Annotated in this window: 60 protein-coding genes (2 of these 60 only partly in view); 40 read left to right on the top strand and 20 right to left on the bottom strand. The window is 65.8% G+C overall.

The annotated features are described in order from the left end of the window. Window positions 1-833 carry the 3' portion of a threonine synthase gene (locus tag C8J42_RS14530; RefSeq protein WP_133020623.1) on the top strand. 391 nt of this gene lie to the left of the window's left edge, so only the last 833 of its 1,224 coding nucleotides appear in the window; its start codon lies off the left edge, out of view; its stop codon occupies window positions 831-833. A 107-nt stretch (window positions 834-940) separates the two neighbouring features. Continuing rightward, entirely contained in the window at window positions 941-1,180 is a 240-nt protein-coding gene (locus C8J42_RS14525) for a hypothetical protein (protein WP_133020622.1), read from the top strand. 73 nt (window positions 1,181-1,253) lie between these two features. Here the strand turns inward: C8J42_RS14525 and C8J42_RS14520 are convergent, their stop codons facing one another. Both C8J42_RS14520 and C8J42_RS14515 read right to left on the bottom strand, forming a co-directional pair. Next, complete coding sequence (locus C8J42_RS14520) at window positions 1,254-1,772, bottom strand: vgr related protein (RefSeq protein WP_133020621.1); 519 nt, start codon at window positions 1,770-1,772, stop codon at window positions 1,254-1,256. Beyond that, the gene (locus tag C8J42_RS14515) at window positions 1,769-2,206 is read right to left on the bottom strand and encodes a copper chaperone PCu(A)C (protein WP_207897139.1); all 438 of its coding nucleotides are present in this window, start codon (window positions 2,204-2,206) and stop codon (window positions 1,769-1,771) included. Before C8J42_RS14515 ends, C8J42_RS14520 begins: the two co-directional genes overlap by 4 nt. Before the next feature lie 168 nt (window positions 2,207-2,374). Between C8J42_RS14515 and dnaK the strand changes: the two genes are divergently transcribed. The 4 genes from dnaK (at window position 2,375) to C8J42_RS14495 (ending at window position 6,567) form a co-directional block, all read left to right on the top strand. Continuing rightward, window positions 2,375-4,282 carry a molecular chaperone DnaK gene (dnaK, locus tag C8J42_RS14510; RefSeq protein WP_132896111.1) on the top strand — a complete coding sequence of 636 codons (1,908 nt, stop codon included), beginning with the start codon at window positions 2,375-2,377 and terminating at the stop codon, window positions 4,280-4,282. 121 nt (window positions 4,283-4,403) lie between these two features. Then, the gene (gene dnaJ / locus C8J42_RS14505) at window positions 4,404-5,537 is read left to right on the top strand and encodes a molecular chaperone DnaJ (protein ID WP_120301094.1); all 1,134 of its coding nucleotides are present in this window, start codon (window positions 4,404-4,406) and stop codon (window positions 5,535-5,537) included. A 76-nt stretch (window positions 5,538-5,613) separates the two neighbouring features. Beyond that, a complete protein-coding gene (locus tag C8J42_RS14500) occupies window positions 5,614-6,042 on the top strand; it encodes a hypothetical protein (protein ID WP_120301093.1) in 429 nt (142 codons plus the stop codon). Window positions 6,043-6,114: 72 nt separating this feature from the next. Continuing rightward, entirely contained in the window at window positions 6,115-6,567 is a 453-nt protein-coding gene (locus C8J42_RS14495; RefSeq protein WP_120301092.1) for a TM2 domain-containing protein, read from the top strand. A 430-nt stretch (window positions 6,568-6,997) separates the two neighbouring features. On the opposite strand, the gene purB is transcribed toward C8J42_RS14495, so the two are convergent. Further along, window positions 6,998-8,296: an adenylosuccinate lyase gene (gene purB / locus C8J42_RS14490; RefSeq protein ID WP_133020620.1), complete on the bottom strand. Its 1,299-nt coding sequence runs from the start codon at window positions 8,294-8,296 to the stop codon at window positions 6,998-7,000. 229 nt (window positions 8,297-8,525) lie between these two features. Here purB and C8J42_RS14485 point away from each other — a divergent pair, with 229 nt between their 5' ends. Next, window positions 8,526-8,954, top strand: a complete 429-nt coding sequence (locus C8J42_RS14485; protein ID WP_133020619.1) for an EF-hand domain-containing protein — start codon at window positions 8,526-8,528, stop codon at window positions 8,952-8,954. A gap of 75 nt (window positions 8,955-9,029) precedes the next feature. Here the strand turns inward: C8J42_RS14485 and C8J42_RS14480 are convergent, their stop codons facing one another. From C8J42_RS14480 to radC, 3 genes are all read right to left on the bottom strand, one after another. Then, window positions 9,030-9,431 (bottom strand): BLUF domain-containing protein, encoded by a 402-nt coding sequence (locus C8J42_RS14480; protein ID WP_133020618.1) that lies wholly within the window; start codon window positions 9,429-9,431, stop codon window positions 9,030-9,032. A 65-nt stretch (window positions 9,432-9,496) separates the two neighbouring features. Then, a complete protein-coding gene (locus C8J42_RS14475; protein ID WP_243644452.1) occupies window positions 9,497-9,706 on the bottom strand; it encodes a hypothetical protein in 210 nt (69 codons plus the stop codon). Between the two features lie 82 nt (window positions 9,707-9,788). Beyond that, window positions 9,789-10,493, bottom strand: coding sequence for a DNA repair protein RadC (radC, locus tag C8J42_RS14470; protein WP_133020616.1), 705 nt, complete (start codon window positions 10,491-10,493; stop codon window positions 9,789-9,791). Between the two features lie 86 nt (window positions 10,494-10,579). Between radC and C8J42_RS14465 the strand changes: the two genes are divergently transcribed. The 18 genes from C8J42_RS14465 to C8J42_RS14375 all read left to right on the top strand — a co-directional run bounded on the left by C8J42_RS14465 (window position 10,580) and on the right by C8J42_RS14375 (window position 27,274). After that, window positions 10,580-13,747 carry a YdbH domain-containing protein gene (locus C8J42_RS14465; RefSeq protein ID WP_243644450.1) on the top strand — a complete coding sequence of 1,056 codons (3,168 nt, stop codon included), beginning with the start codon at window positions 10,580-10,582 and terminating at the stop codon, window positions 13,745-13,747. Between the two features lie 47 nt (window positions 13,748-13,794). Further along, entirely contained in the window at window positions 13,795-13,971 is a 177-nt protein-coding gene (locus tag C8J42_RS14460) for a YnbE family lipoprotein (RefSeq protein WP_082444354.1), read from the top strand. A 1-nt stretch (window position 13,972) separates the two neighbouring features. Next, entirely contained in the window at window positions 13,973-14,353 is a 381-nt protein-coding gene (locus C8J42_RS14455; protein ID WP_093399745.1) for a YdbL family protein, read from the top strand. A 294-nt stretch (window positions 14,354-14,647) separates the two neighbouring features. After that, a complete protein-coding gene (locus C8J42_RS14450; protein WP_133020615.1) occupies window positions 14,648-14,974 on the top strand; it encodes an AtpZ/AtpI family protein in 327 nt (108 codons plus the stop codon). Window positions 14,975-15,044: 70 nt separating this feature from the next. Beyond that, window positions 15,045-15,803 (top strand): F0F1 ATP synthase subunit A, encoded by a 759-nt coding sequence (locus C8J42_RS14445; RefSeq protein WP_060527334.1) that lies wholly within the window; start codon window positions 15,045-15,047, stop codon window positions 15,801-15,803. A gap of 39 nt (window positions 15,804-15,842) precedes the next feature. Beyond that, window positions 15,843-16,070 carry a F0F1 ATP synthase subunit C gene (locus C8J42_RS14440; RefSeq protein WP_055873230.1) on the top strand — a complete coding sequence of 76 codons (228 nt, stop codon included), beginning with the start codon at window positions 15,843-15,845 and terminating at the stop codon, window positions 16,068-16,070. A gap of 54 nt (window positions 16,071-16,124) precedes the next feature. Beyond that, window positions 16,125-16,619, top strand: coding sequence for an ATPase (locus C8J42_RS14435; protein ID WP_056065115.1), 495 nt, complete (start codon window positions 16,125-16,127; stop codon window positions 16,617-16,619). A gap of 37 nt (window positions 16,620-16,656) precedes the next feature. Further along, window positions 16,657-17,229, top strand: coding sequence for a hypothetical protein (locus C8J42_RS14430; protein ID WP_243644477.1), 573 nt, complete (start codon window positions 16,657-16,659; stop codon window positions 17,227-17,229). Between the two features lie 156 nt (window positions 17,230-17,385). Then, on the top strand, window positions 17,386-17,706 hold the full coding sequence (locus tag C8J42_RS14425) for an SMR family transporter (protein ID WP_133020613.1): 321 nt from the start codon (window positions 17,386-17,388) through the stop codon (window positions 17,704-17,706). Between the two features lie 305 nt (window positions 17,707-18,011). Continuing rightward, window positions 18,012-19,937, top strand: a complete 1,926-nt coding sequence (uvrC, locus tag C8J42_RS14420) for an excinuclease ABC subunit UvrC (RefSeq protein ID WP_056055419.1) — start codon at window positions 18,012-18,014, stop codon at window positions 19,935-19,937. A 155-nt stretch (window positions 19,938-20,092) separates the two neighbouring features. Continuing rightward, complete coding sequence (locus C8J42_RS14415) at window positions 20,093-21,070, top strand: polysaccharide deacetylase (protein WP_133020612.1); 978 nt, start codon at window positions 20,093-20,095, stop codon at window positions 21,068-21,070. A 119-nt stretch (window positions 21,071-21,189) separates the two neighbouring features. After that, window positions 21,190-21,921, top strand: coding sequence for a DNA repair protein RecO (gene recO / locus C8J42_RS14410; RefSeq protein ID WP_133020611.1), 732 nt, complete (start codon window positions 21,190-21,192; stop codon window positions 21,919-21,921). 41 nt (window positions 21,922-21,962) lie between these two features. After that, window positions 21,963-23,009: a 3-isopropylmalate dehydrogenase gene (leuB, locus tag C8J42_RS14405; RefSeq protein ID WP_133020610.1), complete on the top strand. Its 1,047-nt coding sequence runs from the start codon at window positions 21,963-21,965 to the stop codon at window positions 23,007-23,009. Window positions 23,010-23,019: 10 nt separating this feature from the next. Further along, window positions 23,020-24,117, top strand: a complete 1,098-nt coding sequence (locus C8J42_RS14400; RefSeq protein WP_133020714.1) for a glycosyltransferase family 2 protein — start codon at window positions 23,020-23,022, stop codon at window positions 24,115-24,117. Between the two features lie 208 nt (window positions 24,118-24,325). Continuing rightward, window positions 24,326-25,531, top strand: a complete 1,206-nt coding sequence (locus C8J42_RS14390; protein WP_060527159.1) for an aminotransferase class I/II-fold pyridoxal phosphate-dependent enzyme — start codon at window positions 24,326-24,328, stop codon at window positions 25,529-25,531. Next, on the top strand, window positions 25,528-25,926 hold the full coding sequence (apaG, locus tag C8J42_RS14385) for a Co2+/Mg2+ efflux protein ApaG (protein WP_056488567.1): 399 nt from the start codon (window positions 25,528-25,530) through the stop codon (window positions 25,924-25,926). Before C8J42_RS14390 ends, apaG begins: the two co-directional genes overlap by 4 nt. Next, window positions 25,923-26,705 carry a LysR family transcriptional regulator gene (locus tag C8J42_RS14380; RefSeq protein ID WP_133020609.1) on the top strand — a complete coding sequence of 261 codons (783 nt, stop codon included), beginning with the start codon at window positions 25,923-25,925 and terminating at the stop codon, window positions 26,703-26,705. Before apaG ends, C8J42_RS14380 begins: the two co-directional genes overlap by 4 nt. Window positions 26,706-26,746: 41 nt before the next feature. Continuing rightward, complete coding sequence (locus C8J42_RS14375) at window positions 26,747-27,274, top strand: GNAT family N-acetyltransferase (RefSeq protein WP_235529861.1); 528 nt, start codon at window positions 26,747-26,749, stop codon at window positions 27,272-27,274. Between the two features lie 162 nt (window positions 27,275-27,436). Here C8J42_RS14375 and C8J42_RS14370 read toward each other — a convergent pair whose 3' ends face one another. Next, a complete protein-coding gene (locus C8J42_RS14370; protein ID WP_133020608.1) occupies window positions 27,437-28,708 on the bottom strand; it encodes a serine hydrolase in 1,272 nt (423 codons plus the stop codon). Then, window positions 28,708-29,562, bottom strand: coding sequence for an ABC transporter permease (locus C8J42_RS14365; protein WP_056065087.1), 855 nt, complete (start codon window positions 29,560-29,562; stop codon window positions 28,708-28,710). Before C8J42_RS14365 ends, C8J42_RS14370 begins: the two co-directional genes overlap by 1 nt. Window positions 29,563-29,627: 65 nt before the next feature. Between C8J42_RS14365 and C8J42_RS14360 the strand changes: the two genes are divergently transcribed. Next, a complete protein-coding gene (locus C8J42_RS14360) occupies window positions 29,628-30,386 on the top strand; it encodes a GcrA family cell cycle regulator (RefSeq protein WP_133020607.1) in 759 nt (252 codons plus the stop codon). A 505-nt stretch (window positions 30,387-30,891) separates the two neighbouring features. Here C8J42_RS14360 and C8J42_RS14355 read toward each other — a convergent pair. After that, window positions 30,892-31,746 (bottom strand): outer membrane beta-barrel protein, encoded by an 855-nt coding sequence (locus tag C8J42_RS14355; protein WP_133020606.1) that lies wholly within the window; start codon window positions 31,744-31,746, stop codon window positions 30,892-30,894. Between the two features lie 159 nt (window positions 31,747-31,905). Between C8J42_RS14355 and parE the strand changes: the two genes are divergently transcribed. Continuing rightward, window positions 31,906-33,912 (top strand): DNA topoisomerase IV subunit B, encoded by a 2,007-nt coding sequence (gene parE, locus C8J42_RS14350; RefSeq protein WP_133020605.1) that lies wholly within the window; start codon window positions 31,906-31,908, stop codon window positions 33,910-33,912. A gap of 181 nt (window positions 33,913-34,093) precedes the next feature. Here parE and C8J42_RS14345 read toward each other — a convergent pair whose 3' ends face one another. Then, window positions 34,094-34,882, bottom strand: coding sequence for a hypothetical protein (locus C8J42_RS14345; protein ID WP_133020604.1), 789 nt, complete (start codon window positions 34,880-34,882; stop codon window positions 34,094-34,096). 265 nt (window positions 34,883-35,147) lie between these two features. Between C8J42_RS14345 and C8J42_RS14340 the strand changes: the two genes are divergently transcribed. The 5 genes from C8J42_RS14340 to queE all read left to right on the top strand — a co-directional run bounded on the left by C8J42_RS14340 (window position 35,148) and on the right by queE (window position 39,993). Then, complete coding sequence (locus C8J42_RS14340) at window positions 35,148-36,338, top strand: aspartate aminotransferase family protein (protein WP_107954563.1); 1,191 nt, start codon at window positions 35,148-35,150, stop codon at window positions 36,336-36,338. A gap of 142 nt (window positions 36,339-36,480) precedes the next feature. After that, complete coding sequence (argF, locus tag C8J42_RS14335) at window positions 36,481-37,401, top strand: ornithine carbamoyltransferase (RefSeq protein WP_133020603.1); 921 nt, start codon at window positions 36,481-36,483, stop codon at window positions 37,399-37,401. A gap of 32 nt (window positions 37,402-37,433) precedes the next feature. Beyond that, the gene (locus tag C8J42_RS14330; RefSeq protein ID WP_133020602.1) at window positions 37,434-38,351 is read left to right on the top strand and encodes an Hsp33 family molecular chaperone HslO; all 918 of its coding nucleotides are present in this window, start codon (window positions 37,434-37,436) and stop codon (window positions 38,349-38,351) included. A 303-nt stretch (window positions 38,352-38,654) separates the two neighbouring features. Beyond that, window positions 38,655-39,359 carry a 7-cyano-7-deazaguanine synthase QueC gene (gene queC / locus C8J42_RS14325; RefSeq protein WP_107954448.1) on the top strand — a complete coding sequence of 235 codons (705 nt, stop codon included), beginning with the start codon at window positions 38,655-38,657 and terminating at the stop codon, window positions 39,357-39,359. Window position 39,360: 1 nt separating this feature from the next. Next, the gene (gene queE, locus C8J42_RS14320) at window positions 39,361-39,993 is read left to right on the top strand and encodes a 7-carboxy-7-deazaguanine synthase (protein WP_133020601.1); all 633 of its coding nucleotides are present in this window, start codon (window positions 39,361-39,363) and stop codon (window positions 39,991-39,993) included. A gap of 164 nt (window positions 39,994-40,157) precedes the next feature. Here the strand turns inward: queE and C8J42_RS14315 are convergent, their stop codons facing one another. The 3 genes from C8J42_RS14315 to lipB all read right to left on the bottom strand — a co-directional run bounded on the left by C8J42_RS14315 (window position 40,158) and on the right by lipB (window position 42,205). Then, window positions 40,158-40,868, bottom strand: coding sequence for a hypothetical protein (locus C8J42_RS14315; protein WP_133020600.1), 711 nt, complete (start codon window positions 40,866-40,868; stop codon window positions 40,158-40,160). 298 nt (window positions 40,869-41,166) lie between these two features. Further along, window positions 41,167-41,448 carry a hypothetical protein gene (locus tag C8J42_RS14310; protein WP_056065069.1) on the bottom strand — a complete coding sequence of 94 codons (282 nt, stop codon included), beginning with the start codon at window positions 41,446-41,448 and terminating at the stop codon, window positions 41,167-41,169. A gap of 103 nt (window positions 41,449-41,551) precedes the next feature. Further along, window positions 41,552-42,205, bottom strand: a complete 654-nt coding sequence (gene lipB, locus C8J42_RS14305) for a lipoyl(octanoyl) transferase LipB (protein ID WP_243644449.1) — start codon at window positions 42,203-42,205, stop codon at window positions 41,552-41,554. 118 nt (window positions 42,206-42,323) lie between these two features. On the opposite strand from lipB, the gene C8J42_RS14300 reads away from it, so the two are divergent. Together C8J42_RS14300 and C8J42_RS14295 are read left to right on the top strand one after the other, a co-directional pair. Next, window positions 42,324-43,184 (top strand): glycerophosphoryl diester phosphodiesterase membrane domain-containing protein, encoded by an 861-nt coding sequence (locus C8J42_RS14300; RefSeq protein WP_165895504.1) that lies wholly within the window; start codon window positions 42,324-42,326, stop codon window positions 43,182-43,184. Then, window positions 43,181-43,921: a hypothetical protein gene (locus C8J42_RS14295; protein WP_133020597.1), complete on the top strand. Its 741-nt coding sequence runs from the start codon at window positions 43,181-43,183 to the stop codon at window positions 43,919-43,921. Before C8J42_RS14300 ends, C8J42_RS14295 begins: the two co-directional genes overlap by 4 nt. Window positions 43,922-44,057: 136 nt before the next feature. On the opposite strand, the gene C8J42_RS14290 is transcribed toward C8J42_RS14295, so the two are convergent. The 3 genes from C8J42_RS14290 to C8J42_RS14280 form a co-directional block, all read right to left on the bottom strand. Then, entirely contained in the window at window positions 44,058-44,651 is a 594-nt protein-coding gene (locus C8J42_RS14290; protein ID WP_133020596.1) for a GNAT family N-acetyltransferase, read from the bottom strand. Window position 44,652: 1 nt separating this feature from the next. Continuing rightward, a complete protein-coding gene (hemF, locus tag C8J42_RS14285; protein ID WP_133020595.1) occupies window positions 44,653-45,495 on the bottom strand; it encodes an oxygen-dependent coproporphyrinogen oxidase in 843 nt (280 codons plus the stop codon). Window positions 45,496-45,715: 220 nt separating this feature from the next. Then, window positions 45,716-46,165: a tRNA (cytidine(34)-2'-O)-methyltransferase gene (locus C8J42_RS14280; RefSeq protein WP_133020594.1), complete on the bottom strand. Its 450-nt coding sequence runs from the start codon at window positions 46,163-46,165 to the stop codon at window positions 45,716-45,718. A 203-nt stretch (window positions 46,166-46,368) separates the two neighbouring features. On the opposite strand from C8J42_RS14280, the gene petA reads away from it, so the two are divergent. From petA to C8J42_RS14255, 5 genes are all read left to right on the top strand, one after another. Then, window positions 46,369-46,935 (top strand): ubiquinol-cytochrome c reductase iron-sulfur subunit, encoded by a 567-nt coding sequence (gene petA, locus C8J42_RS14275; RefSeq protein ID WP_133020713.1) that lies wholly within the window; start codon window positions 46,369-46,371, stop codon window positions 46,933-46,935. A gap of 10 nt (window positions 46,936-46,945) precedes the next feature. Then, a complete protein-coding gene (locus C8J42_RS14270) occupies window positions 46,946-48,256 on the top strand; it encodes a cytochrome b N-terminal domain-containing protein (RefSeq protein ID WP_133020593.1) in 1,311 nt (436 codons plus the stop codon). A gap of 21 nt (window positions 48,257-48,277) precedes the next feature. Next, window positions 48,278-49,120 carry a cytochrome c1 gene (locus C8J42_RS14265; RefSeq protein ID WP_133020592.1) on the top strand — a complete coding sequence of 281 codons (843 nt, stop codon included), beginning with the start codon at window positions 48,278-48,280 and terminating at the stop codon, window positions 49,118-49,120. A gap of 139 nt (window positions 49,121-49,259) precedes the next feature. Continuing rightward, a complete protein-coding gene (locus C8J42_RS14260; RefSeq protein WP_133020591.1) occupies window positions 49,260-49,808 on the top strand; it encodes an adenine phosphoribosyltransferase in 549 nt (182 codons plus the stop codon). Window positions 49,809-50,061: 253 nt separating this feature from the next. Further along, window positions 50,062-50,772 (top strand): hypothetical protein, encoded by a 711-nt coding sequence (locus C8J42_RS14255; protein WP_207897137.1) that lies wholly within the window; start codon window positions 50,062-50,064, stop codon window positions 50,770-50,772. A 273-nt stretch (window positions 50,773-51,045) separates the two neighbouring features. On the opposite strand, the gene C8J42_RS14250 is transcribed toward C8J42_RS14255, so the two are convergent. The 4 genes from C8J42_RS14250 to C8J42_RS14235 all read right to left on the bottom strand — a co-directional run bounded on the left by C8J42_RS14250 (window position 51,046) and on the right by C8J42_RS14235 (window position 55,148). Further along, window positions 51,046-51,507 (bottom strand): MaoC family dehydratase, encoded by a 462-nt coding sequence (locus tag C8J42_RS14250; RefSeq protein WP_133020590.1) that lies wholly within the window; start codon window positions 51,505-51,507, stop codon window positions 51,046-51,048. Between the two features lie 11 nt (window positions 51,508-51,518). Continuing rightward, entirely contained in the window at window positions 51,519-52,715 is a 1,197-nt protein-coding gene (locus C8J42_RS14245; RefSeq protein ID WP_243644475.1) for an ectonucleotide pyrophosphatase/phosphodiesterase, read from the bottom strand. Between the two features lie 390 nt (window positions 52,716-53,105). Continuing rightward, a complete protein-coding gene (locus tag C8J42_RS14240) occupies window positions 53,106-54,755 on the bottom strand; it encodes a hypothetical protein (RefSeq protein ID WP_243644448.1) in 1,650 nt (549 codons plus the stop codon). Between the two features lie 51 nt (window positions 54,756-54,806). After that, the gene (locus C8J42_RS14235; protein ID WP_133020588.1) at window positions 54,807-55,148 is read right to left on the bottom strand and encodes a hypothetical protein; all 342 of its coding nucleotides are present in this window, start codon (window positions 55,146-55,148) and stop codon (window positions 54,807-54,809) included. A gap of 124 nt (window positions 55,149-55,272) precedes the next feature. On the opposite strand from C8J42_RS14235, the gene C8J42_RS14230 reads away from it, so the two are divergent. Further along, window positions 55,273-55,493: the 5' portion of a hypothetical protein gene (locus C8J42_RS14230; RefSeq protein WP_132833614.1), read on the top strand. It continues 19 nt past the right edge of the window; 221 of the gene's 240 nt are visible here — the first part of the coding sequence; it begins with the start codon at window positions 55,273-55,275; its stop codon lies beyond the right edge, outside the window.

Raw genomic sequence — 55,493 nt, 5'->3', positions numbered from 1 at the left:
TCACAAAGATCGCGATGCCGACCAACGGCAATGCGGGCGCGGCGCTGGCGGCGTACGCCACGCGCTGCGGGATCGAGACGATCGTGTTCTGCCCGGACGACACGCCCGAGATCAACGTCCGCGAGATCGCGATGCAGGGTGCGCGCGTTTGGCGGGTCAACGGGCTGATCGACGATTGCGGCGCAATCGTCGGCAAGGGCGCGGCGGAAGGACGCTGGTTCGATTTCTCGACGTTGAAGGAACCCTACAGAATCGAGGGCAAGAAGACGATGGGGCTCGAACTCGCCGCGCAGTTCGGCTGGAAACTGCCCGACGCGATCTTCTACCCGACCGGCGGCGGCACCGGGCTGATCGGCATGTGGAAGGCGTTCGACGAACTCGAGACGCTCGGCTGGATCGGCTCGGAGCGCCCGAAGATGTTCGCGGTGCAGGCGAGCGGCTGCGCGCCGATCGTCCGCGCGTTCGAGGCGGGCGAGGAGCATGCCGAGCGTTGGGAAGACGCCAGCACCGTCGCCGCCGGCATCCGCGTGCCGAAGGCGGTCGGCGATTTCCTGATCCTCCGCGCGGTCCGCGAGAGCGGCGGGCAGGCGCTCGCGGTCGGCGATCCGGCGATCCTGAAGGCGGTCGATGCGGCGGCGAAGCAGGACGGTCTGCTGCTGTGCCCCGAGGGCGGCGCGACGCTCGCGGCGTATCATCAGGCGCTGAACACCGGGTTGGTCGACGAGGACGACAAGGTCGTACTTTTCAACTGCGCGACCGGACTGAAATATCCGATGCCCGAAGCGCCGCAAGCGCTTGATAGAACACGACCTATCGATTTCGACGCGCTGTAAACGGCGCATTTCTGCCGATCGGGTGGGTCTCGATCTACCAGATCGGTGGTTGAAATTGATCCATGTTGGCTGCAACGGGGCGCCCTTATTTACAAAAGGGGTCCCCAATGCAGAAAATTCTCCAGGTCGTTTGCGTCGTGCTCATCGCGGCCGCGGTGATGTTCGGCGGTCGCTGGTACATGTACGTCGCGCTTGGCTCGAGCCCGTATGACGAGGTCGGCATCGCGCTGAACGGCTATGCACCGGGGCCGATGCGCGCCTGGGGTTGCCACAAGATGCAGGCGCGGTTCCCGGGCCAGTTGCCGCCTTACGGGTGTGCCGGACCGGATGGGCGTATTTGGCTGTAACGTTAGGCCCGTCATCAAATACTCCGTCATCCTGACGTAAGTCAGGATCCAGAGCCACAGCCGTCGCGCTGAGTTACTCTGGATCCTGACTTTCGTCAGGATGACGGGCGGGTTTGAGGTTACGCGCAGGCGTAAACGGCAGCACCGTCTCGTACTGCGCGAGCGGCGGTGCCCCCGCTACCTTCGCGCCCGCACGCAGCAGGAAGGCGTGCCGCACGATTTCGCCCTGTTGTTCGATCCCGTAGCGGTGCAGCGCGACCCCCGGCCGGAACGCATAGTCGTACCGACACCAGGGATGTCGCGCCAAGGGCAGGAACACGCCGCGCTGGTGTTGCCAGATGTGCGTCATCTCGTGGACGAACAGTCCCTGCAACGTCAGATTGGCGTGGGCGAAATCGTCGCACCACAGGTCGCCCCTGGGGTGGAAGTGGATACACCCCCGTGGTGCCATCACCGTATCACGCGGCTGGAAGAACGCCCATTTGCTGCGCGACAGGCTCACTCGAGAGTAATCGATCGCGCCGCCGAACACCGATGCGGCGAGCGCCGTCTCTCCCTCGGTAAGCCCGCGCCTTGAGCCTGCTCCGGTCACTTCCCGACCGGGGTTCCCGCCGCGACCACGGTCGCGTTGTTTATGATGCGCGTCCCATCTGCAAACGCGAACGTCAGCCTCACACGATCGGCGGGCTTGATCCCGGAGTTCATGTCGAACAGCATCACGTGCCGCCCACCCGGCGCGAACGCCACATCCGTGTTCGCCGGAATCTCCACGCGTGTCAGCGGCGTCATCGTCGACATGCCGCCCTTGTCCATCGTCTCGTGCATCTCCGACCGGATTGCGACGTCGGTGGTGGCCGAGATCAGCGTCGCCGGCGTCGGCCCCCCATGCACCGTGAAATACGCCGCCGCGGGCCGTCCGGTTACCGCGCCGAGCCGAACCCAGGCCCCGTCGACGGACAGTTCCTTCGGCTGCGAGCACGACGCCAGCGCCATCGCGGCAACACCCAGTCCGAAAACGATACGCATAGGTTACTTTTCTCCGGGCCCGACCACTTGCGCATCCTATGACCGGTACAATCTTGCGGCAAGCGCGAGGCCACCTATATCGCGCCCATCATCAGAAAGGTTCCACTGCCGTAACGGGGTGGAACCGGTTTCGTATTTTCGTTTCAAGTGAGGGGCTAATCAGAACTCATGGCTAAAGTAATCGGTATCGATCTCGGCACGACCAACAGCTGCGTTTCCGTCATGGAAGGCGGCAAGCCCAAGGTCATCGAGAATTCCGAGGGCGCGCGCACCACGCCGTCGATCGTCGCATTCGCCAAGGATGGCGAGCGACTGGTCGGCCAGCCGGCCAAGCGCCAGGCAGTGACGAACGGCGACAACACCATCTTCGCAGTGAAGCGCCTGATCGGCCGTCGTTTCGACGATCCGATCACCAAGAAGGACACCGAGTTGGTCCCGTACAAGATCTCGCGCGGCCCGAACGGCGACGCCTGGGTCTCGGCCGGCGGCAAGGATTACTCGCCGTCGCAGATTTCGGCGTTCACGCTGCAGAAGATGAAGGAAACCGCCGAGTCGTATCTCGGCGAGACGGTCACGCAGGCGGTCATCACCGTGCCGGCCTACTTTAACGACGCACAGCGCCAGGCGACCAAGGACGCCGGCCAGATCGCCGGCCTCGAAGTGCTACGCATCATCAACGAGCCGACTGCGGCGGCGCTGGCCTACGGCCTCGACAAGCAGGACGGCAAGACGATCGCGGTCTACGATCTCGGCGGCGGCACGTTCGACATCTCGGTGCTCGAAATCGGCGACGGCGTGTTCGAGGTGAAGGCCACCAACGGCGACACCTTCCTCGGCGGTGAGGATTTCGACAACAAGATCGTCCAGTATCTCGCCGACGAGTTCAAGAAGGCCGAGGGCATCGACCTCGCCAAGGACAAGCTTGCGCTGCAGCGTCTGAAGGAAGCGGCAGAGAAGGCGAAGATCGAGCTCAGCTCGGCGCAGTCGACCGAGGTCAACCTGCCCTTCATCACCGCGGACCAGAATGGCCCGAAGCATCTGGTGAAGTCGATCACCCGCGCCGACCTGGAGCGGATGGTCGAGGATCTGGTCAAGCGCACGCTCGAGCCTTGCCGCAAGGCGCTCGCCGACGGCGGCCTGAAGCCCGAGGACATCTCGGAAGTCGTGCTGGTCGGCGGCATGACGCGCATGCCGCGCGTCCGTGAAGTCGTGAAGCAGTTCTTCGGCAAGGAGCCGCACACCGGCGTCAACCCGGACGAGGTCGTCGCCATGGGCGCCGCGATCCAGGCCGGCGTGCTGCAGGGCGACGTCAAGGACGTGCTGCTGCTCGACGTGACGCCGCTGTCGCTCGGCATCGAGACGCTGGGTGGCGTGTTCACCCGCATGATCGATCGCAACACGACGATCCCGACCAAGAAGTCGCAGACCTATTCGACCGCCGACGACAATCAGGGCGCGGTGACGATCCGCGTGTTCCAGGGCGAGCGCGAGATGGCGGCCGACAACAAGATGCTCGGCAATTTCGATCTCGTCGGCATCCCGCCCGCACCGCGCGGCGTGCCACAGATCGAGGTCACGTTCGACATCGATGCGAACGGCCTCGTCAGCGTTTCGGCCAAGGACAAGGGCACCGGCAAGGAGCAGCAGATCCGCATCCAGGCGTCGGGTGGCCTTTCGGACAACGACATCGACCAGATGGTCCGCGACGCTGAGACCTTCGCCGAGGAGGACAAGAAGCGTCGTGCGGGCGCCGAGGCGAAGAACAACGCCGAGTCGCTGGTCCACACCACCGAGCGTCAGCTTGCTGACAATGGTGATAAGGTCGACGAGTCGCTGAAGACGGAGATCCAGGCTGCGATCGACGCGACCAAGGCTGCGGTCGAGAGCGGCGATGCGGACGCGATGACCGAGAAGAGCACTGCGCTCGCCCAGGTCGCGATGAAGCTCGGCCAGGCGATCTACGAGAAGCAGGCTCAGGCGGACGCGTCGCCGTCGGCTGACGGTGACGGCGCGAAGAAGGACGACGACGTCGTCGACGCCGAGTTCTCGGAAGTCGACGACAACCCGAAGGCGTAACCGAAACTCCCTCTCCCCCTTGGGGAGAGGGCCGGGTTGAGGGGCAGTTCCGCGCGCTGCCGTGTGGAATGGCCCCTCACCCAACCCTCTCCCCGGAGGGGAGAGGGCTAAGAGGGCCGCTATGAGTACCCAGACAGATTATTACGAACTGCTCGAATGCGAGCGGACCGCGGATGCGGGGACGATCAAGTCGTCCTACCGCAAGCTCGCGATGAAGTATCACCCGGACAAGAACGCCGGCTGCAAGGATTCCGAAGCGCAGTTCAAGGCGGTCAGCGAGGCGTACGAATGCCTCAAGGACCCGCAGAAGCGCGCGGCATACGATCGCTTCGGCCACGCCGCGTTCCAGAACGGCGGCGGTGGCGGTCACGGCGGCGGCGCACAGGATTTCGGCGGCTTCAGCGATATCTTCGAAAGCGTCTTCGGCGAATTCATGGGCGGCGCGCAGCGCGGCGGCGGTCGCTCGGCGGCACGACGCGGCGCTGACCTGCGCTACGACATGGAAGTCAGCCTGGAGGAAGCCTTCCACGGCAAGACGACCGAGATCACGATCGACGTCTCCGCGCTCTGCGACACCTGCGATGGCTCGGGCGCGAAGGCCGGTACGCGCGCGAAGACCTGCCAGCATTGCGGCGGTCACGGTAAAGTCCGCGCGCAGCAGGGCTTCTTCGTGGTCGAGCGCGCTTGCCCGGTCTGCAACGGCGCGGGCGAAGTCATCGCCGACCCGTGCCCAGATTGCCGTGGCGAAGGTCGTGTCGAGAAGACCAAGACGCTCTCGATCAACGTCCCCCCCGGTGTCGACGAAGGCACGCGGATCCGCATGTCGGGCGAAGGCGAGGCGGGCGCCCGCGGCGCGCCGTCCGGCGACCTCTACATCTTCCTCCACGTGACCAAGCACAATCTGTTCGAGCGCGAAGGCACGACATTGTTCGCACGCGCACCGATCAGCTTCACGGTCGCGTCACTCGGAGGGGCGCTGTCGATCCCCGGCCTCGACGGTCGTACGCACGAAGTGAAGATCCCCGCGGGCATCCAGTCGGGCAAGCAACTCCGCCAGCGCGGCGCCGGCATGCCCGTCCTGCAGGGCCGCGGCCACGGCGACCTCGTCGTCCAGATCGACGTCGAAACCCCCACGCGTCTCAGCAACCGCCAGAAGGAACTGCTCGAGATGTTCCGCGAGACGGAAACGGGTGACGAGTGCCCCGCGAGCCAGGGGTTTTTCGCCAAGCTCAAGGGCGTGTTCGCCGGGGAATAAACCCGTCTACCATATAGAACCAAAGGGGGGCGCAATGCTGGCATGTCTTTTCACCGCGATAGCGTGTTGGCTGGTCATGGCCACCGCCCCCCAGACGCCGATCGGCAAGGCATTGCGCCGAGTGCTGATCGACAAGCCTGCGGCGCGGTTGGCACGGTTCACGCGGGGCGATGCCGCGGTCATGGTCCTGCTGATGCTAACGGCCGCGATGGTCACGCTCGTCGGCGAAGGCGACGGCATTCGACTACTCACTCTGGCCGCCCCGGATGTCGCGATCTGGATCACGACGTTCGAGATTTCGGCCTATCTCGACATTCTCATGGCGCTGGCCGCTGCGGCATCCAGCCTGCGCGTTCGGGGTTTCATGACGCGCTGGCTCGGGGTCTTTACTTGCCGTCCGGGTGCAAAGGCGCACAAGCGTGCAGTCCGCTCGCGGAAAACGCGATCGACGAATGCAGACAACGACGACGACAGACATTGGCGTCAAACCGCGCTTGCCGCCTGACACCGGGAGTAAGTTCGAGCTTGCCTGATTCGCATCATCCGCCAGAATGCCGAACTAACACCGAGGAATGATATGCGCGGACAGGTTTTAGGCGTCGATCCCCGTACGGGCGAAGGTCTCGTCGCCGGGCAAGACGGACAGCGTTACCGGTTCGCCCGCGAAGACTGGGCGCACCGCGGCGAGCCCGCGATCGGCCTGGAAGTCGATTTCGAGGCCGCCAACGATCGCGCGCTCAGCGTCTTCCCGATGCCCACCGCGCCGGGCCCACGGCGTGCCGTGCCGCCCGAGGCTCTCCCGACCAACGACCGCAACAAATACGTCGCCGCGGTCATGGCGTTCGTGATCGGCACGCTCGGCATCCACCGCTTCTACCTCGGCCGGACCGGCTCGGGAATCGTCATGCTGGTGCTCACGCTCACGGTCGTCGGCTTGGTCATCAGCGCGCCGTGGGCGTTGATCGACATGATCCGCTATCTGGTGATGTCCGACGAGGAATTCGCGGCGCGCTATCCACGCAAGCAGTGATTATTCGCGCGTCTTGAAACTGCCGGCCTAGCCGCGCCCCCTCGGGAGGGGGCGGGCGGGCCGATGGATCAGAAGGCGGTGATGACCACCCCGACCACCAGCGCTTGAGCCGCGATCGCCAGCATGGTGCTGGTCACGGTTTCGAACATGCGCATGGGTAGGTCTCCAATGCCGGAACAATATCCGGCAAGCCGGATATGGGCTTAGTTGCGCGTTGTCGCAATTTTGTAACACGTAATCGCAATTGCGTTACGTGCATTTGGGTCGTTTCGGACGTTACACCGCCGATCCGCAACGGTCTCCCCTCCCTGAAAGGGAGGGGCAGGGGGTGGGTTGGCATCCGCAAGCGCCAGACGGGTGTGGCTCGAGCCAGCCGACCCACCCCCAACCCCTCCCTTTCAGGGAGGGGAGTAACCTTTGCCTTTAGTCCTCAGGCCGCGCCGAAGACCCGTGCAAAAATCGTGTCGACGTGCTTCAAATGATAGCCGAGGTCGAACTTGTCTTCGAGTTCGGCATCCGACAGCGTCACTTCCGGGTCCGCCTTCAGCAATTCGAGCAGCGACAGCGCGCCGTCCGAATCCCACACCTTCATCGCGTTGCGCTGGACCAGCCGATACGCGTCCTCGCGGCTCACCCCCGCCTGCGTCAGCGCCAGCAGCACCCGCTGCGAATGGACCAGGCCACCCATCTTGTTGAGGTTCTTCAACATCCGCTCGGGGTACACGACCAGCTTGTCCATCACCCCGGTCAGTCGCGCGAGCGCGAAGTCGAGCGTGATCGTCGCGTCTGGTCCGATGTACCGCTCGACCGATGAGTGCGAGATGTCGCGCTCATGCCACAACGCGACGTTCTCCATCGCCGGCGTGACGTAGCCGCGGACCATCCGCGCGAGGCCGGTGAGGTTCTCGGTCAGCACCGGATTGCGCTTGTGCGGCATCGCCGACGAACCCTTCTGGCCGGGCGAGAAGAATTCCTCCGCCTCGAGCACTTCGGTCCGCTGCAGGTGACGTACTTCGGTCGCGAGTCGCTCGATCGAGCTGGCGATCACGCCCAAAGTCGCAAAGAACATAGCATGGCGATCGCGCGGGATCACCTGCGTCGAGACGGGTTCGACCGACAGACCCAGCTTGCCCGCGACATACTCTTCGACGAACGGATCGATGTTCGCGAACGTGCCCACCGCGCCCGAGATTGCGCAGGTCGCGACGTCCTCGCGCGCCGCCACCAGCCGCGCGCGGTTGCGCGCGAACTCGGCGTGCGCCTGCGCGAGCTTCAGCCCGAACGTCACCGGCTCCGCATGGATGCCGTGGCTGCGGCCGATCGTCGGCGTCATCTTGTGTTCGCGCGCGCGGCGTTCGAGCACCACCAGCAGTGCGTCGAGATCGGCGATCAGGATATCGCTCGCCTTCGCCAGCTGCACGGCAAGGCACGTGTCGAGCACGTCCGACGAGGTCATCCCCTGGTGCATGAAGCGCGCTTCGGGGCCTACATGCTCGGCGACGTTGGTCAGGAAGGCGATGACGTCGTGCTTGGTCTCGCGCTCGATCTCGTCGATCCGGTTGACTTCGAACGCGCCCTTTTCCCAGATCGCGGCGGCGGCTTCCTTGGGGACTACGCCGAGTTCGGCGAGCGCGTCGGTGGCGTGCGCCTCGATCTCGAACCAGATCTTGAAGCGCGCTTCGGGCGTCCAGATCGCGACCATGTCGGGGCGGGAATAGCGGGGGACCATCGGGTTTCCTCGGGAGCGTGAAGGGTAGGGCGTCGCAAGCCATCTGGCCCGCGGTTGCTCGCGAAACGCGGTAGCAGGACGCAGGAGAAGGTTCAAACACCCGTCGCATGGTATAAATCTGGCAATGTGGCGCGTATAGAGTGGGCAAGCGGTTCGCGATGCCGAGTAAATATCAGGCATGGTCGCAACGCTGCTTAGTAGACGCGTAGAACACCACCGGAGAGATGCAATGTTGAAATATGCTATGCTGGCCGGCGCGGCACTGGTTGCTGCACCCGTATTGGCGCAGACGACCACGACATCCCCGCAGACTTCGACGCCGGGCGGTGCTGCTGTCGGGCAGGCCGCCCCATCTGGTACGCCAACCGATGCGGTGCCGATGCAACCCGCTGCGCGCGAGCAGCCCGCGACCGGCAGCCAGGTCGCACAGGTCGTCGACACCGAGTTCCCGACCTACGACAAGAACGGCGACGGCAAGCTCAGCGCGACAGAATTCGGTGGCTGGATGGTCGCGCTGAAGAGCAAGACCGATCCGTCGACCAAGCCCGACGCCCCCGAGACCAAGAAATGGGTCTCCGCCGCCTTCGCGCAGGCCGATACCGACAAGAGCAAGTCGCTGACCAAGACCGAGGTCACCAGCTTCCTGTCGCAGGGCTGATGGCAACCGCGTGTTCGTGAAGTCCTATTACACTAATAAAGGTCGTCGGGTTCGCGCCCGGCGGCCTTCGTTACGTCAGCCGTCCAGCGAACCCGTCGCCATCAGCGCGAGGAACGGATCGCGCACCCGCTGCGACGCGCCGTTGAGCAGGCGTCGCATCCGCGCATCATACGCATCGACGGGATCGTCCGCGCGCCGGTGCGCCATCGTCCAGGCGCCGAACTGTCGTTCGTGGATTGGGATATTGTGCTGGAGCGACAGATCGTAATGACGATCGTCCTGTGTAATACGGCCGAAGGTCGCCTCGACGAATGCGGTCGGTCCCTCGATCACCTGTAAAAAATGCGTGCCGTCCGACCACAACAGCCCAGTTATGTCATGCAGCGCGTTATTGTGCCGGGACTGCTGCAATATGCCCACGAGATCGGCCTTGTCGCCGGCTATGGTGCTCGAACTCATGTAGAGGATCTGGCGCATCGCGTCTCCGGTCGATAGTCGCGCATATCGCTACTATAGATCGGAGAGCTACGACTTGCGGTAGATCAGTCGGCCTTGCGCACCCGATCTTTCGCCACACGGGTTTCAGCCAGGATCTGCCCCTGCGCCTCGACGGCGGCATTGAGCAGCCGATCGGAAGTTTCGGCCGCGGCGTCGGGCGTCAATGATACGGCGACGCCGTCCGGCCCATCGACCATGACCTGACCGTGCTCGGCGGCTACCTCCGAGGCTTCGTCGTGCAACTTGTTATCCACATGCAATTCCTTTGCCGTGACAACGAAGATACGGATGAAAAGGCACGAGGAGTTTCGGATGTTTCTCCTTTATCTGATTGCGTCAGATCAACCCTTGCGCACGCAGGCTGACATGGCCGCCGGTACCCATCACGATATGGTCGTGGACGGTAATGCCGAGCCGCTTGCCCGCCTCAGCGATCGTCCGCGTGATGTCGATATCGGCACGGCTGGGGGAGGGGTCGCCGCTCGGGTGATTGTGCACGAGGATGATCGACGCGGAGCCCAGGTCGATCGCGCGGCGGATGACTTCGCGGACATACACCGCGGCTTGGTCGATCGAGCCCTTGCTCATCACCTCGTCGCGAATCAGCATGTTCTTGGTGTTGAGGTGCAGCACGCGAAAGCGTTCGATCGCGTGATGCGCCATGTCCGCGCGGAGATAGTCGAGCAGCGCCTGCCAGTTGGCGAGCACCGGGCGGTCGCTGACGTGCGACTGGAGCAGGCGGATCGCGGCGGCGTGTGCGATCTTGATCGCGGCGGTCGAGATCTCGCCCATGCCCTTCACCCGGCCGAGCGCCTCGGCATCCGCGGTCAGCACCCCACCGATCCCGCCGAACTCGCGCATCAGTGCCTTGGCGAGTGCCTTGGTGTCGCCGCGCGGGATCGCGATCGCGAGCAGATATTCGATGAGTTCGTGATCGAGCAGCGCGTCGCTACCGCCTTCGAACAGGCGTTTGCGAAGGCGACCGCGATGGCCTTTCAGATCGTCCCCCCGGACGTCAGCGTCTTCGTCCGGATCGGTCATTTTGCGATGCTAGCACATCCCTGGGCAATTGCATGACGCCCTCGCTCCCGCCTATGCAGGCCTTGAAAGCGTGGCGGAGTGAGTTGGTGACCGAGACGAGCGAGACGGGGGCCGACCCCGGGGCCGATCCTCGCCGTCCTGCGACTGCCCGCCGCATTGCGCTGGGGATCGCGCTGCTCCTGATCGCCGCGCTGGTCGTGCTGTGGCTGGTGCGGAAGCCGGTCGCCGAGGGATTCATCGACCGTGAACTTGCCAAGGTTGGCGTGCCCGTGCGGTACGACATTACCGACCTCGCACTGGGTTGGCAGCGACTGAGCAACGTCGTGATCGGCGATCCGGCGCATCCCGATCTCGTGGCGGACTGGGTCGAGACGCGGACCGGCGTCGGGTTGTCGGGGCCGTATCTGGAGGGCGTGCGCGCGGGGAAGGTCCGGCTGCGCGGGCGGCTGGTGGACGGGAAAGTCTCGCTCGGCGCGATCGACAAGCTGCTGCCGGCGCCGTCGGGGAAGCCGTTCGCGTTGCCCGCGCTCGACGTATCGGTCGCCGATGGGCGCATGCGGCTGGAGACGCCGCAAGGGATCGTCGGACTGAAGCTCGCCGGTTCCGGCAAGCTCGACGACGGGTTCCGCGGTACGCTGGCAGCGATCAGCGAGCGGCTCGATGTCGGCGGGTGCGTGATCGATCGGCTCGCGGCAACGGTGAAGCTACGGATCGACGCGGCGAAACCGACGATCACGGGGCCGGTGCGCGTGTCGCGGCTCGCCTGCGGGACGACGCAGGCGGAGCGGATCGTGGCGGATCTGGACGTCGGCCTCTCCGCCGCGCTCGATCGCTGGCAGGGTAAGGCGACGCTCAAGACAGGCGCGGCCCGGACGCCGGGTGCGACTTTGGCGGGTGTCGGGGGCACGATCGACTTCACCGGAAGCGCGGCGACGACCGGCGGCAAGGCGAACATCGCCGCCGATACCGTTCGCACGATCGAGGGCGGCGCGCGGCGGGTTTCGTTCGCGGGCACCTACCGGATCGGGCAGCAGATCGCGTTCGACGGGCGCGTCCAGGCGAGCGGGGCGGCAGTGGCGCAGAAGCGACTCGCGGGACTGACGGGCATCGGTGATGCGGGCGCCGGGACGCCCGTCGCGCCGTTGGCTAAAGCGGTAACGCAGGCGGTCCAGAAGGCCGGCCGCGGATTTGCCGCTGACGCCGACCTTCGCGTGCGGGTCAACGGTGGGCGCGGCCAGGCCGTGCTGTCGCGTCTGGCGCTCGCGTCCGCCAGCGGTGCGCGAGTGGCGCTCGGCGGCGGAACCGGGGTCGCGTTCGGTTGGCCGAACGGCGGCGTCCGGCTCGACACGGTACTAGCGATGCGCGGCGGCGGCTTGCCCGAGGCGCGCGTGTCGCTGGCGCAGGCGAAACCGGGCGCGGCGATCCGCGGCGTGGCCACCATCGCGCCTTATGCGGCGGGTAGCGCGCGACTGGCGCTGACGCCCGTCACCTTTAGCGCCACGCCGGGCGGGGCAACCTCGATCGCGACGCGTGTCACGCTCGGGGGATCGATCGGTGCGGGCGGTCCCGGCAACCGGGTCGATGGCCTGTCGATGCCGGTTGGGGCGCTGTGGAACGGTCGCGGGCGGCTGGTCGTCAACACCGGTTGCACGCCGCTTGCCGTGCAGCGTCTCGCGATATCCGGGCTTGTGCTTGATCCCTCGCGGCTGACCTTGTGCCCGCTCGATGGCGCGCTGGTGCAGGTCAACGGCGCACGGGTTAGCGGCGGCGCGAAGATCGCCGCGGCCAAGCTGGGTGGGCGACTCGGCACTACCCCGATCACGCTTGCCACCGCGGGAGCGACCGTGCGGCTGGCGGATCGCGGCTTTGCCATCGATGGCGTGCAGACTCGAATCGGCGCGCCCGAACGCATCACGAAACTCGATTTCGCCACCGTCACGGGCCGCATGACCGGGCAGGGCGTGGCAGGCGCGTTCACGGGCGGCTCGGGTCAGATCGCCAACGTGCCGCTGTTGCTCGGCGATGCGGCAGGCGACTGGACGCTCGTCAATGGCGCGCTGAACCTCGCCGGCGCGATGGGGGTGTCCGATGCCTCGCCGACGCCTAGGTTCAAGCCGCTCGCCGCGCGTACTGTGACTCTCGCGCTGGTCAACGGCACGATCACCGCGGCGGGCACGCTGTTCGAGCCGACCACCAACACCAAGGTCGCCGACGTCACCCTGACCCACGCACTCGGCGCCGGCGCCGGCAAGGCCGACCTGAATGTCCCCGCGATCGCGTTCGCCAAGGACAAGCTGCAACCCGACGCGCTAACCCCGCTGACCTTCGGCGTGATCGCCGATGTCAACGGAACGGTCAGCGGTGAGGGGCATATCGCCTGGAGCCCCGACGGCGTGACGAGCACCGGCGTGTTCCGCACCGCCGGCACCGATCTCGCCGCCGCATTTGGTCCCGTCACGGGAATCGCCACCGAGATCCGCTTCACCGACCTGCTCAACCTCCAGAGTGCACCGGGGCAGGTAGCGACGATCCGCACGCTCAACCCCGGCATCCCGGTCAGCGACGGCACGATCCGCTACCAGACGCTGCCCGGCGCGCGCGTGCAGGTCGAGGGCGGGCGGTGGCCGTTCGCGGGTGGATCGCTGACGCTCGATCCTACGCTGCTCGATTTCTCCGCCCAGTCCGAGCGGCGGATGACGTTCCACGTCGCCAACATGGCGGCCGACCAGTTCTTGCAACAGTTCGATTTCAAGAATCTCGATGCGACCGGCATCTTCGATGGCGTGCTGCCGATGATCTTCGACGAGACCGGCGGCCGGATCGAGGGCGGCGACCTGCGCGTCCGGCCGGGCGGCGGCACGCTCGCCTATGTCGGCGATCTCAGCCAGAAGGATCTCGGCGTCTGGGCGAACATCGCGTTCCAGGCGCTGAAGTCGCTCCGCTACCAGTCGTTGCGAGTCGGCATGAACGGGCCGCTCGCGGGCGAGATGGTCACCGACGTGCGGTTCGCCGGGATCAGCCAGGGCGAGGGGGCAAAGGCGAACTTCATCGTCCGTCGCCTGCAGAAACTGCCGTTCATCTTCAATATCCGGATCAAGGCGCCGTTCCGCGGGCTGCTCGATTCGGCGCAGAGCTTCTACGATCCGAAGCGGCTGATCCAGCGCAACCTGCCGGCTTTGCTCCAGCAGCAAGCCGCGCCGCCGGCTCCTAAACCCCCGACCATTCAGCCTCCCGCAAGCAGGATCGTGCCATGACCGAAACAGGATTGAAGAAGCTGGAGCAAAGGCCGATCTTGCGCAGGATGACGAGGACGATCGCGATTATCGGGCTGACGGCGGCCTTGCCGGGCTGCATCAACGTGTCGGCGCCCGACAAGCCGATCGAGATCAACCTCAACATCAACGTCACGCAGGAAGTGGTCTATCGTCTCGATGGCGAGGCGAAATCGTTGATCCAGCAGAATCCGGGGATATTCTAAGATGAAGACCAAGGTCCTTATGATGGTTGCCGCAGCGGCGGCTCTCGGTGGCCTGTCTGTCGCGGCAACCGCGCAGCGCGATCCGGCCTACGCCGCGGCGCGTGCCGGGGGCGAGGTCGGCGAACAGCCCGACGGCTATCTCGGCCTGGTCGGTGCCGCGAGCGGCGACCTGCGTGCGCTCGTCAACAACATCAATATCCAGCGCAAATCGGCGTACACGGCAAAGGCGCAGGCGAGCGGCGCGACGGTCGAGCAACTCGCCTTCACCAGTGGTTGCAACCTGATCATGCAGACCAACCCCGGCGAGAAGTACAAGACTCCGAACGGCGTCTGGAAGACCCGCACCGCCGGCGCGCCCGAACGCGATTCGCGCTGCGTTTGACCTAACCTGCTCCCCTCCCTGACAAGGGAGGGGTTGGGGGTAGGTCGGATGCTTGGGGACCGTGACGCCAGCCAACTGGCCGACCCACCCCCGGCCCCTCCCTTCCTGGGAGGGGAGAAGAAGTCGCCTTCCTCATATTCAGTGCCGTCGCGCCAATCCCATCCGCCGCCTCGATTAATGACACCCCTGTCACACCGGTTGACTTGCCCCCCCCCCTTTTCTAAACGGACCGCGCCTTGGCGGGATCGCTCGTCGCTGCTTGCTTCCTCCCCCGATGCGAAATCAGGTGGAGGAATGTGCGTGGCGGAGATCGAACCCGGACAGGACCCCCAGGGTGTTGAAGATCCGCGACTTTCCGCGCTCGATGAGCGATTGCGAGAGGCGCAGCATCGGGAAACGCTGACAAAGGGGCAGAAGGGGGCGGATGCCGAGCGGGGGTACTCGCAAGGCAATCGCGTCATTTCCGCTCTCATCGGGAGTCTTGTCGGCAGTGCGCTGATCGGGTGGTTGATTGACCATTGGTTCGGCACTGGCCCTTGGGGACTGATCGTGCTGCTGTTCCTCGGGATAGCGGTCGCGTTCAGGCAGATCATTCGAATTTCAGGCGAACGCCCGGAGTAACCGGGCGTTTGTCGTATCAAGACGGCAGGGATTCCACGTGGCGGCAGAACAGGGCGGCAAGATCGATCCGATGCACCAGTTCCTGATCGAGCCGGCGTTCGGCTCGCACTGGATCGTTGGTGGCTATGACCTGTCGTTCACCAATTCCGCATTGTGGATGGTGGTGACGCTGGTCGCGCTTTGGGCGTTTATGATCGGCGGTATGAAGCGTGAGCTCGTCCCCGGTCGCTGGCAGATGGCGGTCGAGGGATTCACCGGCTTCATCTCGGGCATGCTCGAGCAGAATGTCGGCCCCGGCGGCAAGCGCTTCGTGCCGTATGTCTTCTCGCTGTTCATGTTCATCCTGTTCGCGAACATCATCGGGCTCCTGCCGTTCGGCATCGTCCCCGGCGTGCATCCGTTCACCGTGACCAGCCACATGACCGTCACCGGCGTGCTGGCGCTGATCAGCTTCGCGATCGTGCTGCTCGTCGGCTTCGGTAAGCACGGCTTCCACTTCTTCTCGCTGTTCGTGCCGAGCGGCACACCCGCACTGATGATCCCGCTGATCTTCGTGGTCGAGCTGATGTCGTTCCTGGTGCGTCCGTTCTCGCTCGGTCTGCGACTGTTCGTGGCGATGACCGCAGGCCATATCCTGCTCAAGGTGCTGGCCGCGTTCGTGATCAACGGCCTGAACCTCGGTGGGATGTACATCGGCCTGGTGACCGCGCCGAGCATGCTGCTGATGATCGGCATCACGCTGCTCGAGCTGCTGGTCGCCGCGATCCAGGCATACGTGTTCGCGTTGCTGACGTCGGTCTATCTGAACGACGCGGTTAACCTTCACTAAGTTTTCTATTTACCAACTGATTTTCAAAGGGAATTTACCATGGACGCACAAGCAGCAAAGATGATCGGTGCCGGCCTCGCAGCGATCGGCATGGGCCTCGCGGCACTCGGCGTGGGCAACGTGTTCGCCCAGTTCCTCGCCGGCGCTCTCCGCAACCCGGGCGCAGCCGACAGCCAGCAGGGCCGTCTGTTCATCGGTTTCGCAGCAGCCGAGCTTCTCGGTCTGCTCGCCTTCGTCACGATGATCATCCTCGTGTTCGTCGCCTAACAACTCGCTGAATTGGCCGGGCGACCGCGCCCGGCCGTTTCACGAAGGACCGACATGCCCCAGATTTCCCAGATAGCCGCTACCTACGCCTCGCAGATCTTCTGGCTGCTCCTCACCTTCGGCATCCTGTATTTCGGGATCGGCAAGGGAATGGTGCCGAAGATCGTGTCCAACGTGGACTCGCGCGAAGGCCGAATCGCGGGCGATCTGGCGGCAGCGGTCGCTGCTCGTACGCAGGCCGATACGGTCCAGGCGAACTGGCAGGCCGAAATGGACGCGGCCCGCGTCGCGGCGCAGGCCGAGACGGCTGCCGCTGCGAAGCGTGCGGCGACCGCATTCGAGCAGCAGGTCCATGCGGCCGACGCCGAACTCGCCGAGCGTCTGGGTCATCACGATCTGGCGGTCGCGAACGCTAAGGCCGAGGCGCTCTCGAACTTGCAGGGTGTCGCCGCCGAAGCAGCACAGCAATTGGCCGCCAAGGTAGCCGGCCTCCAGGTCAGCCTGGACGCGGCGACCGACGCGGTACGCAGGACGACGGCGCATGGCTAATCCAGATTCGGCCGCAAAGGTCATCCACGGCGAGGGCATGGCGCCCGAGGGTGCGATCGACAATCAGGGCCTCCAGGGTCACACGGCCGCACCCGGCGGCGTCGAGCATGTGCCCGATCCGACCGCGCTCGGCCTGACCTCGACCGGCTGGGTCGCGGTGGCGATGATCGTCGTCATCCTGCTGATGATCTGGAAGAAGGTTCCAGGGATGATCGGCAAGATGCTCGACACGCGCATCGCCGGCATCCGTACGCAGCTCGACGAAGCCAAGGCGCTCCGTGCCGAAGCCGAAGCGATCCGCACCGAGTATGAGGCAAAGGCCAAGACCGCGCACGTCGAAGCCGAAGCCATGAAGGCCCATGCCCACACCGAAGCCGCGGCGATCATTGCCAAGGCGAAGGCTGGTGCCGAAGACCTGATGACCCGCCGCGCGAAGATGGCCGAGGACAAAATCGCCGCTGCCGAGCGCGCCGCAATCGCCGAAGTCCGCGCGCGGGCGGCTGATGCTGCGGCGAAGGCTGCCGGCATCCTCATCGCCGAGCATCACGACGCTGCCGCCGACCGCATGATGGTCGACCGCTCGATCTCCGGCCTCAGCCGCCTGAACTAATTCTATTCCTCTCCCCTCGGGGGAGAGGAAGGGGCCCGCTGCGAAGCAGTGGGAAGGTGAGGGCACGCCCCTCCCACGACCCATCATTATCGACGGCCGTCTCTTCTCGGGTTTCCGGCGGCCGAGTCTCCAATCTGAGCCCGTTGGAGATCATTCATGTCCTGGCTCATCCTCGCCGTCGCGGTCGTCACCGAAATCTGCTGGGCGCTCAGCCTCAAATGGGCCGCCACGCTCGCCACCTGGCAGGCTTCCAGCGTTCCGATCGTCCTCAGCTTCGTCAACATGGGCCTGCTCGCGCTCGCGATGCGCGGCCTCCCAGCGGGCACCGCCTACGCGATCTGGACCGGCGCAGGCGCGATCGGCGTGATCATCGGCGGCGTCATCCTGTTCGACGACAAGGTCAGCGGCATCCAGGCCTGCTTCATGGCCGTGACCGTTGTCGGCATCGTCGGCACCAAGGTCTTCGCCCAAACCTGACCTTCTGCCTTCGCCCGTAGGGCGCGTAAGATTGATTCACGCTAAGGCGCGAAGGCGCGAAGAAAAGGTGGGTTCACGCGGAGACGCGGAGCCGCGGAGGTGTTGCGGCTCGGGATGATGTACCGAGCAGCCACGAGCGGATGTAAGCCTTCGGCAGCGTGAGAGCGAACGCCGGGCGCTCGAACCTTCTCTCCGCGGCTCCGCGGCTCCGCGTGAACCAACTCCTCCCTTCTCTTCGCGCCTTCGCGTGAACATCACTGTCTTAAGCTGGCATAACCCCCTCGCACTCCCTAGATTCCTCAGCGATGTCCTCCCCCAATTCCCCCGACCGGTTCAACGAAGACAAGTCCACATTCGCGGTCCGCGGTGGTGGTGAAGCGCCAGATCTCGCGGCCGGCGTGGCGGCCATCCGCAACGTGCTCGATACGCTGCCGATCCGCCCCGGCGTCTACCGGATGCAGGACGCGCGCGGCGACGTGCTCTACGTCGGCAAGGCGCGTGCGCTGCGGAACCGCGTCGCGAACTATGTCCAGGTCGAGCGGCTGACCAAGCGCCTCCAGCGGATGGTGTCGCAGACCCGGTCGATGACGATCGTCACCACCAACAACGAAGCCGAGGCGCTGCTGCTCGAATCGCAGCTCATCAAGCGCTATCGCCCCGCCTACAACGTGCTGTTGCGCGACGATAAGAGCTTCCCGTTCATCCTCTTGCGCGACGACCACGCCTTCCCGCGCGTCCAGAAGCACCGCGGCGCGCGTCGGGCGAAGGGCAATTACTATGGTCCGTTCGCCAGCGCCGGGTCGGTCAACAACACGCTCAACGCGCTCCAGAAGCTGTTCCTCCTGCGCAGCTGCACCGACAGCTTCTTCAAGACCCGCGACCGCCCATGCTTGCTCTATCAAATCAAGCGCTGCTCGGCGCCGTGCGTCGGCCGGATCGACGAGGCCGCGTACCGGGAACTGACCGAGGATGCGAAGGCGTTCCTCGGCGGCAAGTCGACCGGCGTGCAGGCCAAGCTCGGCGCGCAGATGCAGGCCGCCGCGGAGAACATGGACTTCGAACTCGCGGCGCTGCTCCGCGATCGGCTCCGTGCGCTCACCTTCATCCAGGGCACGCAGGCGATCAACGCGGAAGGGGTGGGCGACGCCGACATCTTCGCGATGGCGTGCAAGGACGGGCTGATCGGCATCCAGGCGTTCTTCATCCGCGGTGGCCAGAACTGGGGGCATCGCAGCTTCTTCCCGCAACATACCAACGACGTCCCCGAGGACGAGGTGCTGACCAGCTTCCTCGGCCAATTCTACGAGGAGGTCCCGCCGCCCAAGCAGATCCTGCTCGACCGCGAACTGACGGAAGGCGCGCTGCTTGCAGAAGCACTAGGCGAACGCGCCGGCTACAAGATCGCTTTGCAGGTCCCGCAGCGTGGCGATCGCCGCCGCCTGATGGACCAGGCCAAGCGCAACGCGATCGAGGCGATCGAACGCAGGCAAGCCGAATCGACCACGCAGGCCAAGCTGCTTCGCGAAGTCGCCGACCTGTTCGACCTCGCGGAGCCACCCGAGCGCATCGAGATCTACGACAACAGCCACATCCAGGGCACCGCCGCGACCGGCGCGATGGTCGTCGCGGGGCCCGAAGGCTTCCGCAAGGGTCAGTATCGAAAGTTCAATATCAAGAACAAGGATACCGCGCCGGGCGACGATTTTGCGATGATGCGCGAAGTGTTCACGCGGCGGTTCTCGCGCGCGCAGGCCGAGGACCCCGATCGTGATTCGGGCGATTGGCCGGACCTGGTGCTAATCGACGGCGGCAAGGGCCAGCTCAACACAGTGAAGGCCGCGCTCGAGGAGATCGGCGTCGAGGACGTGTGCCTCGTCGGGATCGCCAAGGGCCCGGAGCATGGCCGCGATGGGCGAGAGGTGTTCCACATGCTCGACGGTCGCGAGTTCCAGCTCCCCGTCAACGCCCCGGTGCTGTTCTACCTCCAGCGCCTGCGCGACGAGGTCCACCGCTTCGCGATCGGCGTCCACCGCGACAAGCGCAGCAAGGCGATCGGCGCCAGCCCGCTCGACGAAGTCCCCGGCATCGGCCCCGCGCGCAAAAAGGCGTTGCTGATGCACTTCGGCACCGGCCGTGCGGTCCGCAACGCGAGCTTGCAGGATCTTCAGCAGGCACCCGGCGTATCGGCAGGCGTCGCCCAGCAGGTCTACGACTTCTATCATTCACGGTAGCCGCATGGACTTGGCCGTCGATCGAGAACACACAGATGGTCGTGCGGACCTAAAGACGATGACGTCCCGGATCGGGAAAAAATTATAACCCAAATCAAGTTGATTTGTATAAAATCGCGACGCCATTTTCACTACTGATTGTTACATACTAATCCGTGACTACGCCTGTCTTCCTGACCATCGATACCGAGTTCGCGTGGCGCCACCATGCCGCCGGTCTGGATTGCGACGCGATCTACGCGCGTTCGCTGGAGCCGGCGGGGGTCGGTCTGGGGTATCAACTTGCGGAACTCGCCCGGCACAATCTGAAGGCGTGTTTCTTCGTCGATCCGATGCCCGCGATCACGTTTGGGCCTGCCCCCATCCGCCGCATGATCGAGACGATCCTGGACGCCGGCCAGGAGGTCCAGCTCCACCTCCACCCCAACTGGACCAGCGCGCGGGCGGGCGATCGCGGCGTCGCGCACGACCGGTTCCAACTGTACACGTACAGCCTTGCCGAGCAGACCGACCTGCTCGTTCGCGCGACGGAATTGCTGGTCGAAGCCGGCGCGCCGCACCCGATCGCGTTTCGCGCAGGGAGCTATGCCGCGAACGACGACACGCTGACCGCGCTCGAAGGCCTGGGCTTTGCCTATGACAGCAGCCACAACGGGTCGGAGGCGCCGCACACCAGCCGTATCTCGCTTCCCGCCCGCCAGATCGCCCCGGTCCGCCGCACGAACGGCACCGGCATCGTCGAAGTCCCGGTGACGGTGATCGAGGACCTCCGCGGCAGGATCCGCACCTTCCAGCTCTGCGCCTTGTCCGCGGGCGAAAGCTACGACGCGCTCGAACATGCGGCGGTGTCGCACCATGCCGCGGTGACGATCGTCAGCCACGGCTTCGAACTCGCCAACCGCCGCGGCACACGCGCGAACGCGGTCCATGTCCGCCGCTTCCAGGCGTTGTGCACCATGCTCGCAGAGATGCGTGACGTGCTGCCGACCACGCATTTCACTGATCGCCCGGTGCTCGAACTCGACCGGCGCGACGTCCCGCTCGGCCCCGACCCGGTGCGCACGCGCTGGCGACAAGCCGAACAGCTGTGGTCGAACTGGATCTCGGAACGCCCCCGGTCGCGGCGCACCTGACACGCGTCGGTCGTGGCACAGAGGGTTCGGTTCGGCTTGCGAACGCTCGGCGTGACGGCGGAGCCTATCCGCGGCTAAATCTCTCTTCTCCTTCGAGCGAGAGCGGTACAGGGTAACCCATGCACCTCCGCGCCTCCGCCATCGTCGTCGCCGTTCGCCAGCATGGCGAGCATGGCGCGATCGTGCGCGCGCTGACCCGGAACGATGGCGTGCAGCCTGGCTACGTCCGCGGCGGGCGGTCGCGCGCGATGCGGCCGGTGCTGTTGCAGGCGAACGTCATCCAAGGCGAGTGGCGTGCGCGGACCGGCGAGCAACTGGCCTCGCTGACCGCCGAGCTGATCCACAGCCGCGCGACGCTGCACGGCGAGCCGCTCGCAGCCGGTGCGCTCGAATGGGCGACTGCGCTGGCCGCCTCCGCTCTCCCCGAAGCACAGCCCTATCCGCAGATCCACGACGCGCTCGACGGCGTGCTGGGTGCGATCGAGAGCGCGCCATCCGCCCGCGGCTGGGCGGCGGCGCTGGTCCGGTACGAATTACTGGTGCTGGCTGAACTGGGGTTCGGACTCGATCTCGACCGCTGCGTCGCGACCGGGGCAGACGACGATCTCGGCTTCGTATCGCCAAAAAGCGGCGCGGCCGTCTCGCGCGGGGCGGCGTTCGGGTATGAAAGCAAGCTCCTGCGATTGCCGCAGTTTCTGATGATCGGCGGTGAAGCCGACTGGCCCGACATCTTTGACGGCCTGCGCCTCACCGGTCACTTCCTCGCTCGTGACATCCTCGTCGACCGTCGCGCCGATCCGTTGGCGGCGCGCGACCGGCTGGTCGATCGCCTGAAAAGGGCGGTTGCGTGAGCGCGCACCGCCCGGCAAGGGGCCGCGCAGGAGAAACGCACATGCCCTTGATCGCGATACTGGCCGGCGACGGCATCGGACCCGAAGTCACGGCGGAGGCGCGTCGTGTGCTCGATACGCTCGGCCTCGACCTGACCTATGAGGAAGGCCTAGTCGGCGGTGCCGCGTACAAGGTGGTCGGCCATCCGCTGCCGCCCGAGACGCTCGATCTCGCCCGCCGCGCCGATGCGATCCTGTTCGGTGCGGTCGGCGATCCCGACTGCGACGCGCTCGAACGCCAGTTCCGCCCCGAACAAGCCATTCTCGGCCTGCGCAAGGACCTCGGCCTGTTCGCGAACCTGCGTCCCGCCAAGCTGTTCGCCGGGCTGGAGGACGCTTCCGCACTCCGCCCCGAGATCGCGCGGTCGATCGACATGGTCATCGTCCGCGAACTGACCGGCGACGTGTATTTCGGCGCGAAGGGCATCCGCACGACCGCCGACGGCCTGCGCGAAGGCCATGACGAGATGCGCTACGACGAGACCGAGATCGCCCGCATCGCTCGCGTCGGCTTCGAGACCGCACGCACCCGCAAGGGCAAGCTGCTCTCGGTCGACAAGGCCAACGTCCTGGAGACTTCGCAACTGTGGCGGGACGTCGTCATCGAGGTGTCTGCCGACTATACCGACGTCGAACTCAGTCACATGTACGTCGACAACGCGGCGATGCAGATGGTGCGCAATCCCGGCCAGTTCGACGTGATCGTCACCGGCAACCTCTTCGGCGACATCCTCTCGGACGAAGCGTCGATGTGCGCCGGCTCGATCGGCATGCTCCCGTCCGCCGCGCTGAACGGATCGAACAAGGGCATGTACGAACCGATCCACGGCAGTGCGCCCGACATCGCAGGGCAGGGCAAGGCCAACCCCTGCGCGGCGATCCTGTCCGCGGCGATGATGCTGCGTCATTCGCTCGACCTCCCCGACGCCGCCGACCGGATCGAGGCAGCGGTCGCGGCCGCGATCCTCGGCGGCGCGCGCACGCCCGATCTCGGCGGCACGCTGTCGACCCGCGACATGGGCGATGCAGTGCTGGCTAACCTCGTTTGACCGCCCAGTGATCGGTGACCTGCTGCAACTCGCGGTCGTCATCCCGACGTTCAACGAGAAGGCCAATGTCGCGACGCTTATCGCCAAGCTCGACCAGGCACTGGTCGGGCTGAACTGGGAGGCGATCTTCGTTGACGACGACAGTCCCGACGGCACCGCCGACGCCGCGCGCGAGATTGCCCGGCTCGACAAGCGGGTCCGCGTGATTCAGCGGATCGGCCGGCGGGGGCTGTCGTCGGCGTGCATCGAGGGGATGTGCGCGACCGCCGCGCCGGTCGTTGCGGTGATCGACGGCGATCTCCAGCATGACGAGACGCTATTGCCGGCGATGCTCGACCTTTTGAAGGACGGCGAGACCGACGTGGCGATCGGCTCGCGCTTCGTCAGCGGTGGCTGCACCGGCGAGTGGGACAGCGACCGCGTCGCCAAGTCGGCGCTCGCCACCAAACTGTCGCGCCGCGTGCTGAAGTGCGATCTCAACGATCCGATGAGCGGTTTCTTCATGATCCGCACCGACATCGTCCGCCACCTCTCGCCGTCGCTGTCGGCGATCGGCTTCAAGATCCTACTCGACCTTCTCACGGCCTCGCCGACGCCGCTGCGCTTCGTCGAGGTGCCCTACACCTTCCGCTGTCGCACCGAGGGCGAGAGCAAGCTAGATCACGTCGTCGCGATGGAATATCTGATCGCGATCTACGACCGGATGTTCGGGCGGGTCGTGCCGGTGCGGTTCGCGATGTTCTCGGCGATCGGCGTGCTCGGCGTCGGCATCCACATGGCGGTGCTGACCGCGTTGTTCGTCGGGTTCGGCGCGCACTTCCTGGTTGGCGAGATCGTCGCGACGCTGGCGGCGCTAACCTTCAACTTCTTCCTCAACAACGCGCTGACGTACCGTGACCGGCGGTTGAAGGGGTGGCGACAGCTGGTCGACGGCTGGGTGTCGTTCGCGGTGATCTGCTCGGTCGGCGCGGTAGCCAACGTCGGCATCGCCGCATTCCTGTACGAGATGCGCGACGGCGCGTGGGCAGCATCGGCACTGATCGGCGTGCTGGTCGGCGCGGTGTGGAACTACGCGCTGTCCTCGAAATTCACCTGGGGCCGCTACTAGTCGGAACTTGCCCCCCTCCCTGAAAGGGAGGGGCTGGGGGTGGGTAGGCCAGCTTGTGTCGCGACCGTTCCACGATCCGGAACCCGACCCACCCCCAACCCCTCCCTTCCAGGGAGGGGAGAATGACGCCCCCCGTAACAGGGGCACACACCTTCGACGCTTCTCCCCGGGCTTGTCATCGCGGCTCCCCCCCGGCAAAGCGGCGCGCATGAAGCGCAAGACCGGCCAGGATCGTTCGATCACTCAGAATTGGCGTCCCGCGACGCGCGCCATCCGCGGCGGCACCGCCCGCAGCGAATATGGCGAGACGTCGGAGGCGTTGTTCCTCACCTCGGGCTATTGCTACGACAAGGCAGGCGACGCCGCGGCGCGCTTTGCCGGCGAGCAGGAGGGGATGACCTATTCCCGCCTGCAGAACCCGACCGTGCAGATGCTCGAGGAACGGATCGCTCTGCTGGAGGGCGCCGAGGCGTGCCGGACGATGGCGACGGGCATGGCGGCGATGACCGCGTCGCTGCTGTGCCAGCTCCAGACCGGCGACCACCTCGTCGGCGGCCGCGCGGCGTTCGGCTCGTGCCGCTGGCTGACGGATACGCTGCTCCCGAAGTTCGGCATCGCCACGACGATCGTCGATGCGCGCGATCCGCAGGCGTTTCTCGACGCGGTCCGTCCCGAGACGAAGGTGTTCTTCTTCGAGACGCCCGCCAACCCGACGATGGACATCGCCGACCTCAAGGCGATCTGCGACATCGCGCGCGAACGCGGCATCACGACCGTGGTCGACAATGCGTTCGCGACGCCGGCGCTTCAGCGGCCGATGGAGTTCGGCGCGGACGTCACCGCGTACAGCGCGACCAAGATGATGGACGGGCAGGGCCGCGTGCTCGCTGGCGCGGTCTGCGGCACCGAGGATTTCATCACCAACACGCTGTTGCCGTTCACCCGCAACACCGGCCCGACGCTGTCGCCGTTCAACGCGTGGGTGGTGCTCAAGGGCCTCGAGACGCTCGACCTGCGCATCCACCGCCAGTCCGAGAACGCGATGAAGGTCGGCGAATTCCTTGAAGGCCGCGTCCCCCGCGTGCTGCATCCCTTTCTGCCGAGCCATCCCCAGCACGAACTGGCCAAGCGCCAGATGGACGCCTGCGGCCCGATCTTCGCGTTCGAGGTCGAGGGGCGCGAACAGGCGCACGCATTGCTCGACGCGCTCGAACTGGTCGATATCTCGAACAACATCGGCGACTCGCGATCGCTGATGACGCATCCCGCCTCGACCACGCACGCGAGCGTTTCGCCCGACAAGCAGATCGAGATGGGCGTGACTGAGGGACTGTTGCGGATCAACGTCGGGCTCGAGGATGCACAGGACGTGATCGACGATCTCGATCAGGCCCTGAGGCAGGCGGGCCTGTGAAAGCGCTGTTCCCCAACGCTGCGACGACCGATGGGGTGACGGTGCGCGTGTCGGTCAGCTATTTGCCCGAACAGTCCGAGCCCGAGCGTGGCCGCTGGTTCTGGGCGTATCACATCCGCCTTGAGAATGAGGGCACCGAGACCGTCCAGCTGCTTACCCGCCACTGGGTCATCACCGACGGCCGCGGCGCGCGGCATTCGGTCGAGGGCGAAGGCGTGGTCGGCGAACAGCCGGTGATCGAACCGGGCGCCAGCTTCGACTACGTCTCCGGATGCCCGCTCGCGACTCCGTCGGGCGCGATGCAGGGGAGCTACCAGATGGTCCGCGAAGACGGCGCCGTGTTCGCGGTCGAGATCCCCCGCTTCTCGCTGTTCGCCCCCGCGGTGCTGAATTGAAGCGCACGCATCTCCCGCTCAATGGCCTGCGCGTGCTCGACGCGGCGGCGCGGCATCTGTCGTTTACGCGAGCAGCCGATGAGCTGGCGGTAACGCCGGCGGCGGTTGGCCAGCAGATCCGCGCGCTGGAGGATACGCTCGGCGTCGTGCTTTTCCGCCGCACCACGCGCGGGCTCGAACTGACGCCTGAGGCGGAAGCGGGTCTCGGCGCGCTCCGTGGCGGGTTCCTCCAGTTCGAGGAAGCCGTGCGGGCGATGCAGGCGGGGCAGTCGTCGAAATCGCTGACGATTGCTGCGCCGCGCGACCTGACCGAGAAGTGGCTGATGCCGCGGCTCGCACAGATCGCCGAGGCGGATCCGGAACTCCGCTTCGTGCTGATCACCGCCGACGAGAATGTCGACTTCACCGAAGCCAATCTCGATCTCGCGATCCGCTGGGGCGATGGTCCGGGCGAGCACGAGGGCGAGGCGCTCGAGTCGGAGGGCATGGTGACGATCGCCAAGCCTGGCGCGGACAGCGAAGCCGCGATCGCGTGGTCGGGTGAGGACGGCGTCGCGCTGGTCCGCGTCACTGACGCCGGGCTCGCGATCGACGCGGCGGCGGCGGGGCTGGGGCGCGCAACGGTGCCGGAACTGCTCGCTCGCCGCGATCTGGCGCAGGCCCGCGTACGGCTTATCGGCGAGTCGCAGCCCTCGAAGGGGGGCTATTGGCTGGTTGCCCCGCTCCCGCAGTGGCGCCAGAAGAAAGTCCGCGCGCTCGTGGATGCTCTGACCGCGTGAGGCAACCCGGACGCAGACCGCGGCGCGCTGGCGTATCGCCGGTGCTGAAGACGCGTCGGCTGCGGTTGCGGCCGCTCGTCGAGGGCGATGCGACCGCGTTGCACCCGATGCTCGCCGATGCGGAGCTGATGGCCTATTCGGCGGACGGCCCCTTGGGCTCGGTCGACGACGTCCGCACCTACCTCGCCGAGGAGGCCGCACCGGGCAACCAGCGCACCTGGGCGATCACCCGCACCGGCGACGACCGCGCGATCGGCTGGGTCTCTGGTAGCGAGGCGGATGGGGCAGGGGTGACGGAGATCGGGTTCATCCTTGCGCGCGAGGCCTGGGGACGGGGGATTGCGCGGGAGGCTGTGTCGGCAGTGATTGATCGCTTGTTCGCAGAAGGCCGGAGCCGGGTTTTTGCGGATGCAGATACCGAGAATACTGCGTCGATCACGTTGCTGGAACGTCTCGGTTTTCGCCGCGAGCGGTTGTTGCGCGACGAATGGGAAACGCATCTGGGGTTGCGCGACAGCCTGATCTACGGGCTCTGCGCGGATAGCTGGCAGGCGGCGGGACGGGCCTGATCCCCACTTAATAAGCTGTTCTCCTGCGAACGCAGGAGCCCAGGATCACAAACGCCATCTTCAGTTACCCTGGACCCCCGCCTTCGTGGGGGAACGGCATGGGTTGGCGTTCGCGCTGTATTCGATCAGCCTATGGGGGCATTCAGCGAAAAGCAGCAAACCCTACCGCGCCGCCAGCAACGCCAGCGCCCGCCCCATAAGCCCCGCGAACCGAACCTCGTTCACGCCGTCATCTGGCCGGTGCCAGTTCCCGGTCGCCGCATACCAGCGCCCGTCCTTCGCCTGCACCAGATAGTTCAGCGCAATCACCCCAGGCTCGCCGCCGCCCTTGAACCCGACATACCCAAACCGCTTGGCGATCGCCGGATCGACTCCCGCATTGACCGACAGCACTGCCCGAGTCGTAGCATCCGCCCCCCGCAGCCGATCCAGCAGTCCCGCCATCGCCGAGGGACTCGCAAACCACTCGATGCTGTCGATCGCCACAGGCTTCCCGGCGAACACGGTCGGATCCAGCTTGGCCGTCGCGATTTTCACCGCATTGTCCACCAGCAGCGCCCGCCGCTCGTCCCCAGACCCAGCCGCCCAGGCCTTCGTCAGCCCCGGATCGCCCTTCAGCGCAAACATCTCCCGCGTCGTCATCACCGGCACGCTGCCGCCAGCCGCCGCCGCCATCGCATCGACCTTCGCGCGGCCGAGCGTCGTCAGCAGCGTATCCGTCGCGGTATTGTCGCTGATCGAGATCATCATCGTCGCCAGCGTCTGCACCGTCACCGGCGACCTGGCGGGCCAGGTCTGCAACACCCCCGACGGCAGGGACGGCGCCCCGACCTTCACGACGTCCTCCCAATGCCGCTCGCCTGCCGCAACCTGACGCGCCAACTCCGTCAGCACCCAGAGCTTGAACGCCGACCCCAGCGGTGCAGCGACATCGGCACGGTACTCGAGGATCGGCTCGGGCTTACCCTCGCCGAGCGCGTAAAGCCCGAACCCACTAGCCCCCGGCAGTGCACGAAACTCCGCCTCGACCTTCGCCAAAGTATCGTCCCGCGCCCCCGTACCCGTGATCAGCAACCCCGTCGCAGCATGCGGCGCCGCGGGGTCGATCACGAGCCGAACGCTCGCCGTACCCCGCGCATAGCCAACGACCAGATCCGCCGACCAGGCCGAAGTCGCGGTGAGCGACTCGATCTTCTGCGGTACGCCGAGCGTCGCCTTCAGCTTCTCGACGATCGACGCAAACTGCGCTTTGGGCACTTTCTCGCGGAAGCTCGCGGCGAAATACGCGTCATATGCGCCACGCCCGTCGAGGATTGCGACCAACGCATCCGCTTTCGCCCGCAACGCCGGGTCCGCCACCGCGCCCTGCGCCACCGCACCGACCGGCAGCAAAGCCACCGCCAACGCCACCAGCCAGAGCGCGAGGCTCCGCATCAGTTCTTCAGCTTCCAACCGCTCTTCAGCAACCGGTAGCACAGCGTCGCCAGCACCAGGTCGATCACCAGGATCACGATCCCGCCGATCATTACCGGCGAGTCGGCGATCCCCAGGAACCCGTATCGGAACCCCGAGATGATATAGAAGAACGGGTTCGCATGGCTGAACGCGCGGAACGCGGGCGCGAGCTTGTCGACCGAGTAGAACGTCCCCGACAACAGCGACAACGGCGCGATCACGAAGTTGGTGACCGCGGCGGCATGATCGAACTTGTCCGCCCAGATCGACGTCAGCACGCCTAGCAGCGCGAGGAACGTCGCGCCCAGCAACCCGAACCAGATGATCGCGAGCGGCGCATGCGGCGTCACGTGCACACCCGGGTACAGCGCCATCGCCGCCCACACGACGATCCCGACGATCACCGCGCGAGTCACGGCGCCGGCGACCAACGCGCCCAGCAGTTCGCCCGTCGACAAGGGCGGCTGGAGGTAATCGACGATCGTCCCCTGCATCTTGCCGACCAGCAGCGAGAAGCTGGCATTGGCGAACGCCGGACCCATCATGCCCTGCGCGATGATCAGGCCGGGCGCGATGAAATCGGCGAACGCGACGATCTGTCCGTCGACCGGCACCGGGCTTTTCGCGCCCGTCGCGATGGTGAACACAATCAGAAACAGCAGCGTCGTTATCGCTGGCGCCCACACCGTCTGAAGCTGCACCTTGAAGAACCGGCGCACCTCCTTGATATAGAGGGTTCGCAATCCCTCCCAGTTCACGCTCTTTATGACGGGAACGCCGGGGGCGGAATGCACCGCCGAATGGATTTCACCGATTGGGGGCTGGCTGCTCATAGGCGTTGCGGGTAATCGCTGCCGCTGCCGCCCGCAACCCGGCTGAGCAAGACTAAGGAACGAACATGTCCTGGACCGACGAGCGCATCGCGACGCTCAAGACGATGTGGGAGGCCGGCCAGACCGCCAGCCAGATCGCCGAAGCACTGGGTGGCGTCAGCCGCAACGCCGTCATCGGCAAGGCCCACCGCCTCGAGCTGCAGGCGCGCCCGTCGCCGGTGAAGCCGAACGATCCCGAGGCCAAGGCGGCTGCTGCTGCCGAAGCATCGGCGTCGGCTGCAGCGGCGTCGCCCGAGCCGGTCGCGGCACCGGAGCCGGTCGAGGTCGAGGCCCCCAAGCCTGCACCGGTCGTGCCGCCGGTCGTGGCAGCGGCCAAGCCCGCGGCACCGGTCGAACCAGAGCCGGTTGCCGAAGAGCCTGAGGACGAGGAGGACGAGGATGAGGACGAGGTAGCTCCGGCCGTCGTCGCCCCCGTTCGAGCGCCCCAGCCGATCCTGCGCTCGGTCGGCCCCGGCGGCTTCCTCCGCCAGGCGCCTGGCGAGCAGCAGCCTCCCAGCACGCCCGCCCCGCCGCGTCGCCTCGTCCCCGCCAAGCCGTCCGCCGAGATGGCGAACAAGACGAGCCTGCTCGAACTGAACGACCGCATCTGCAAATGGCCGCTCGGCCATCCGGGCGAGCCCGACTTCCACTTCTGCGGCAAGGCGGTGAACCCCGGCTTCCCGTATTGCGTCGACCATTGCGGCCACGCGTACCAGGCACAGCTGCCGCGCCGCGATCGTCGTCCGACCCCGCCGCTGCCGTTCGGCGGTCCGCGGCCGAGGTGAGGCGCAGGGCGGCCTGCGCCAACCTGGCGCAGGACTCGCCCAAGCCCGGCCGGCGCGGCTTGTCCGCGTCCGACGACATGGGCTTTGCCCATGGCTAGCGTGATGTAGAAAAGGCCGTTTCCTCGGGCGAGGAAGCGGCCTTTTTTAAACAGGCTCCACCCCGGCGAAGGCCGGGGTCGAGTTGGAAAGGTCTCGGTAACTGAGCGCCGCGCGCGTTTAGCAGCGTTGCCCAACTGGGCCCCGGCCCCCGCCGGGGTGGTGCTTTAACTAAACGCGCCTACCGCCCCCTCTTGTTCTCCCGCGAAGGCGGGAGCCCAGTCTGGGTCCCCGCCTTCGCGGGGAAACAAACTTTGCATGGAACCAAAAAAGGCCGCTCCCCTGTATGAGGAAGCGGCCTTTTCTCAACCAGCTAGCATGGACAAAGCCCATGTCGTCGGTCGCGGTGAACCGCGCCGGCCGGGCTTGGGCGAATCCGCTGCCAGCGTGGCAGCGGCCGCCCTTCGCCTCAGAACCGGAACGCCACCGTGCCGCGCAGGCTGTGCCAACGGAAGTTGTCATCCGAACGCTTGAACGCCGTCCCAGCCGTGTTCGGCGCGAGCACGAACGGGTTGTTCGCAGGCTGCGTGCCGCGCGTCACGAGAACGCGGGCGTCGTCGTCCTGATACTGGTGGAACATGTATTCCATGCCGACCGAGATGTTCTTGCCGAGCTTCTGCTCGATGCCACCGCCGCCCGTGATGCCGAACTGGTTCTTCTTGCCGCTCTGCGCATACGCGTTGGCGGTGTTGCTCGAATAGAAATCGCGATCGATGCGCGCATAGCCCGGACCGAACGTGCCGTAGAACAGCGTCGTGTTGACCGCATAGCCCACGCGCCCGCGGATCGAGGCTTCCCAGGCGAGATCGCGAGTCATCGTGTAAAACGCGGGCGTGGTCGAGAACGCGGTGACGCTGTCGCGGATGTTCGACTTGCCGAACTCGCCGACGACGCCGACAACGATGTTGCCACGCTGCTGGTCGATGCCGACGCGGGCGTAATAGGCGGTGTTGTCCTTGTCGTTGCGGCAGCCACGGCCACCGGCGGCAGGAGCTGTGCTGCTCCGCGCGGCGCCGTTGCAGAAGCCGGGCGAGAACGCGTTGGCGCCAGCTGCAGTCGTGACGGCATCGCCGAAGCGGCCATCGAGGTTGCGGTCGAACAGGATCGACGAACCCTCGTCGTTCGGCTGCACATCATAGCCACCGGCCGCACCGAAATAGATGCCGCTGAACGGCGCGTCGGCCGTAACTTCCTGCGCAGCGGCAGGTGCCGCGAACCCCAGCGTAGCGGCGCCAGCGAGCGCCACCATCATCGTCTTAGTCATATTCACTCCCGGAAACTTCATGACAGGTTTTTCATAAACGGCGCGTGGCCGGAAAATTATCCCCGCACCGCAACAATCTATATCAATGTGGCTTTCCGGTAACACGGAGAACAAACAGAGCCTGTGGCTTTGTCGCGGGCCAGCGGCTACGTTCGCTGCATGGCTGAAGATCTGTTCGCGTCTCCGGGCGCGTCTGGCGGGAAGACCGCTGCAAACACCTATGACGCGTCCTCGATCGAGGTGCTCGAAGGCCTCGAACCCGTACGTCGCCGCCCCGGCATGTACGTCGGCGGTACCGACGAGCGCGCGCTGCATCACCTCGCCGCCGAAGTGCTCGACAACGCGATGGACGAGGCGGTCGCCGGCCACGCGACACGCATTGAAGTCACGCTCGAGGCGAACAACCGCCTGACGATCGTCGACAATGGCCGGGGCATCCCGGTCGACCCGCATCCGAAATTTCCCGACAAGTCCGCGCTGGAGGTGATCCTCTCGACGCTCCATTCGGGCGGCAAGTTTGCTGGCAAGGCCTATGCGACATCAGGCGGCCTGCACGGCGTCGGCATCAGCGTGGTCAACGCGCTGTCGTCCGACACCGTCGTCGAAGTCGCACGCGATCGGCAATTGTATCGCCAGCGCTTCGCCAAGGGCCTGACGCTCGGCCCGATCGAGCATCTTGGGCCCACGCCCAACCGTCGCGGCACCAGCGTCGCCTTCACACCCGATACCGAGATCTTCGGCAGCGAGCTGAACTTCAAGCCGCAGCGCCTCTACAAGCTCGTCCGCTCGAAGGCGTATCTGTTCGCCGGCGTCGAGATCCGCTGGCACTGCGCACCCGACCTGATCGCCGATGACACCCCTGCGCAGGCCGTGTTCCAGTTCCCCGGAGGCCTCGCCGATCACCTCCGCGACCAGATCGCCGGCCGCGAATGCGCGACCTCCGACTTTTTTTCCGGCTCGCAGGATTTCCCGAGCGCGAACGGCGAGACGCAGGGCCGCGTCGAATGGGCGGTCGCGTGGCCGTTGTGGAGCGACGGCTCGTACAGCTGGTATTGCAACACCATTCCGACCCCCGACGGCGGCACGCACGAGCAGGGCCTCCGCCAGGCGCTGGTCCGCGGCCTGCGCGCGTTCGGCGATCTGGTCGGCAACAAGAAAACCAAGGATATCAGCGCGGACGACGTCATGGTCGGCAGCGAACTGATGCTGTCGGTCTTCATCCGCGAGCCGCAATTCCAGAGCCAGACCAAGGATCGCCTGACCAGCCCTGAAGCCGCCGGCCTCGTCGAGAAGGCGGTGCGCGATCATTTCGACCATTTCCTCAGCCACAACATGGAGCGCGGCAAGGCGCTGCTGAACTATGTGCTCGAGCGGATGGACGAACGCCTGCGCCGCAAGCAGGAGCGCGACGTCAAGCGCAAGACGGCGACCTCCGCGCGGAAGCTCCGCCTGCCGGGCAAGCTGACCGACTGCTCGGCGAACTCGCCCGAGGGCACCGAACTCTTCATCGTCGAGGGCGATTCGGCAGGTGGCTCGGCGAAACAGGCGCGTGACCGGAAAACGCAGGCGATCCTTCCGATCCGCGGCAAGATCCTCAACGTCGCATCCGCCACGAGCGCCAAGATCTTCGCCAACCAGGAAATCGCCGACCTGACGCTCGCGCTGGGCTGCGGTACGCGGAAAGACTGCACGCCGGATACGCTGCGCTACGAACGCATCGTCATCATGACCGACGCAGACGTCGACGGCGCGCACATCGCGACGCTGCTGATGACGTTCTTCTTCCAGGAGATGCCGGAGCTGGTCCGCCGCGGGCACCTCTACCTCGCCCAACCGCCGCTTTACCGCCTGACGGTCGGCACCAAGAGTGTCTATGCAAGAGACGACGCGCACCGCGCCGAACTCGAACGCACCGTGTTCAAGGGCAAGAAGGTCGATGTCGGCCGCTTCAAGGGCCTCGGCGAAATGAACCCGAGCCAGCTCCGCGAAACCACGATGGACCCCGCCACCCGCGGCATGCTCCGCATCACGCTCCCCCAGGAATATGAGGAGCGCGCGCAGGTAAAGGACCTCGTCGACCGCCTGATGGGCAACAACCCCGCGCACAGGTTTGCGTTCATTCAGGAGAATGCGGGGCGCATGGACGAGGAAGCGATCGACGCGTGACGTAACGGTACGGCGTGTCGGGAACGGCGATGTCGCGCGCGTCGGAAAACGACATGATCGCGGCCGGAGTCCGCTCAGCGTGCCACCACCATTTTGTTCGCCAGCGATGCCGCTGCTCAGCCCACGCTCCCGCCTTCGCGAGAGTACGGGCTAGGCACCGCCATTGATCTCAAGCGATCACCTACTGCTTGTACGCCACCAACGTCGACGTCCGGCCGTATTTGATGTCGTTGACGTCCATCGTCATCTTCTTCCCATCGGGGGAGACCGTCATGACGTATTTGCCGATCACCTTGCCGTCGAGATAATCAGTTTCGTGCAACGTATTGAGGTTTGGCTGACTGAGCGACACCGTCGTCCAGCCGGGATCTCCGGCGACGGCGACCGTTGGGCCACCCGTCGTCGCGACGTATGATGTGCCGGTCGGCGTCGAATACGTCACGACCTTGCCGGCCTTGGCGAAGGTGAACACGAGGCCGCTGTCGGAGACCTGGGTCTGGTTCGTCTGGCGCCACGATCCTGACGCCGCATGCGATCCCACCGGGCCTGCCGTGACACGCTCGCTGACCGTCGTGCCCGTGACGGCAATACCGTTGGCGGCGCTGGTATCGTTGAACACGGTGGTCATCGAACTATTGTCGGCGGACAGCGTCGCGGTGGCGTCGCTCATCGACTTGCCGCCCTTGCTCGTCGCATATTTGACGGTGGCCGGATCGACGATCGTCACCGACATCGCGTCGTAATAGGCGTGGCCGGCGATCGGATGCAGCGCACCGTCGGCGGCGATCTTGACCACGGGGATGCAACTCGAGCAGGTATAGACCCCCTGGTCGATCAGTGCAGCCGAAGGTTTGGTCGAGAGCGCGCTTTCCTTGATGTCGCCCTTCCAAGTTCCGGTGAAGGCGTCTTTGGCGTAGGCGGCCGACGTCGTGGCGAGCAGAAGTGCGATACACTGTAATGTTCTAGACATGGTGATCTCCCCTATAGTGCGGCGGGGTGATTCGAATCGAATCAAAGCGCACAGGATCCTAGCACCACGTCCTGATGATCATGCGCCTCTTCTGCCAAGTGCGGCAAGAGCTATGGTGAAATCATACGCAGCAGGGGGGGCGCCGTTCGCCGCGCCGTTTGCCTCGAGATGCCACGCGGTTGTTGCCCCCAACGCCGCGCGCTCGTATCACGCGGTTCGGGCGGCCGATAAGGGTCGCCCTCGCTGTTTGAAGGAGCTTGCCGTCGTGACCATCACCCCGCTCATGCCCGTCTACCCGCGGTGTGGCGTGCGTCCGGTCCGAGGCGAGGGCGCGTACCTCTTCGGCGAGGACGGCCAGCAGTATCTCGATTTCGCCAGCGGCATCGCGGTCAACGCGCTTGGCCACGGCCACCCGCATCTGACCAAGGCGATCGCCGAGCAGGCCGCGACGCTGATGCACGTGTCGAACCTGTACGGGTCGCCGCAGGGCGAGCACCTTGCGCAACGCCTCGTCGACAACAGTTTCGCCGACACCGTGTTCTTCACCAATTCGGGTGCGGAAGCGGTCGAGTGCGCGATCAAGACCGCGCGGCGCTATCATTTCGCCAACGGCAATCCGCAGCGTCACACGCTGATCACGTTCGACACTGCGTTCCACGGGCGCACGCTCGGCGCGATCTCGGCTACCAATCAGGCGAAGATGCGCGACGGGTTCGAGCCGTTGTTGCCGGGGTTCGCCTATGCGAAGTTCAACGATCTCGAAGGCGCGCTGGCGCTGATCGACGATAATACGGCGGGCTTCCTTGTCGAGCCGATCCAGGGCGAGGGCGGTATCCGCCAGGCGAGCCACGAGTTCCTCACCGGTCTGCGCAAAGCCTGCGACGAGCACGGCCTGCTGCTGGTGCTCGACGAAGTCCAGTGCGGCTATGGGCGCACCGGCAAGTTCTTCGCGCACGAGCTGTACGGCATCACGCCGGACATCATGGCGGTCGCCAAGGGTATCGGCGGCGGCTTCCCGCTGGGCGCCTGCCTCGCGACCGAGGAAGCGGCCAAGGGCATGGTCGCCGGCACGCACGGCTCGACTTATGGCGGCAATCCGCTGGCGATGGCGGCGGGCGAGGCGATCCTCGACGTGATGCTCGAAGACGGGTTTCTCGACAACGTCACGGCGATGGGCGACCGGTTGCGGCAGGGGCTCGAGCAGATGATCCCCAACCACGATCATTTGTTCGACAGCGTCCGCGGCACCGGGCTGATGCTCGGGCTGAAGCTCAAGAGCGACAGCCGTGCGTTCGTCGCGTTCGCGCGCGACAACCATAATCTGCTGCTGGTGTCGGCGGGCGAGAACGTCGTTCGCATCCTGCCGCCGCTGGTGATCGACGAGAGCCATATCGCCGAGTGCATCGACAAGCTGTCGACCGCCGCGCGTGTCTACGTGCCCGCTGCCGACGATTGACTTAAATCCTCCCCGGTACGGGGAGGGGGACCATGCGAAGCATGGTGGAGGGGGATCGCCCCGAAGTGTCGCGTTCGTGGAGGCCCACCTCCACCATTCGCCATGCGAACGCGGTCCCCCTCCCCGTGCCGGGGAGGATATTATGACCCGCCATTTCCTGAATCTCACCGACGCCGGAGCCGACGGCATCGCCGCGATGTTGGCCGATGCACTCGACCGCAAGGCCGCCCGTACCGGCTTCCCCAAGGGCCGTGCCGATACCGACGCGCCGCTCGCCGGCCACACGCTCGCGATGGTCTTCGAAAAGAGCTCCACAAGAACGCGCTTCTCGTTCGATATGGCGATCCGCCAGCTCGGGGGCACCTCGATCGTGTCCGACGGCGGCTCGATGCAGCTCGGCCGCGGCGAGTCGATCGCCGACACCGCGCGCATCCTGTCGGGCTATGTCGACGCGATCATGATCCGCACCGACGATCATGCCAAGATCGAGGAGATGGCGCATTATGCCTCCGTCCCGGTCATCAACGGCCTGACCGACGCGTCGCATCCGTGCCAGATCATGGCCGACCTGCTGACGATCATCGAAAGCGGCAAGTCGCTGCCCGGCCTCAAGGTCGCGTGGCTCGGCGACGGCAACAACGTGCTCGCCTCGATCGTCGAGGCCGCTGGGCTGATGCAGTTCGACGTCGTCGCGGCGTGCCCGCAGGGATTCCAGCCCGAAGAAGAGGCGATCGTCCGCGCGTCGGGTCGCGCCCGCGTCGTGGCCGACCCACGCGAGGCGGTCGAAGGCGCGGACATCGTCGTCACCGATACCTGGATCTCGATGGGGCAGGCGCATGCCGAGGCCAAGCTGAAGGCGCTCACCCCGTACCAGGTCGACGCCGCCCTGATGGCGATGGCCAAGCCCGAGGCGAAGTTCCTCCACTGCCTGCCCGCGCATCGCGGCGAGGAGGTCTCGCCCGAGGTGATCGACGGCCCACAGTCGCTGATCTGGCAGGAAGCGGAGAATCGCCTCCACGCGCAGAAGTCGGTCCTGCGCTGGTGCTTCGGGCAGATCGGTTGACCTGAACGGGCAGGGTCACCATCTGGCGGACGATGAACGATACGCCAAAATTCGACCCCAACGTGACCGATCTCGACCGCGCGCTGGCTTTCGCGATCCCGACGCGCAGTGCACGCGGCCGGATCGTGCGGCTCGGCACCGCGCTCGACGAAGTGCTCGCCGCACACGCTTATCCGCCCGCGATCGAGAAGCTGCTCGCCGAAGCGCTGACGCTCGCCGCGCTGATTGGCTCCACGCTCAAGGATTCGAGCGGCCAGCTGACGATGCAGACGCGCACCGACAATGGCGTCGTCCAGCTGCTCGTCTGCGATTACCGTGGCGGCGAAGTGCGCGGCTATATCGAATACGACGCGGGCAAGCTCGCCGAAGCGCCCGCCGAACCATCGCTGTTTGCGCTGTTCGGCGCCGGCTATCTCGCGATAACGTTCGACATGGCGACCAGCAACGAGCGCTATCAGGGCATCGTGCCCCTCGACGGCGATACGCTGTCGCAGGCCGCACAGAGCTATTTCACGCAGTCCGAGCAGATTCCGACGATGATCCGCACCGGCATGGCGAAGGGCCCCGACGGTCGCTGTATTTCCGGCGGGTTGTTCCTCCAGCATCTCCCCGAAGGCGAGGACGGGCGCGAGCGGTTGCATACCAAGCTCGACCACCCGGAGTGGGAGCATGTCGCCACGCTCGGCAACACGATGGGCGTCGATGAACTCACCGATGCGACGTTGCCGCTGGAAACGCTGGTCTGGCGCCTGTTCAACGAGGAGGAGGACGTCCGTATCCTCGCGGACATCCCGATCATGCGCGGGTGTCGCTGCGATCCGGATTACATCAAGGGCGTGATTTCGAAATTTCCCCTGGAGGAGCGCCAGTCGATGGCGGACGAGACCGGCTTCATCATCGTGGATTGTGCGTTCTGCGCGAAGAAATTCCCGGTGCCGGTGGAGGCGTAAAAATCCCCTCTCCCTGCAGGGGAGAGGGAGGGGCCCGCGACGCAGTCGTGGGAGGGTGAGGGCACGGTCGCGTCCATCACGTGCCCTCACCCTCCCGCAGCCAAGGGGCTGCTCCTTCCCTCTCCCCCAAGGGGAGAGGGCAAACAGGCGTTAACGGCGTTTTTACCCCTCACCCTTACCACTGATCCCGTGCTCTTATTCAGCACGTTTCTCCCTTGTGGCGCGCGTCCGCGCCAAACTCGGGGCCGCTCCGCCGGGCGGCCCCTTTCTTTTTTGCGCTCGCTGGCCTAGCGAACATGCATCATGACATCCCCTGCTCCCTTTGCGGTCGCCCTCGTCTCGGGCGGGCTCGACTCGATGGTATCCGCCGCGCTCGCGCGCGAAGCCGGCCAGCGCGTGCTCGCGCTGTCGTTCGATTATAACCAGCGTCACCGGATCGAACTCGATGCCGCGCGCCGCGTCGCCAGCGCACTCGGTGCCGAGCGCCACATCGTCCTGCCGATGGACCTGTCCGCGTTCGGCGGATCCGCGCTGACCGCCGATATCGACGTGCCGAAGGACGGCGCGGGCACCGAGGACGGCGGCGGCATTCCCGTCACCTACGTCCCCGCGCGCAACACGATCTTCCTCAGCCTCGCGCTCGGCTGGGCCGAAGCGGCCGGCGCGCGCGACATCTATATCGGCGTCAACGCGCTCGATTACTCCGGCTATCCCGATTGCCGCCCCGAGTTCATCGCCGCCTTCGAAGGCCTCGCCGAACTCGCGACCAAGGCCGGCGTCGAAGGCGAACCGTTCCGCATCCAGGCGCCGCTCCAGATGATGACCAAGGCGGACATCGTCCGCGAAGGCACGCGCCTCGGCCTCGATCTGGGCCTCAGCTGGTCATGCTACGATCCGACACCCGCCGGTGAGCATTGCGGCGAGTGCGACAGCTGCCGCCTGCGTTCGCGCGGCTTCGACGAGGCGGGGATCGCCGACCCGACGCGCTACGCCGTCAAGCCGGCCTGACATGAGCTACGCCGTCAAGGAAATGTTCCTCACGTTGCAGGGCGAGGGCGTCAACGCCGGTCGCCGCGCAGTGTTCGTCCGGTTCGCTGGCTGCAACCTGTGGTCGGGCCGCGAACAGGATCGCGCGACCGCGGTCTGCAAGTTCTGCGATACCGAATTCGTCGGCACTGACGGGCTTGGCGGCGGCAAGTTCGCCGACGCGCAAGCCTTGGCGTCGGCAGTAGCGGGCTTCTGGGGGGAAGGGGCGCGCGACCGGTTCGTCGTCCTGACCGGTGGCGAGCCGATGCTCCAGATCGACGACGCTATCGTCGATGCGCTGCATGCGCACGGCTTCCGGATCGCGATGGAGAGCAACGGCACGATCCCGGCGCATCCAGGAATCGACTGGATCTGCATCAGCCCCAAGGCCGGCAGCATCGTCGTCCAGCGCGCCGGGCACGAACTGAAGCTCGTCTGGCCGCAACCGGGTAGCGACATCGAAGAGGTCGAGACCTGGGATTTCGAGAACTTCCTGCTCCAACCGCTCGATGATCCCCGGGCGGATGCGAACCGCGAGGCCTGCGTGGATCTGGTGATGGAACGCCCGCAATGGCGACTGTCGCTCCAGACGCACAAGCTGCTCGGCCTGCGCTGATCGATCGAAATAAGACGCAAGGGTAGGGGGCGCTACCGTCCCCATCCGTCATCCCAGCGAAAGCTGGGATATCCCTGTGTGTCTCCCGTCGTCTGACCCGCAAGATACCCCAGCTTTCGCTGGGTGACGGGCGCGATGAAGTCACGCCCCCCGAGCCAGCTGACTCAGCGAGTCGCCATACCCAAACCGACCGGCGGCCAGTTCTGCGCGCCGCACTTCTTCACGACCCATTCGCCCTTCTTGTTCCAGCAGATCGGATCGAGGCGGATCATCATCGGTGCTCCCCGTTCGCGACCGATGTACCGGGGAAAGCGCTGCTCGCCCCACGGGATCAGGCTGTTGCGCAACTCGCGCGAGCGCGCCAGTGCGACCTCGAAGAAATGCCCGCGCGGTGCGAACACCGCATCACGCCCGATCGACCCTGCGGTCTGGCAAAAGCCGTATTGGGCCGCCACGGTGGCAAAGCTCGAATAGGTCCGCGTCCCGAACTGGTCGAGCGCGCCCTGACCCGCCTTGGGCCCCGCCGCCTTGTTCACCCGCAGGAAGTATTTGGTGAGCGTGTCGAAGGCCCCCTTCAACTCGTCGCCGTGATCGGCCAGGATCGAATTATAGTTCGGCACGGTCAACAGCGTCGGTTCGAACTGGCACTGCAACGCCGCGACGTTGAGCGCCGCACGCATGTGCCACACCAACGCCGCCCGCATCTCCGCCGACGTCGCGCCGGGCAGGGCCTGACCAAGGTCGGATTCTTCACCGGTGACGGCTGCGCCCGAGAAATCGCGCGACTGTAAAAAGAACTGCGCCGACGCCGACTGCGCCACAGCGAGCCCGCTCGACGCCACGCAAAGCGCGAGCGCGGTACGCAACACCTTCATTCCAACCTCCCCAGGGCATTCCAAGTGATCGAATCTAAAGCGTTTCCGTGAAACTCCCAAGCGATTTTAACCTTTTCGACCCGTCGTCCGACGCCGTTGTCGGGTGGGAACGGCAGAAATCCGTCGGCGCCGAAACGATCGCCCGACGAGGATGCCGTGGGGGTTGCCGTAGAGTGCCCAATAGAGGGTGCGGTCGCACGCGCTGCGATCGCTGAAACCATCGCGCGCCGCCAATAACGAAAAGGGCCGCCCGGTTGCCCGGGCGGCCCTCCACAACGTCGTAGTTTCCTTGCGGAAATTACATTGCGTTGGTGGTCATCGCGTTGTTCGTCATCATGGTGTCGTTCGACATCATCGTGTCGTTCGCCATCATGGTGTCGTTGGCCATCATGCCACCGTTCGACGCGCCGTCGACTGCGGTCATGTTGTCGGACATCGTGTCCATGCCCTCAGTGGCGTTCATGTCGGTGACCATCGTGTTGTCGGTCGTGGTCTCGGTCTTGGGACCGCAAGCCGAAACAGCGAGTGCTGCGCTGGCGATCAGCGAACCGGTCAGAACCTTGGAAATGAGTGCACGCATGTGGAAGCTCCCTAGATAGAGGATTTGGCTGGCTGCTCGCCCTTAATACCCAAATCGTAGTGGACATTAATCCGATAACGCTTTGCCCTCAAGCCTCGTTTTCTCAAGGACAAGAAACTGTTTCAAGGAAAGCATCGGCCGTCAACGCCAGGGCGGCGTCGAAGGTTGCAAGGTCGGCCGGAATGCCAAGCGATTGCAGGCTGGTAACGCCGTATTCCGGCAGGCCGCAGGGCACGATGCCACCGAAGTGCGACAGGTCCGGGTCGACGTTGACCGAGAAGCCGTGGAGCGTCACCCAACGCTTCACCCGCACGCCGATCGCCCCGATCTTGGCCTCGCGTCCCCGATCGAGCGTCCAGATGCCGACCCGGCCATCTACCGCGAATGCCTCGACGCCGAGTTCGCCCAAGGCTGCTATTACCCAGGATTCGAGCGCGTGGACGTAGCACCGCACGTCGCGCCCGCGCTTGGTGAGGTCGAGCACGACATAGCCGATCCGCTGTCCCGGCCCGTGATAAGTGTATTTCCCGCCGCGCCCGGTCGGGATCACCGGGAATCGCGCGTCGATCAGGTCACCCGGCTCGGCGCTGGTGCCGGCGGTGTAGACTGGCGGGTGCTCGAGCATCCACAGCAGTTCGCGCGCGTCACCGGTGCCGACAGCGACCGCGCGCGCCTCCATCTCGGCCAGCGCGTCCGCGTAAGGGGTGAGGCCGGCGCTGGTCCGCCATTCGATATCGGAGAGGGGAGGGGTGGTCACCGATCTCAATTGCGCACCCGCATCCGAAGTTGCAACCGGGACGTGTGTTTCAACCATGTGGTCAAGTACAGGGGCTTGGGCTAACCCGCGCAGGAACGGGAATGGCGGGAGCAAAGGCATGGCGACGACAGGCGCGACGACGGGCATAGTCAACGCACGCGTGAAAATGGGAACGGTCTGGGATCGCACGATCGAGGTGCTCAATGGGCGCACCGGCATGATCGCGCGGATTGCGGTGCTGGGCATGTTGCTGCCGACGGTCGTGCGGGACGGATTCGTCGCGTTCACTTCGCGCGCAAATCCGGTTTCGATGCTGGTCGGCGCAGTCCTGACGATCGGCGCGCTTGTCGCGATGATCTGGGCGCAACTCGCGATCGTCGCGATCGCGACCGATCCGGCGGTCGATGCCGCGTCTGCACGTCGGCAAGGGCGCGCGCGCGCCTTGCCGGCGCTTGGCATCACCGTCCTGGTGACGATCGTCGCGTTCCTGCTCGCGTTGCCGCCAATCGTCGTTCTGGTGCAGTCCGGTTTCGACTTCGCCGCTGCCGCCAATGGCTCCAGCGCACAGATGACGCCGCCCAGCGTCGGTGCCGCCAGCTTCACCGCGCTCTACGGTCTCGCCTATCTGCTCGTGCTGTTCTGGATCGGCGCGAGATTGGTGCTGCTTAATCCGGTCATTCTAAACGAACGCCTCGGTGTCGGCGCGATCCGTCGATCGATCCAGCTCACCAAGGGCATGACGTGGCGAATCATTGGCGTCCTGGTGCTGTTCTGCATCGTCCTGCTGGTCGCTACCGGTGCTGCGCAGTCCGTCACGGGTATCGTCTTCCGTCTCGTGCTAGGCGCGGATTCCGTCGCGACGGCGGCCTTCCTTGCGGGGGTTGCGGGCTCGATCGTCACCACCGCCTTCACGGCGCTCGCCGCCGTCTTCACCGCGCAGCTCTATGTCGCGACCAGAGAGAAACACGCCGTCCCATGAAGCTCGATTTCGCGACCGTTCTCACCGACGCCTGGACGCTGTTCAAGCGCGACCGCGACCTGTTGCTGCGGATCGCCGCACCGTTCCTGTTCCTCCCCGCGTTCGCGCTCGCGCTGGTCGTCCCCGATCCGCCGATGCCCGATGCGGCGGCGGGCAACAACGAGGCGCAGGCGATGATCTGGGCCGATGCGGTGCAGACGTGGGCGGCGACGCATGGCGGATGGTACCTGCTCGCCTATGTGATGAGCTTCTTCGGCACGTCCTTGTTCTACGCGCTGTATCTCGACCGAGAGCATCTCGACCTGCGGCAGGCGTTGACGCGCTGCCTGCGGATCTTCCCGCGCTTCGTCCTGGCGATGGTGATCGTGTCGCTGCCGGCGGGGGCAGGGCTGTTGCTGTACGCGATTCCCGGCCTCTACATTCTCGGTCGGACGATGCTCACCGGCCCGGCGTTGTTCGCCGAAGCCCCGCTTGGTGCTTTGGGCGCGATCCGTCGCAGCTTCATGCTCAGCCGCGGGTCGGGCTTGCCGCTGATGGGGCTGGCGGCGTTCAGCTATATCAGCGGCTGGCTCGTCGGCGCGCCGTTCATGATGGCCGACAAGGCGCTGCGCGACGCCGGTCAGGGCAATCCGGTCGCGCTCGCGATCGTCGACGCCGGCGCTGCGGTGGCAGCGATGGCGGCGGGTATCGCGATGGCCCTGATCGCAATCTCCGCCTATCGCCGCTTGGCGAGGTAGGCCGCACCAACGGAGGAAATGCACCGCCCCGGCGGAGGCCGGGGCCCAGTTGGAAAGGTCGCAGTGATCGGGCGCACCGCTCAGTTAGCAACGTCCCCCAACTGGACCCCGGCCTCCGCCGGGGAGGTGCTGAGGTTTAGCCGCGCTTCGCCAGATACGGAATCTGCGGCGCGGTCTCCGGCGGCAGCAACCCGGAAGCCCGCGGGTCGGGAAACGTCTCAATCGTCCGCTTCACCGCCACAAATCCCTGCGCCCGATAAAACCCCAACGCGCTCGGATGATCGAGTGTGCAGGTATGCAGCCAGACCCGCTCCACCCCCTTCGCCCAGGCCCGCGCGCAAGCTTCGGCCATCAGCCACCGCCCATGACCCTGCCCCGCCAGCTCCGGAATCAACCCGAAATACGAAATCTCGCACGCACCCGCCCCGCGAAAGTCGAGTTCGAGCATTCCGACCTCGATCCCCGCCGGATCGAGCACCGCATACACCGCGATCCCCGGATCATGGACGATCGCCCCCAGCGCATCGTCGGCCATCACCAGCCGTGAGAACCAGAGCCACGGGCTCCCCACCCGCCGGAACAGCGCGCGGTATTTCTCCAGTGCCGGCCGATCCCACTTCACCAGCCGCAACCGTGACCCCGGACTCGGCCGCAGCGGCGGTCGCTTGCGCATCTCCAGCGTCGTCACGATCGTCGCGAGGACGTCGTCGGCAACCGGGATCAGCGCCACGCTACGACCACGTAGCGCGAGGCGGCAGGCTCATCAGGATCGCGTCGATGTTGCCGCCGGTCTTCAACCCGAACAGCGTCCCCCGGTCATAGACGAGGTTGAACTCGGCATACCGCCCGCGCCATTCAAGCATCCGCGCCTCGTCGGCCGCAGTGAACGGCGTATCCATCCGCCGCCGCACGATCCGCGGATAGGCATCGAGAAACGCCTCGCCGACATCGCGCGTGAACGCGAAATTCGTCTCGAAGTCGCCGTCGAGATGATCGAAGAAAATGCCGCCCGCGCCGCGGCTGACCTTCCGGTGCGGGATGTAGAAATACGTCTCCGCCCACTCCCTGAACCGCTCGTAATGCGCCGCGTCATGCGCATCGCACGCCGCCTTCATCGTCGCATGAAAGTCCGCCGTGTCCTCCTCGATCGGCAAGGGCGGATTGAGATCGCCGCCGCCGCCGAACCAGCGCTTGGTGGTGTTGAGGAAGCGGCAGTTCATGTGCACCGCGGGGACGTGCGGATTGGCCATGTGCGCGACCAGGCTGATCCCGGTCGCGAAGAACCGCGGGTCCTCGCCAGCCCCGTGGATCGACTTGGCGAACTCGCCCTCGAAGGTGCCGCCGACGGTCGAGACGTTGACGCCGACCTTCTCGAACACGCGGCCCTTCATCACGCCCATCACGCCACCGCCGCCGGGTTCGCCCGACGGATCGACCCGGTTCCACGGGGTGTATTCGAACGAAGCGTCGGAGCCCGCCTCCCGCTCGATAGCCTCGAACTCCGCGCAGATGCGATCGCGCAGGGATTCGAACCAGGTTCGGGCGGCGGCTTGCTGAGGGTCGAGTTCGATCATGCGGGCGTCTTACCGGCGGCGAGCCACGCTTGAAAGGGTAACGGGCGTACCGGCGATGAGGACTGCCTCTCTAGCTCCCCCCCCTGGAAGGGAGGGGCTGGGGGTGGGTCGGCTTCCGCATTTCCGAACACTAGCGACACGAGCGGGCCGACCCACCCCCGACCCCTCCCTTCCAGGGAGGGGAGCAGAAGGGGGCGTGCGAAGCCGTGCCGCGCCATCGCTAAACTGGCCACCCGCCCGTTTGCCGCAACGCCTCTGCCGCGACGATCCCCGTCGCCACGGAGATATTCATCGACCGCAACCCAGGCCGCATCGGGATCAGCACCCGCACATCGGCGCGCGCGTGCACCTCCTCCGGCACCCCAGTCCCCTCGCTCCCCATCAGCAATACGTCGTCCTCGCGGAACTCCGCGACATCCAGCCGCACCGCGCCCTTCGTCGTCAGCAACACGATCCGCCCCTGCACCTGCGCCAGGAACGCGTCCCAATCGACATGCCGCACCACGTCGACCGCCCCGACATAATCCATCCCCGAGCGCGCCACCGCCTTCTCGCTCCAGGTGAATCCCATCGGTTCGATCAGGTCGACGCCGATCCCCATGCACGCGGCGGTCCGCAGGATCGCGCCGACATTTCCGGCGATATCGGGCTGATAGAGGGCAATTCTCATGCCCGATCTCTTAGCGCGCCGAGGGCGGGGAGGTAACCCAAAGCAAAATGCAGTTGGCAAACCCGCACCCCGCCGTCTATCAAAGGCCAGCCTCCGTGGGGACGGTCGGGCAGGGTGGGCAACGGTTCGTCGAAACCGGAAACCCCGCCAGGCCACGAAAAAAATAACGTGCAAGGGCGAGATGAATGGCGACAGTCGACGACATGGTTCCTCCCGGCGAATCGCCAGAGCCGTTTAACGAAGAGGCCCATGATCCTCGCCGCCGTGATTTCATCAACATCGCAGCCGTCTCCTTCGCCGGTGTCGGCGCAGTCGCGATCGTCCTGCCGCTGATCAACCAGATGAACCCGAGCGCAGACGTGCTCGCGCAGTCGACCACCGAGATCGACTTGTCGAAGATCCTGCCGGGCCAGGCGATCAAGACGTCGTTCCGCAAGCAGCCGCTGTTCGTGCGCAACCTGACGCCGAAGGAAATCTCGGAAGCCGACGCGGTCGATATCTCGACGTTGCGCGATCCGCAGACGCTCGAGCAGCGCACCAAGGCGGGCAAGAAGAACTGGCTGATCACGCTGGGCGTCTGCACGCATCTCGGCTGCGTCCCGCTCGGCGCGGGCGAGGGTGAGAACAAGGGCCCGTTCGGCGGCTATTTCTGCCCGTGCCACGGCTCGGCCTACGACACCGCCGCCCGCATCCGCAAAGGCCCCGCTCCGTCGAACCTCCACGTTCCGGACTATGCCTTCAACTCCGACACCGTCGTCACGGTAGGCTGAGGAAAACACCATGAGCTTTCCCTGGGCCAAGCAATACGAACCGAAGCTGCCGCTGACGCGGTGGCTGGATGAGCGGCTTCCCGTTCCCCGGCTCGTCTACAATTCACTCGGCGGCGGCTATCCCGTCCCGCGCAACCTCAATTACTTCTGGAACTTCGGCGTCCTCGCCGGTGCGGCACTCGCCATCCAGATCGTCACCGGCATCGTGCTGGCGATGCACTACGCCGCCAACGGCGCGGTCGCGTTCGACTCGGTCGAGAGCATCATGCGCGACGTCAACGCGGGCTGGTTCCTGCGCTACGCGCACGCCAACGGCGCCTCGATGTTCTTCATCGTCGTCTACACGCACATCTTCCGCGGGCTCTATTACGGCTCGTACAAGGCACCGCGCGAGATGGTGTGGCTGCTCGGCGTGGTCATCTTCCTGCTGATGATGGCAACCGCGTTCATGGGCTACGTGCTTCCCTGGGGCCAGATGAGCTTCTGGGGTGCGCAGGTCATCACCGGGTTCTTCTCGGCGATCCCGCTGGTCGGCGACACCATCCGCATCTGGCTGCTCGGCGGATTCGCACCCGACAACGCCGCGCTCAACCGCTTCTTCTCGTTGCATTACCTGCTGCCCTTCGTGATCGCGGGCGTCATCATCCTGCACATCTGGGCGCTGCATATCCCCGGCTCGAACAATCCGACCGGCGTCGACGTCAAGGGCGAGCAGGATACCGTCCCATTCCACCCATACTACACCGCGAAGGACGGCTTCGGGCTCGGCATCTTCATGCTGATCTTCGCCAGCCTGCTGTTCTTCTTCCCGAATTATCTCGGCCACCCGGACAACTACATCCCGGCAAACCCGCTTTCGACGCCCGCGCACATCGTCCCCGAATGGTATTTCTGGCCGTTCTACGCGATCCTGCGCGCCTTCACCGCGGACTTCATCCTGCCGGCGAAGCTCTGGGGCGTGCTGGCGATGTTCGGCTCGATCCTGCTGCTGTTCTTCCTGCCCTGGCTCGACAGTTCGCCGGTCCGTTCGATGAACTACCGTCCCAAGGCGCGGATCGCGTTCTGGGTGCTGGTCGCGGACATCCTGATCCTCGGCTATTGCGGCGGTGCACCGGCGACGGCGACCTACGTGATCCTGAGCCAGATCTGCGCCGCTTATTACTTCGCGCATTTCCTGATCATCCTGCCGCTGATCTCCCGCTCCGAGCGTCCGCGGCCGCTGCCGAACTCGATCACCGAGGCCGTCCTGGCCAATCACGGTGGCACGAGCCCGGCCCAGACCGCGCTGTCGACGGCGTCCGCGCCGCACACCGCGCACTGATACGAACTAGAGGACACACACATGGTTCGTCTCATCGCATCCCTGGTCGGCGCGGCCTTCGTGCTGGTGCTCGGCATCGCGCTGTTCGGCAGCGTCTACGGGGCCATCACCGACCCCGTCGCACCGACCGCCGAGAGCGAGTATCATCTCCACCCGAAGGAGCTGGACCTCGCCTCGAACGGCGTTTTCGGCAAGTTCGACCGTCGCCAGCTCCAGCGCGGGTTCCAGGTCTACAAGGAAGTCTGCGCGGCCTGCCACTCGCTGCGCCTGGTGGCGTTCCGCGACCTGCAGAAGATCGGCTATTCGGAGCCCGAGGTTAAGGCGATCGCCAACCAGTGGGCGATCGAGCAGCCGTCGATCAACCCGGAGACGGGCGAGCCGGCCACGCGGAAGAACATCCCGTCGGATCACTTCCCGCTGCCGTTCGCCAACGACGTCGCCGCCCGCGCTGCCAACAACAACGCGCTGCCGCCCGACCTGTCGCTGATGACCAAGGCGCGTCACGATGGCGGCGCGTACATCCACTCGCTGCTGACCGGCTACCAGTCGCAGTCGGCGAAGATGTTGAAGGAATTCCCGGACATCAAGACGCCCGAGGGTCTGCACTACAACCCGTATTTCGCGAACCTCAACATCGCGATGCCGCCACCGCTGACCTCGGATGGCCAAGTCGGCTATGCGGACGGGACGAAGGCCACCAAGGAGCAGATGTCGACCGACGTCGCGGCGTTCCTGACCTGGACTGCCGAGCCTAACCTCGAGGCACGCCATGCCGCCGGGTTCGCGTCGATCATCTTCATCCTGATCTTCTGCGGCCTCGCCTGGGGCGCGTACCAGAACGTCTGGCGCGACGTTAAGCATTGATGACGGCCGGGCTCCCGCGGTAAGGGCGCACGCATAGAGGGAGCGGCGGACGGGCGAGGAGCCCGATCCGCCGCTTTCGTTTTGGCCGTCGCGCAGCACCGCGATACGGCCGCCGCTCTGTGCGAAGAAGGGAACGTCCATGTCCGAGACCAACGAGCGCAACGCCGCCCTGAAGGCGCTGATCCGTACCATTCCGGACTTCCCCAAGCCCGGCATCCAGTTCCGCGACATCACCACCTTGCTGCTCGACCCGAACGGCTGGGCGACCGCGATCGAGCGGATGGTCGCGGCAGTCTCCGGCCCGGTCGATCTGGTCGCTGGCATCGAAGCCCGCGGCTTCCTGTTCGCCGCCGCGCTCGCTGCGCCACTCAAGGCCGGCGTCCTGCTGATCCGCAAGGACGGCAAGCTCCCCGGCGCCACCATCGCCGAGGACTATGCGCTCGAATACGGCACCGACCGCATCGCGATCCATGCCGACGCCTTCGCCCCCGGCGCGCGCGTCCTGCTGGTCGACGACCTGATCGCCACCGGCGGCACCGCCCGCGCCGCCGTCCGCCTCCTCCACAAAGCCGGCGCGGTGGTCACGCAGGCGCAGTTCCTCGTCGACCTCCCCGACCTGGGCGGCGCGGAAGCACTGCGCACAGACGGCATCGAAGCAACCGCCCTGATCCACTTCCCCGGCCACTGACCGCCCGGAGGACATGACCCCCATAGCCGTTCCCCCGCGGACGCGGGGGCCCAGCTAAATACCGTAGCGCACCGCTACCCTGGACCCCCGCGTACGCGAGGGAACAGTAAGGAGAGAGCGCCCCCGTGCGCACAGGCGCTGCGCCAGCCCCCAAACCCGTCAGACCCCATTCATGGAACTTGCGACATAAGGACTCCGTTGTGCGATGAATGGCGGCGCGTTGTGTCCGCTCTCCACGTACGGGAGAACCTCCATGTTTATGAAGCGCTTCGGCATTATCGGCCTAGCCCTGGGTCTCGGACTAGGCGTCGCAGGCTGCACCGACGGTTACGGCTATGGCGGCGTAGGCGTCGGTTATGCCAGCGACCCCTATTACGGCGGTGGCTACGGCGATGGCTATTATGGCGCAGGCTACGGCGGCGGCTATGATGGCTTCGCTGGTTACGGCGGCCTGAACTCCTATTACGGCTGGAGCGGCGATTATTATTATCCCGGTTCGGGCGTGTACGTTTACGACCGCTACCGCCGCCCACACCGCTGGAACGGCAACCAGCAGCGCTACTGGCAGGGCCGCCAGCAATATCGCGGCAACCGCAACGACGGTGGCCGTGGCAATTGGGGCGGCTTTGGCAACCGAGGCAATGGCGGCCGGGACGGCGGCTGGCGCGGCAACCGTCCGGGCTATCAGAATAATCCCGGCACGCCCGGTCAGGGTCAATTCGGCAACGGCCGTCCCGGCCGCGGCGACGATCGCGGCCGTGGTCCCGGTCGCGGCCAGTTCGGCCAACCCGGTCAGGTCGCCAACCCGCAGCAGCCCCAAGCCCAAGGCGGCTTCCGCGGTAATCGCGGCGATGGCGCATTCCGAGGCAATCGCGGCGGCGGCGGCCAGCGCTTCGGCGGTGGACGGCCAGGCGGCGGACGTCAGGGCGGCGGCAACCGCGGCGGCGGTCGTCCGGCGCAGTAACTAGAGCAGATTGGTTCACGCGAAGGCGCAAAGGCCCGAAGAGAAGGATTAGTTTTTCACGCGGAGACGCGGAGACGCGGAGAGTAGTTTAGGAAAGGCGCAGTCCACTCATCGCGACAGTGAAGCTCACGACGAAGCTCTGCCATCCTAAATCTCTCCGCGCCTCCGCGTCTCCGCGTGAACAAATCGTCTCTTAGCGCCTTCGCGCCTTCGCGTGAAAAACACCAACGTCAGACGAAAAGCCGGATTACGTGAAGGGCGATCGACTGCCAATCAACCGGTCGGCGTGCCAGCAGGGCGGGTAGCCACTAACCCGTTCGACACGAACGTCATCACCATAATGTCGTCCTGGTTGAACACCCGCATCCGGCTCTTGAAGATCCCCATCTCCGGCCGGCTCGCCGACACGCGTTTCTCCAGGATCTCGGTCTCGCACCGCAGGGTGTCCCCCGGATACACCGGCTTCACCCACTTCAACTCGTCGATCCCAGGCGACCCGAGCCCAGCCTGCTGGTTCTCCTTCAGGTTCGCGACCACCATAGACATCACCATCGCGCACGTATGCCAGCCGCTCGCCGACAACCGCCCGAAATGCGTCTGCGCGGCCGCCTCGTCGGACAGATGAAACGGCTGCGGATCGTATTTCGCGGCGAAGTCCATCACCTCCTCGCGCGTGACCGCGTAGGAACCGAACGACGCGGTCCGACCGACCTCGATATCCTCGAAATACTGCACAACCTCTCCTCTTATCGTTGCAGCACCTTCTGGAAGGGTGCGTCGGTGCCGTCCAGCCCCGCCTCGGCCGGCAACCCGATCAGATCGCGCAGCAAAGGCTCGATGGCCACGTTGTCGAAGCTGGCAATCGTCTTGCCGCGCGCGAACGCGGGCCCGTTGGCGATGAACAGCGCGCGCATCTCCGGCGCCATGTTGTCATAGCCGTGCATCCCACCGACCGAAGCCTTAGTCGGTGCGCTCGGATCGACCCGCCAGCCGACATCGGCGAGGCACAGATAGCTCGGCACGCGCGGGTTGCGCCCATAATGGAACCGCGCCGGGATCTCCCCCTTGCGCCAGCATTGCAGATGATCGTGGCGGGTCAGCAACCGCGCCTCCAGTGCCGCCTCGTGCCCCGGTACCGCGAACAGGGTCGCGTACGGCCCCATCTCGACGGTGCGATAGTCCGCCTTGTCCGCGATCGTATCGAGCGCCACGACCCGCGTGCTGCTCGTCGCCGCCATGCCGTGATCCGCGACGATCACAAGGTTCGCCCGCTGCCCCAGCGCGGCCAGCCCATCGACGAGCGCCCCAATGCTCGCGTCGACATCCGCCACCGCCTGCGTCACGCCAGCACTGTCCGGCCCACCCGCATGCCCCGCGCTGTCGACTGTATCGAAATACAGCGTCACCAGCTTCGGCCGGATCGCGGCAGGCCGCCGCATCCAGTCGAGCACCGCGTTGACCCGCTGCGTCCCCGAAACCTGCTGATTGAACTGCTGCCAGTCCTCCGGCCGCGTCCCCCCCTCGATCGCGCCGTGGCTGTCGGGCTTCACCTTGCCGCCGACCGCGACGTTCGCGCCCGGCCAGAACATCGTCGCCGTCCGGATCCCGGCCTTCTCCGCATCGACCCAGATCGGTGAACTCTCGCTCCACCAGAACGGATCGTCCGTCGCCATCGTGAACGTCTCACCCGGCCGGGCGGGATCCTCCATCCGGTTCCCGACGATCCCGCTGCTATCGGGGCGCAGCCCGGTCACCAAAGTCCAGTGATTGGGAAAGGTAATGCTCGGAAACGACGGCCGCACGCTCGCGAACACCCCGCCCGCGCGCAGCCGGTTGAGGTTCGGCGTCACCCCCCGGTCGAGATAATCCGGCCGGAAGCCATCGATTGACACGAGAATCGTAACCGGCGCCCGAGCCTCGCCCGGCATCGCAGCCGCCGCCATCGTGGTCGGAGCAGGTGCAGTGATCGGCGCAAGGGCAGGGGGCGTATACGGATATGCACACCCAGCGAGCATCAGCCCGAGTGCGGAACCGAGGAGAGCCAGCGCGTTCTTCATCATAACCGTTCGTCCCGAGCAGATGGCGACTTCGCGCGATCCCTACTCGGCACGAACGGCGAGCGAAAGCGACCGTTTGCGCAGGGCACCGGTCGCCCAACGAACAGCACCACCCCGGCGAAGGCCGGGGCCCAATTGGGGGACGTTGCTCATCGGCGTTGCGCTTCGTTACTGCCGCCTACCAAACTGGACCCCGGCCTCCGCCGGGGAGGTAAAGGAGGTGCTGAGGACGGAAGCTGAGGTGGCCGCCCGCAACACTCAGCACCAGCCGTCGGCCTACAACCCCACTGCCAGCTTGCTGAACAGCGTCCAGTTCACCGGCGTCTTCCCATACGCCGCCTCCAGCGCCGCCGACTTTGCATACGCCGCGACGGTGCCGCCAAGCGCCAACCCAAGCGGCCCGACGATCGGCACCCGGTAGGCATACCCGACCTCAGCCTTCGTAACCCGGAACTTCCGATCGTGCAGAGGATCGCCCTCGTCCGGAAACAACTCGTCGTTCGCCACGTTCTCGAATCGCCCGAACACCGCATGCCGAGGCGTCAGTTCGTACGTAGCCTCCGCCAGGAACGCGCTCAGCTTCTCCCCCGGCACCCGGTCCTTGAGGCTGTACGCAAACGTCGTCGCCAGCCCGCCCCGCGCATATTGCACACTCGCGGTCGAGCGATTCTCGTCCTCGCCGGGATGCTGCGCCTCGGGCTCCTTCAGCCGCCCATGGCTCACCTGCACCGCCCAGAACGGCGACGGCGTCCACGTCCCCCGCACGCTCCACGAATCGAGCCGCGGCGTCTCGATATTCCAGCGATGCTCGTCCGGCTCGCGCCCCTTGAACGCCGACGCCTCCAGCTGGAAGGCGGGCGTCGCATACCCCGCCGTCACCACGCCGTAGGTGATGTGCGTCGAATCGAACCAGTGATGCGTGATCGGCGACATCGGCTGATACCGCGCCGACCCCCGGTGCATGAACGCGCTCGGCCCCAGCGCCGGCTCGCCGACCGGCCCGCCATACAGGAAGACGCTCGCGCCGTTCCCCAGCCGGTAATCGACCTTCGCGGCCAGCTCCATGAACAGGTCGTGCGGATGCTGCCGATCGACCAGCGGCCGGTCGTTCGCCAGTTCCCCGGTCGCGAACAAATTGGTGTAGCCGCGCGCGCCCATCAGCGGCTCGAGGCTGTTCATCGTCCGCAACTGGATATGGAACCGGTCGCCCAGGTCGCGGTCCGCCATCAGCATCGCCATCGACTCCACGAACGCCTCGCTCTTCCCGCGCGGTCCCCCCTGGTCGGTCGCGACGCCCCACGCATAGCCATGCGCCATCAGCATCCACGCGCCCGCCTGCGTCATATACCCACGCATCGGCCCCTCGGCCGCCGGCAGCCGCGACGTCCCGCTGCCCTGGGTGTAGAACCCGGCCGACGTCCCCATCGCCATCCCGGCCATCGCCGATCCCGCCGGCATCTTCGCCAAAGCCGCATCGGATGCCGCGCGGTAGGCGGGGTCCGCGATCATCGCGTGCCCCATCGCGCCATGATCCATCGCCATCCCAAGCATCGCGGAATGATCCATCTGCGCATGATCCATACCGGGCATACCCTCGGGCATCGCAGACGGCGTGGCCGGGGTGAGGGGAGCGACCGGAGCGGGGTGGCCCATCGCCGAATGGTCCATCGTCGAATGATCGACAGCCCCTCCAGACAGCGACGGAGGAACCGCCGGCGCAGCCGAACGCGCACCCGACCGCTTAGCCACCGGCCGCGACTTCGACTTCTTCACCGTTTTCTTGGGCACCGCATCCGGCATCGTCATGCCCGGCATGGCCATGGAATGTTGCGCCACCGCGGCAACCGGCAGCACCGCTCCCACGACACCGCCCGCAAGCAGCATCGCCCTCACGGCACCAGCCGCGAGCAACCTCGATCGAGTCATAATTATATCCTTGAAAAGCCTGAAAAATCGGGGAGCATCAGCACCCGACGATCAAGCCTCTCGCGGAGGCCGCAAAGCCGGCGCGACACCCGCCCCAAGATCCAGCACCGCCGCCCGCTCGGTTACCATCGCCGGCTCCCGCAACGCCACGCCGAGTACCCGAGCGCCATTCCAGTTCGAAGGCGGCACGCACCCGATACACCCATGCAGCGGCGTGGCCTTCCGATCGGGCGCCTCGTGACCCGGCATAGCCTCGTGCGTCCCGCCCATCGCTGCCATGTCCATGACGACGGCACGCCCCCGCGCAGCAGACGCATCATGACACGCCGCCGGCGCCACCGCAGGAAACGCAAACGCAGCAAGGAGCAAAGCTAGGATCAGGCGCGCGAGCATGCCGCCGGTCTACCCCCCCGCACGACCCGCGACAACCGCGCAGTCTCTCTCCGAACCCGCCAAACCGCTCGTGGCGCTAAAGCGCAGCCTTGCCCGAAACCCGCGAAAGGTTCAGCCTCAGCGCATGAAGACCCCAACGCACTCCGAACGAACCAAAACCACCAACGCCCCCGCCGCCAAAGTCTCGATCAGGATCGGCAAACGCACGACTTTCGACGCATCGGTCACCAGCGCGGGCCTGCTGTCGGTCGGCGCGCTCGTATCCAGCATCCTCCTGTCCAGCGCAGTCATAGTCGCCGCGGCAGGCCGCAAGTCCGCAAGACGACCACTGGCATTGCCTGATCA

This window comes from Sphingomonas sp. PP-CE-1A-559 (assembly GCF_004340965.1).
In the GTDB taxonomy this organism is placed as follows: Bacteria; Pseudomonadota; Alphaproteobacteria; order Sphingomonadales; family Sphingomonadaceae; genus Sphingomonas.
This window is presented reverse-complemented; position numbering and strand designations above follow the sequence as displayed.

Bases quoted from the DNA above. Each gene is read 5' to 3' on its own strand.
- radC (WP_133020616.1), bottom strand. From the start codon at position 10,493: ATGACCGATCCGGACGAAGACGCTGACGTCCGGGGGGACGATCTGAAA.
- C8J42_RS14515 (WP_207897139.1), bottom strand. From the start codon at position 2,206: ATGCGTATCGTTTTCGGACTGGGTGTTGCCGCGATGGCGCTGGCGTCG.
- C8J42_RS14245 (WP_243644475.1), bottom strand. From the start codon at position 52,715: ATGGCGGCGGCTGCGATGCCGGGCGAGGCTCGGGCGCCGGTTACGATT.
- C8J42_RS14455 (WP_093399745.1), top strand. From the start codon at position 13,973: ATGAAGACCAAGGTCCTTATGATGGTTGCCGCAGCGGCGGCTCTCGGT.
- C8J42_RS14495 (WP_120301092.1), top strand. From the start codon at position 6,115: ATGCGCGGACAGGTTTTAGGCGTCGATCCCCGTACGGGCGAAGGTCTC.
- C8J42_RS14355 (WP_133020606.1), bottom strand. From the start codon at position 31,746: ATGACTAAGACGATGATGGTGGCGCTCGCTGGCGCCGCTACGCTGGGG.
- C8J42_RS14265 (WP_133020592.1), top strand. From the start codon at position 48,278: ATGGTTCGTCTCATCGCATCCCTGGTCGGCGCGGCCTTCGTGCTGGTG.
- queC (WP_107954448.1), top strand. From the start codon at position 38,655: ATGACATCCCCTGCTCCCTTTGCGGTCGCCCTCGTCTCGGGCGGGCTC.
- uvrC (WP_056055419.1), top strand. From the start codon at position 18,012: ATGTCCTCCCCCAATTCCCCCGACCGGTTCAACGAAGACAAGTCCACA.
- C8J42_RS14235 (WP_133020588.1), bottom strand. From the start codon at position 55,148: ATGCTCGCGCGCCTGATCCTAGCTTTGCTCCTTGCTGCGTTTGCGTTT.
- C8J42_RS14365 (WP_056065087.1), bottom strand. From the start codon at position 29,562: ATGAGCAGCCAGCCCCCAATCGGTGAAATCCATTCGGCGGTGCATTCC.
- C8J42_RS14445 (WP_060527334.1), top strand. From the start codon at position 15,045: ATGCACCAGTTCCTGATCGAGCCGGCGTTCGGCTCGCACTGGATCGTT.
- C8J42_RS14500 (WP_120301093.1), top strand. From the start codon at position 5,614: ATGGCCACCGCCCCCCAGACGCCGATCGGCAAGGCATTGCGCCGAGTG.
- C8J42_RS14425 (WP_133020613.1), top strand. From the start codon at position 17,386: ATGTCCTGGCTCATCCTCGCCGTCGCGGTCGTCACCGAAATCTGCTGG.
- C8J42_RS14485 (WP_133020619.1), top strand. From the start codon at position 8,526: ATGTTGAAATATGCTATGCTGGCCGGCGCGGCACTGGTTGCTGCACCC.
- C8J42_RS14345 (WP_133020604.1), bottom strand. From the start codon at position 34,882: ATGTCTAGAACATTACAGTGTATCGCACTTCTGCTCGCCACGACGTCG.
- leuB (WP_133020610.1), top strand. From the start codon at position 21,963: ATGCCCTTGATCGCGATACTGGCCGGCGACGGCATCGGACCCGAAGTC.
- C8J42_RS14450 (WP_133020615.1), top strand. From the start codon at position 14,648: ATGTGCGTGGCGGAGATCGAACCCGGACAGGACCCCCAGGGTGTTGAA.
- C8J42_RS14295 (WP_133020597.1), top strand. From the start codon at position 43,181: ATGAAGCTCGATTTCGCGACCGTTCTCACCGACGCCTGGACGCTGTTC.
- C8J42_RS14435 (WP_056065115.1), top strand. From the start codon at position 16,125: ATGCCCCAGATTTCCCAGATAGCCGCTACCTACGCCTCGCAGATCTTC.
- C8J42_RS14315 (WP_133020600.1), bottom strand. From the start codon at position 40,868: ATGAAGGTGTTGCGTACCGCGCTCGCGCTTTGCGTGGCGTCGAGCGGG.
- C8J42_RS14370 (WP_133020608.1), bottom strand. From the start codon at position 28,708: ATGCGGAGCCTCGCGCTCTGGCTGGTGGCGTTGGCGGTGGCTTTGCTG.
- recO (WP_133020611.1), top strand. From the start codon at position 21,190: ATGCACCTCCGCGCCTCCGCCATCGTCGTCGCCGTTCGCCAGCATGGC.
- queE (WP_133020601.1), top strand. From the start codon at position 39,361: ATGAGCTACGCCGTCAAGGAAATGTTCCTCACGTTGCAGGGCGAGGGC.
- C8J42_RS14330 (WP_133020602.1), top strand. From the start codon at position 37,434: ATGAACGATACGCCAAAATTCGACCCCAACGTGACCGATCTCGACCGC.
- C8J42_RS14360 (WP_133020607.1), top strand. From the start codon at position 29,628: ATGTCCTGGACCGACGAGCGCATCGCGACGCTCAAGACGATGTGGGAG.
- C8J42_RS14390 (WP_060527159.1), top strand. From the start codon at position 24,326: ATGAAGCGCAAGACCGGCCAGGATCGTTCGATCACTCAGAATTGGCGT.
- C8J42_RS14480 (WP_133020618.1), bottom strand. From the start codon at position 9,431: ATGCGCCAGATCCTCTACATGAGTTCGAGCACCATAGCCGGCGACAAG.
- C8J42_RS14240 (WP_243644448.1), bottom strand. From the start codon at position 54,755: ATGACTCGATCGAGGTTGCTCGCGGCTGGTGCCGTGAGGGCGATGCTG.
- C8J42_RS14280 (WP_133020594.1), bottom strand. From the start codon at position 46,165: ATGAGAATTGCCCTCTATCAGCCCGATATCGCCGGAAATGTCGGCGCG.
- C8J42_RS14260 (WP_133020591.1), top strand. From the start codon at position 49,260: ATGTCCGAGACCAACGAGCGCAACGCCGCCCTGAAGGCGCTGATCCGT.
- petA (WP_133020713.1), top strand. From the start codon at position 46,369: ATGGTTCCTCCCGGCGAATCGCCAGAGCCGTTTAACGAAGAGGCCCAT.
- argF (WP_133020603.1), top strand. From the start codon at position 36,481: ATGACCCGCCATTTCCTGAATCTCACCGACGCCGGAGCCGACGGCATC.
- dnaK (WP_132896111.1), top strand. From the start codon at position 2,375: ATGGCTAAAGTAATCGGTATCGATCTCGGCACGACCAACAGCTGCGTT.
- C8J42_RS14300 (WP_165895504.1), top strand. From the start codon at position 42,324: ATGGCGACGACAGGCGCGACGACGGGCATAGTCAACGCACGCGTGAAA.
- C8J42_RS14310 (WP_056065069.1), bottom strand. From the start codon at position 41,448: ATGCGTGCACTCATTTCCAAGGTTCTGACCGGTTCGCTGATCGCCAGC.
- dnaJ (WP_120301094.1), top strand. From the start codon at position 4,404: ATGAGTACCCAGACAGATTATTACGAACTGCTCGAATGCGAGCGGACC.
- C8J42_RS14460 (WP_082444354.1), top strand. From the start codon at position 13,795: ATGACGAGGACGATCGCGATTATCGGGCTGACGGCGGCCTTGCCGGGC.
- C8J42_RS14525 (WP_133020622.1), top strand. From the start codon at position 941: ATGCAGAAAATTCTCCAGGTCGTTTGCGTCGTGCTCATCGCGGCCGCG.
- C8J42_RS14270 (WP_133020593.1), top strand. From the start codon at position 46,946: ATGAGCTTTCCCTGGGCCAAGCAATACGAACCGAAGCTGCCGCTGACG.
- C8J42_RS14440 (WP_055873230.1), top strand. From the start codon at position 15,843: ATGGACGCACAAGCAGCAAAGATGATCGGTGCCGGCCTCGCAGCGATC.
- parE (WP_133020605.1), top strand. From the start codon at position 31,906: ATGGCTGAAGATCTGTTCGCGTCTCCGGGCGCGTCTGGCGGGAAGACC.
- C8J42_RS14255 (WP_207897137.1), top strand. From the start codon at position 50,062: ATGTTTATGAAGCGCTTCGGCATTATCGGCCTAGCCCTGGGTCTCGGA.
- hemF (WP_133020595.1), bottom strand. From the start codon at position 45,495: ATGATCGAACTCGACCCTCAGCAAGCCGCCGCCCGAACCTGGTTCGAA.
- C8J42_RS14430 (WP_243644477.1), top strand. From the start codon at position 16,657: ATGGCGCCCGAGGGTGCGATCGACAATCAGGGCCTCCAGGGTCACACG.
- purB (WP_133020620.1), bottom strand. From the start codon at position 8,296: ATGGTCCCCCGCTATTCCCGCCCCGACATGGTCGCGATCTGGACGCCC.